The organism is Rhizobium sp. B21/90 (assembly GCF_019355815.1).
Taxonomy (GTDB): domain Bacteria; phylum Pseudomonadota; class Alphaproteobacteria; order Rhizobiales; family Rhizobiaceae; genus Rhizobium; species Rhizobium rhododendri.
In genome coordinates, this window is the sequence record NZ_CP072163.1 from 576,715 (window position 1) to 634,385 (window position 57,671).

Here is a 57,671-nt window from a genome sequence, read left to right on the forward strand (position 1 = left end):
GATGATCAGAATTTGCTGGAGGTCAATATTCGCATGGGCTTAACGGTTGGTGTTGAGGGGTTTGAACAGCAGACAGAGGCAATCATTGGACGCGCCGACAGCCGTCCGCATCTCGCTGATATTACCGTTCCAACCCTCGTTCTTGTTGGCGACTGTGATTCCATCACACCTCCTTTTCTGTCAGAGGAAATTGCAGCGGCCATCCCCGACTCCAGCCTCGTCATCATTCCGAAGTGCGGTCACGGGTCAACGCTTGAACAGCCAGAGGCAGTAAACCGGGCGCTTGTTACATGGTTGGAAGGCGCCTAATCGGAATATCCAGAGGTGGCTCGGTTTGTCTGAACAGTTTCGGGTGTTTTGGTAAGTGGATTTCCGCCTCGATTATGCCGCCACCATCATTGGTGACAGCGCGTTGAAGTAGGCCTGATCCGGGGTCTGCCGGTCAAGGGATGAATGTGGGCGTCGGCTATTGTAAAAGGTCAGATATCGGCCAATGCCGCTGCGAGCCTCAGACACGGTCTTGTAGGCGTGGAGATAGGTGAGTGGCGTAGGGCATCGCAGCCCCACGCTCTCCCAGAACCGGACGTGAACCTCTCGATTCATCCGGCTCCCATCATCCAGCCGCAGGTCCCATGGTCCAATGGGCGAACAGTTTAGGGTTGCGTCGCCGGAGCGAGCGTAACCATTCCCAGGCCGCCAAAGTATGTCCCCGGAACCGTTTGTATTTGCGAGACACCCACCGCACGATGAACGCGTCGATCGTGCGCAGTGCCTCACGAAGCCTGGAGGGATAGAAACGGCCGTAGTAGCGCACCCACCCAGAAAGAGCGGGGCGAACCCACTTGGCTATTTCCTCCAGATCAAGATCGCTCCGAAGATGCAGTCGCCACCTGCGCACCTTGAGCCGCATTCGCTTGCCAGCGTTATCGCTGACAGCGGGAATGAAGCTGACGAAGCGCCTGTGGTTGCGGCCGATCGCTGTTCTCGACCGGAATGTGTAGCCGAGAAAGTCGAATGATCGCTCCGGGTAGTCTTCCGGGCGATTTGCATCCTTGCAGTAGACAACCTTGGTCTTTTGCGGGTGCAGCTGTAGCTGGCATTCCGCAAACCGCCGTTCCAGCGCTTGACGCAACTCAAGCGCCTGCTCCTTGCTCACGCAATGGCAGATCGCGTCGTCTGCATAGCGTTCGAACGGGATGCTCGGGAATTCCCTCTGCATCCAGCGGTCGAACGCGTAGTAAGAAAGAGATTTGCCAGCACTGGGCTAACCACTGCCCCTTGCGGGGTCCCTCTTTCTCGGTCCACCAAGTCCCCATTTGGCATGCTCACAGGCGCCTGCAACCACCGTTCGAGGTAGAGCAGCACCCATGGGCAGTCCGTGTGCCGCCGCACCGCTCGCATCAGGAGATCCCAATCGATTTCGTCGAAGAAGCTCTTGATGTCGAGGTCGAGCACCCAGTCATAAGCCCAACAACGCTGCCGAGCTTTGACCAGGGCATCGTGTGCTGACTTCCCAGGCCGATATCCATAGGAGTCCCGGTGGAACACCTGTTCCAGAATCGGTTCCAAGTGACGCTTGACTACCATCTGAGCGATCCTGTCAGAGACCGTCGGAATTCCGAGCGGCCGGGTTCCTCCAGTGTCGCCTTTCGGTATGTCAACGCGCCGCACGGGTGACGGAAAGTAGCTTCCTGAGGACATCCTATTCCAGACCCGATATAGGTTCTTACCCAGATCCTTATCGAAGTCTTCGATGGATTGCCCATCCACTCCAGCCGCCCCTTGGTTGGCCTTCACTTGCTTGTACGCTTCCCACACCTCGCGTTTAGCGATACGATACGGCTTCACCCTATCCATGGAGGTCTTCCCCTATCGGGTTGCCCGCTGAATAGAGTCGAATGACGATGTCCCTTTGGTCCGGTCCCATTACAGAACCATCTACCCTACTACGGACATCTCCGCCCCTGTGCCCCGCATCGGTACTCAGACCCTCACGGTGACTAACCGCTTGGGTTTCTCCCTTCGCATCGGGACGACAGGTTCCTGTGTTCCTTACCGAAGCCTGTCTTGAGGTCACGCCGCCTTCATGCCGGACGCCAGTTGGGCCATCAGCAGGCATCTCCCAACCCTTGCTCGCGGGATAGAAGTCTCGATCCCGATTTCGACGTCGATTTGATACGTTACGACACGTCATCAGCGGTTCACTCTCGTTCGTCTCCTCAAGACGCACCTGACGGAATAGCTTCCGCCTTTTCCAACAACGCTCACCACGAAGGCTCTTTACCTCCGCAGCTTGTGGCGGTTTGAAGCCTGCCCCTGCAGGCCGACTTCGGGGGGCCGTCCCCCATCTTCGGTAAAGCTCCGCTCTTGTCTCAAGCTAAGACAAGGCGTTCACAGCACACGACTTCCTCGTATTTGATCGAACGCCAGAGCCGCTCGACGAAGACGTTGTCCCGCCACGCACCCTTGCCATCCATCGAGATGGCAATTTCCGCCTTCTTCAGCACCGCTGTGAAGTCCATCGAGGTGAACTGCGAGCCTTGGTCCGTATTGAATATGTCGGGTTTGCCATAACGGGCCAGCGCTTCCTCGACCGCTTCGATGCAGAAGTCCGCCTCCATCGTGATTGACAGCCGCCACGACAGAACCCTCCGGCTGAACAAGTCGACGACGGCGCAGAGATAGACGAAGCCGCGAGCCATTGGGAGTGGAGTAAGAAGCGCAGATGCGCTTCTCCTCCCCGAACCGTACGTGCACCTTTCAGCGCATACGGCTCTCTATTCAAGCTTGGCCCATGGCCATAGCAACGTCATGGTATTGCGACATGACGGTACTGCGGTTCTCGATCCGGAAGATGTATGGGTTCTCCTCCGGATTGCGCCACCGGAACTGCGCCTTGGGGCTTGAGACAAGCCGTTTCAACACTTTTCCGACAGGGTCACCGCGTTCATTCCGACCAAACACGAGCCAGGTTTTCGCCTTGCCCGGTTCCGGGGCCCTGACCCATTTCCGCATCAAGGGTTTGATGCGGGATCGGTATTTGTGCCCCAGCCAATGCGCCATTTTCCAGAACACGACATGATCGATGCGCCGGAAGACGTACGCCGTGAAGTCGGTGAACTTGTAGAACGCCGCCCATCCTGCGGATTTCGCTAAATCGGGACAGCGGTTTCAGCAAGTCGCGGACAAGCGTTTCGCTAAGTCGCGGACAACGGATGCGATCGAATCCCGGTTGCCTTGTTGCTGTTACGCGTGATTGTGTTCGGTTATTTCGTCGCCGGTCAAGAGCGTCGGCGTTTTTCGTTTGCGCATGCTGTCGCCTTCGAGAGTGATGCGGTGGGCGTTGTGAACAATGCGATCCAAAATCGCATCGGCCAAAGTGGCTTCTCCAATCATTTCGTGCCAGGCGGCCACCGGAAGCTGAGCTGTGATCAGGGTCGATTTCCTTCGATATCGCTCCTCGAAGATTTCGAGCAAATCGAGGCGCTGTCGGTCATTCAGGGTATGGGTTCCCCAGTCATCCAACACCAGCAACTGAACACGTGCCAGCTTGTCGATGAGGCGCGGAAAGCGTCCATCGAGCCTGGCAAGTGCGAGATCCTCGAAGAGCCGCGGCATACGAACGTAGAGGACAGAGTAGTCGAGGCGGGCCGCCTGTCTCGCAAAGGCGCAGGCGATCCAAGTTTTTCCAGTGCCCGTTTGGCCTGTCAGGATCAGGTTCTCGTTTGCCTTCAGCCATGCGCCCTGCGCCAAGGACAAGACATTGCGACGATCAAGGCCGCGGTGAGATCTAAAATCGATGTCTTCGATCGAGGCATTGGCAAATCGAAGCTTTGCTGTGGCGAGCCGATTGGTCAGCCGTCGGTCGGTTCGTAGTGCGATCTCGCGGTCGAGCATCAGGCCAAGCCGTTCGTCAAAGCTAAGATCATTTCCATGAACTTGCTCGATAAGTTCGCGATAGGCGGTTGCCATTCCGGCAAGACCAAGCGCACTCATCTGGTCCAGTGTTGGATGTGTCAGCATTAGATGTCCTTTCATTGGTAGTAGGTTTTGCCGCGGATATTGCCGTGCGGCGGTGCCGGCTTCACGGTCTCGCTTGCGGCAGGAGCCTGATCGAGACCAGATCTGAGAATGTTGGCGACAGACGAATAGGTCAGCGCATTGATGACCAACGCACGCTCACAGGCCAATTCCAGCCGATCGGTTTCGTAACGACGCGCCAGGGAGAGAATGCCCTGAGCGGATCTGTAGCCTTGCTCCGGGTGCGGCCGATCGCTAAGCAGACGCTCGATAAATATCGCAGTATTGGCCCCAACCTTCGCCGCTTCCTTGCGCAACGTGTGAGGCGTCGTGTTTGCATAGCGCTGGTGAGCTTTCGGCATATGCTCATTGACAGTGATATGGCCGGAACGCTGGGAGCTTCGGATGTGGCTGGCGACCCGCTTGTGGTCAAAGAAGATCTCGACCGCTCGATACGTCAGCCTGATATCGACCTTCCTGCCGATCAGACCGTGCGGCACGGAATAGAACGTCTTGTCGACGTCGACATGGTAATCGGGATGAACCTTGGCGACCTTCCATTCCGCGTATTCAAACGGCGTTGGCGGCAGTGGCTTGAGCTGGGAGCGCTCGACCTCATCGAACAGGGCTCGCCGGGATTTTCCATACCGACGCATCGTACGGGTGTTAAGGTCCTCGATCAGAGCGCTGATGCGGATATTGAGATCGACAAGGCTGAAGAAACGGTCGTTTCGAAGTCTGGCCAGAACCCACCTCTCGACGATTAAAACCGATCCCTCCGCGGATGGTTTATCCCGAGGACGCCGCGGCCGTGCTGGCAATACGGTCGTATCGTAGTGTTCGGCGAAGGCAGCAAATGTCGCGTTCAACGTCGGTTCGAACCAGAGAGCCTTGGCAATCGCGGATTTGAGGTTGTCGCAGATCGTTGTCTTCGTCACCCCACCGAAGTAACTGAAGGCTCGCTGGTTCGCCTCGATCCAATCCGGCAGCTTCTGACTGAAGCTGGCATAGGAGAACACCAATTGCGATGCACTCAGCACGGCCACATAAATCTGTGCTGCCCGGATCTCGCCAGAAGACGGATCGATGATCGGGATCGTATGGCCGGCATAGTCGCATTCCATCGCGACACCAGCCACATGACGACTGCGATAGGTGGGTTTGGCGCGGCTCTCATAATCAGCAAATCGGCAGCAGAACCAGGTGTAGCCGTATCCATCCGGATGGACCTCCCGGTATTCCTGCCATAGCAGGTTGAGCGTCACGCCTTTGCGTTTCAACTCGCTGGCCACTTTCGGCCAGTTCGGTTCCTCGCTGTCTCGAGGAGGTCGCCCCATCCGCCGGAATAGTCGCTGCTCCAGGAGCTCGTCATCATCCAGACCGGGTGGAAGTGGCCATGCTGCAAGCCCCGCCTCCCGCGCCCGCAGCAGATACGTTGAGACCGACGTCTTGCTCATCTTCAGCCGCTCAGAAACGGCGCGTATCGACAATTCCTGCTCGAACGTCAGCCGCAGTATCGATCGAATGTCTTTCACATCAGTATGTCTCGCTTGTTTCCGTCTAGGCATTAGATCCTCGCTTAAAACACGAGAACAAATTGCCAGATCGGCGCTCACGAGATTCGATCTAAATCCGCTGTCGCTTCTGTCCGCGACTTATTGAATTTGCTGTCCCGAACTTTCTGAATTCGGTGTCCGCGACTTACTGAAATCTTTGTCCGGGACTTTGTGAAACCCGCACCCATCCCACCAATTGGCGGTTCAGGCCAGCGATCATGTCGACCGTACTGACACTATGATTGCCGGAAAGGGTTTCGGTAAGTCTGCGAACAAACCCCTTTGCCTTTTCCTTGGGTATCGTCGTGACGATGGACATCCGTCCACGTGCCCCACGCTTGCGGATGATCCGGTGCCCCAGAAAGACGAAGCCGTCATTGACGTGTGTGACATGGGTCTTCTCCATGTTCAGCGTCAACTTCAACTCACCTTCCAGAAACGCCCGGCATTCCTCGCGGATTTCCTCTGCCTGAGCCCTGGTTCCTTTTACGATCACGACGAAGTCGTCAGCGTATCGGCAATAGGCAACAGCCGGCTTCCATTGCCGGTTCTCGCGAACCGTGATGGGGCGGCCCTGCTTGATGCCGAAGTTCCATGCCCAGCGGTCCTTGCGGGCCTTGTCGCTCAAATATTTCGCCTCCAGCCACATATCAAACTCGTGGAGCATGATGTTGGACAGGAGCGGTGACAGAACGCCACCTTGCGGAACACCCTCGCTGGAGGCTGTAAACAGGCCACGGTCGATGTGGCCTGCCTTCAGGAACCGTTGGAGAAGATCGACGAACCGCCCGTCCTGCACCCGTCGCCGCACGCATCTCAGAAGCAGCCGGTGATGGACCGTGTCGAAGTAGCTGGCCAGATCACCTTCGATGATCCAGCGGCCCCTCGTCGTGTCGGCTCCATCCTGAAGCTGTATCCTCACGGTGCGGACGGCATGATGCACGCTCCGTTCTGGCCGGAAGCCGTAGGATAAACGATGGAAATCGCTCTCCCAGATCGGCTCCATGGCCATCAGCATGGCGCGTTGAACGATGCGATCCGTCAGGGTCGGAATACCCAGTGGTCGTAGCTTACCGTTGGGTTTCGGGATATAGATGCGCTTGACCGGTTGGGGGCGATAACTCTCCTCCAGCAGGCTTGCTCGCAGGTTGTCCAGATGCTCATCCAGTTTGACCTGCAGTCTTTGCTTATCCATTCCGTCGATACCCGGCGTTCGTGCGCCACTTGACGCAAGAACCATCCGAGCGGCCTTGGCAAGCCATTCCCTGTTGGCAATCAGCCGAAGAAGCCGATCAAACCTTCGGTTTGGATCGCTCTCGGCCCATGTTGCGAGCTTGTGCTGCATTTCGCTGATTATCAAAGGTCTTCACCTCGTTTGGTCAGATAGTTTGCACTTCAAGCAGTTTGAACTGTTCCCCTTCGCCATGTGATGGGCTTTCCCCATCCCGGACTACTACGGGAACTCCGCCAACATGATGGACATCAGGGTCAACTCCCTTGCGACGCAATACTTCGTTGTCATTCCATCATGCCTTCCCTCGTTCATATGCTGGACGTCAACGTATTGGTGAGGTTGCCGGTCGCAGTCTTTTCCCTTGCGTTCCGCAAGTCGATGCCGATGTCATGGTCTGGCTGCATTCTCCCCATGACCCCATACGGACGTCATACATCTACGACCGTATTTGGATGCCGCCGACTTACGTGTCCGGCAGCTTCATCAGCATTCCGCCTGTTAAGCCGTGTAGGCGAAGGCGACCTTTCAGCCCTCAGATGCGGGTTAACCGGTTCGTGTTCCTCAACCGTCCAATACTTCAGCCTCGGGAACCATCTAGGCGTAACGGCTTCGCCTCAATCCCCTTTACCTGCGGGCTACGTCACCCTGCCAGTTGACGGCAGGTCACCGCCGCTTGGGCTCATGTCCCCTCGCAGCAGGGGACAGGCAGATCTTCACATCCTCCTTTCTCTTTGCATTCCAGTCATATGCCTCCCCGATTGGGGCGAGGCGCACTATATGTCAGGTCCATCGCCCAGACCTGGTTGGGTCTGGTGACTGCCAGCTTGCGCAGGAGATAGGGATAGATTTTGTGCCCAGGCGCTGGTTTGGAGGTGTTCGGGCGGCGGTATATCGCCTCGATGCCCATCTTCTTCATAAGCGTAGCGACGTGAAGCCGCCCGGCATTCAGCCCTTCTCCTCTCAAAAGCCCTTGCAACATTCGACTTCCGGCAAACGGGTAGTCGAGATGCAGTTGGTCGATCCGGCGCATCAGGGCAAGATCGCCGTCAGGCACTGGACGAGGCAGATAATAGACACTGCCACGGCTGAAGCCGAGTAGCTTGGCCTGGCGCACGACGGATAGCTTATGCTGGGGGTCGATCATTTTTTTCCGCCCAGCAATCCCGCCTTGCCGAGCGCTCCGGCTAAAAAATCGTTTTCCAGCGTCAGCTCCCCGATTTTGGCATGCAGTGTTTTGACGTCCACAGTTGGGCCTGCCGGTTCCGTCTTCGCTTCATCACCGAAAACGCCTGTTGCCCCCTCAAGGAGCTGCTCTTTCCATTGCTTGATCTGGTTGGCGTGCACGTCAAACTGCTGGGACAACTCCACCAGCGTCTGTTCGCCCCGGATGGCGGCAAGTGCCACCTTCGCCTTGAAAGCCGGGCTATGGTTCCGGCGCGGTCGTCTTGTCATGGTATCTCCTGTTCCCGGCATCTAAGCCGAAGTCAGGCAGAAATTCCACTTATCCCCGCTGTGCAGATTTCCCGAGCCACCTCTTCCAGACCGACGTCGTCCGCTTTATCCTTCATGGCTGGAACATTTATTTCTGGGGTGAGCCTGTACCTCCTGTTTCGCCCCCGTTGGATTCCAGAAAGGCAACGAAGATGAGCCTGCCTTATCCAGAACAATCGCAATGCTCCGCTTCGCTCTCGTAACTGCGACGTAGAAGCTGGAAGCGGAATTTGCCTCTAGATAGGCACCAGATGCGATGAACTTAGCGATGGGCGCGGTCGGGACTATCAGGACGCGTTCATATGTCAGTGCTTCACTCCATCCAACCTCTGCATAATCCCTAGAACGATCCCCTCGATTTGATCGGTGTGAAGCGCGGGATGCATTATCTCGTCGCAAGTTACGGTGTTGTAGAACAGCGCCGAAAGGCCGTGTTCTACGATGTGCTTTTGGATTTCTTCTCGAAGAACGTCCAGTGACAGACGATAGACCCCAAAGTCCCGCGCGAGATCACTTTTATAGAATCTGTTGAAGAAGTCTTTGATGTTGTCTCCATCCCTGAGATTCTTCACCCCGATGATGCTCGAATCGATCATGGTCTATCCCCGAATCTTTGCGCCGCACTGTTGCGCGTCATGCCGCCGCTGGATCGGAAGGCGTTAGTTTTTCAGCCATTAGATGCCTCCCACGGATTGATGACAGTCAGGCCGGCGGCCTCGAAAGGGCTGGTGTCGCGGGTGGCGATCATCAGACCATTCGCCTTGGCCGTGGCAGCGATATAGCCGTCTGAATCGCCGATCGCCTTGCCCTTCTTCGCCGCTGCGGCCCGCAGCTCGGCATAAGCCTGGGCGGCGGCTTCATCGAACGGCATGATGCGGCCCCGGAACAAAGGCAGCATCAACCGATCAAGCTTTTCCTGCACGGCTTGTTTCTTCTTGCCGTCAGGATGCACGGCGATGCCGTAGCGCAATTCCGCGAGTGAGATCGCAGCGACGTAGAGCGTTTCGACGGCCTGCGTATCGATCCATGCGGCCACCCGTGGATCGGGTTGCGACTTGAGCGGCTCGGAAATGACGTTGGTATCGAGCAGGATCATTCAAAGCTCACCGGCGGCGACGGGGTGCGGTCTCGCTCGATCGTCAGATCGAAGCCGCCGACTTCCTGGCCTATTTGTGTGAGCAGGCTGCCGAGTTTGACTCGGCCTTCCGGCTTGGCGGCCTGTTCCAGGATGATGCGAATTTCCGCCTCGGCGCTGCGACCGTGCTGAGCAGCGCGCACCCGAAGCGCCCGATGCACTTCGTCGGGCACGTTTCGGATCGTGATAGATGCCATGGTATTGCACCTCCTTTAACTGCTGCGAATGATATCAGTTCTTATATATGCAAGCAAGGCTGCCCCTCCCTGTCGAGACAAAAAAGCCGGCCGGAGCGGGGCAAATCATTGGGTGATGCCCCGGAACGCCGGGGCGCGGGCACTGTAGCTGGTGGCGGCTGAACTGCTCAAAAACCCAATGACCCGTTTTTTGCACATCTGTCGGCACCGTAAAGTTAAAGGGCTGCGGCCAAGATTGGCAAGTGCCGATTCCTCTCACGCAGCTTGCAGTCGCGCGACCTCACTCCACATTTGCATGGCTGCGGTTCTCAGTTCACGGTGATGGTGGGACGGGATATCGTGGCGTGGAATGTGGAAGAGATTGGCGACCGGGTCATGGATGGAGACGAAACGCTGGAGATGTCGAGCTGACGAAGCCCTTCATGATGCGCTCTCGCCGTCGTGTCGGCTGATGTGAATTCTCCGCCCGGTTGTTCAATCCCTTGTGCGAACGGTGTTCGACGCCGGGCATGATGTCGCGTTTGGCCGCGCCGTAGGATCGGAGTTCGTCGGTGATCATCACACGGGGTGCGTGACCGTGTCCTTTGAGAAGCTTTCGCATAAGACGTTTGGCTGCCTTGGTATTACGGCGGCTCTGCACCAGCACATCGAGAACAAAGCCATCCTGATCAACGGCCCGCCACAGCCAGTGCTTCTTGCCGCCGATGGAGATGACGACTTCATCGAGATACCATTTGTCGCCAAGCTTTCCGGCTGACCGACGCCGGATTTCATTGGCAAAGTGGCGACCGAATTTCTCGACCCAAAGGCGGACTGTCTGGTGCGAGACAATGATCCCGCGCGCCGCCAGTAAGTCTTCGACCATCCGCAGACTGAGCGGAAAACGAAGATAGAGCCAGACGGCCTGGGCAATCACTTCAGCCGGGAACCGGTGGCGGCGATAAATGGGATCACGAACGGCTTGGGTCATGCCGCAAAATCGCACAGGCAAATCGCCGCGCGGTTAACGTTACGACGCCCGGTTGGCGCATGTAGCCTCCTGGCCCACCGGGTAGGCAAAGGCGGTGAAATCGAGATCGTCCTCTACCGCGAAGCTATGGCCATTTTCGGAAAGAAATCGAGCGTCGTGGGCGCTGAGCTGGTCATACGCATACCGTTCTAGGAAAGCTTCGTCAGACCTGAAGTAGGCGCCGGCATCATCTGCGAACAACAAGCCCTCGCCTGCAGCGTGCCGGAATCTCAACGGAAACACCGTCATTTGCCCATCACACCTTCCATGACCCTTGTCCGAAGCGCAAGATTGTCGCTGTAGACCTTTTGCCGATACAAACCGAAATTTAAATCGCGTCGGATCGCGTTAGCATCCTCTGTGGGGCATTCGATCGCTACTTGGTTTGCTTCAACGAAGAAACGGGCCGCCGGATACAGGAACCCGAGACGGACTATTGTGTCTGCCAAAAATTGGAGAAACGAAGTTGGAACATTGATGTCCAGCTTTACGTATTCCTCGCTCCGAACGTCCACGACGTACCCCCAACCCTGACGCTCAATCGCGTCACCACCCTTGGCGGCACACTATCAGGTTGTTGACAGGTTGTTGAGAAATCTTGCCGGACTTCGAGGAAAAGTTCGTGCCGAAACATTTTTTTCAGGCCCGATTGACTCTCTCAGCGGCAGGGAACAAAATAGGAACATATTCCGCGATTGGGATTGTGTCTTACATTTTGGGGAGTGCCGACGTGTCAGCTATTGGTTGCCATGATGATATTGATTTGTCCGAAGAATGCTTGGTGAGAGACTTGGTTGCCGCTTACGGGCGGGATGCGATCGCTGCGCTTCGCGCCGTGATTGAGGACGCCACGTTCGAACAGAACGAGCTTCCGACGGCGCCCGGCATCCTCAGTAGCTTTTTCGCTCAAGGATGGCAGCCCCACTTCCAGCGGGAGGCTTGAAAATGAGACACCGTCGCGGCGTTGAGTTGGCGCCATTTCAACCTGCAATTTTTCGGGAGTTCGATGGCTACGATTTTGACACCATCCGGATCTTGAAGGAATGGGAAGTGCTGGGAGCCAAATGCGGAATATGCGGGAAGACTGTTTGGCTGGACAAAAGCGCATTTATCCAACGCTATGGGAATCAATACCTTAGGTACATGGGTAGCAAGCTTCGGTGTACCTGCGGCAACCGCGAGGGTAACCGTGTGCTGATAGGGAAGCTTGGAAGAGACTGAGATCACTACTTGCGTTTGAACGGATCTGAACCGCGACCCCGTAATTGCCGAGGGGCGTAACGGCTATTTATGGAACCCTAACGGACTAACTGCCTGCCTTTCCGGGCGGACACCGACGCTGATCCTCTTCCCTCTATATTGTCCCGCACCCGCCATGGCGAAATCCGATGTGGCACCGCAATCCAACTTCAGAGTGAAGAATCTCTTAACCGGTAGCTGTTTAATCGGATAGGCTGCGCACCCGCGCAGCCCAACGAGGTTTGCAGGAAGGATCGTGATGATGGCCTGACAGTCGAGCGGCGGTTGGAAAGCCAGGTTAAAAAATGGCACTGGTTGCCGAAGTGTTTATTGGGGCTCTGAACGTGCGGATGTCATCATTGGCAATGAGGCTCCTCATGAGACCGTATACGTTGACGCTGACTGATCAGCAAATCGTACAATCCTCATGCAAGCGGGACGGGCCATACGTTTTCTAAGGCCCCGGTAAAGTAGCTTGACAGGTTCGACGCCTTCACACCATTATTCTTTTCCAGCCATGCCACCAGGTCGGGCATGGTTACGTCCCGTTTCGCATTTACGTTGATGATAATAGCATCCTACTAAGGGCCCAATTTGCCACTGCCGCTGGGTTGCCCGACGCGTTGCGCCCTGCGTTATCGCATTAACGTTCCGCTGGCGAAGATCCAAAGAGTAGGTGCGTGACATGGCAAGTCCTCCTGCCATGTTGAATTATAAATCGAAGCCAAGGGAAATCGCCGGATTCAAAAAGGCCGCGCGACGCTCTAGTCATGGGATCCATCCTCATCTTCGGATGCCAAATCAGACACCGCGAGCGAGCGAATGAGTGCGAGTAGTGCGGTCCGCTGCTTTCCCGGAATAGTATCGAACAGTTTCATCGCCTTTATTGCAGTGCTGGATTGGTCCTTGGCACGGGGGGTAGTCACAGCACCCAAGTCGACGTCTTCGACACCGTAGAACAGGTCCACGATGGGGCAGCCAAACAGGCGACAGGTCATCACAATTTTGCTTGCACTGATCCGGTTCGCCCCTTTTTCGTATTTTTGAACCTGCTGAAACGCTACGCCGAGATGCTCCGCCAAGGTTTCCTGAGAGATGCCTAGGCGGACGCGTAGGAAGCGCATATTTGCGCCCACCTGCAGATCGATGGCATTGGGGACTTTGGTCATAGCGGTCGTCCTAATCTTGATGGAAGGTGATGGGTATCTACTACACTCTGTTCCGCAAAACTTCATCGATGTTGGGGACGCGATACCAATTTCATCACTTGCCAGCCGCTTCTCCCGGTCCCTTTCGGTTCACGTGAGTTGCACGGCCGCATCCCACGCCTGGCACCAATCAAACTGCCGAAACAGCGATGGGAGGCCGTTTTAAAAAGAATACTGCGCGTCGACTGCGGGTGGAGTGACTGACATAGGATGTGGCATAAACAGCTAAGACAGAAAACCCGACTGCGGGTGTGCTAGCGCTTTCAGCAGTTGTGTCATGGAGTAACCCGAGACGATTGAGGCGAAGCCGACGCTACATCGAAGCGACGTACTGGAAGGCAATATCAGGATTCTGCTCCCTAGCCGCAGCTACTCACGTACGATCGTCTTAATGATTCTCGTGAGCACCTTGAAAGATTCGTCGGCGTCTCTGAGAGTGGCCGCTGGGGCAAGAGGATGATCAATTATAGGTCTAAGTGTCGTCGCGACTTTAGAAGCCGATTGTTTGAGGCTTTCAACTGGCGTGTCCGAATTCTCGATTTCGACCGCGACCGCGTACATGGCGCGGTAGCTGCGAACTGCCCGACAGCGGTGAAGTATATGGGAGATGTTGCTCTCGAGAGGAACGGCATCGGCTGGACGATTGGAAACCCGGAGCCGCCCCTGACGGGCAGCGCCTGGCGTAATTATCTTGCGGCTCGCAATCCAGCAGATGGCGCCGTGAGTTGACAGACAACACCAGTCACTTTGTAATCAACATGGACATCAGCCGCCATTTCGATCGCCAGGATCTGCTGTATCATCCTTGATCCAAACCCTTTTCGCTCGGGCGGCCGAACCGGTGGGCCATCATGCTCGGACCAGGTGAACCGGAACTCAGGGTCGGGAGCGCCGGTCTCAGAGCCAGAAGACCAAGTGATCCTGATACGGCCGGAGGGCTCGCGCAAGGCCCCGTACTTGACGGCATTGGTGCACATCTCGTGCAGGGCCATCCCAAGCGCCAAGGCCGCTTTGGAGTGAATCGTCAGATCCGGCCCCAAGACGCTGAACTGAGACGCCTCCGGATTATCGAAGGGTGTGACGGCTGCCGCCACGAGTTCGGCAAGACTGGCAGCTTGCCAGTCGTCCTTCATCAGCAACTGATGGGCTCCGCTCATCGCGGTCAGTCGTTTGCTGAAAATTTCAAGCGCTTCGTCCGTGCGCTCGTGGTCCCGGAAGGTCTGCCGAGCAACCGCCTGGACAGTCGTCAAAAGGTTTTTGACGCGGTGGTCGAGTTCGCCAACCAGCAATTCCCGCTGCTTCTCGGAGCGCCGCCGCTCCTGGCGGGCGGCAACAAGCTCATCCATGAACCGGTCGATCGCCGAGCCAACCACCCCGAACTCGCCATCCCGTTCGTCCATGCCGGTGCGCGCTCCCACATCATCCTTCTGCCAGGCCTTGATGGTTGTGACCAACCGGCTAACCGGCCGACGCACGAGTTGGGTGCTTGTGAACCAGGCTAGAAAATAGGCTGCAATGACACCCAGGAAAACGATCGCCAGACTGATGTAGGTCGAGCGGTTCAGGTCGGCATAGAAGTCAGCGGTAGAGATGCCGGCACTGACATAAAGGCCTGCCGCATTACTTGCAGGCGGATAATAGCCAAGGATGCGGTTTGTCCCGTCCTGGCTGCTGACTTCCAGTGTGCCGGGAGCAAAAGCGCTGACTAGCCCCAGGTATGCGCTAGGGATTAGAGTGCCGACAAACCTGTTGGGGAACGGTTCCCGCGCCAGGATGACGCCGTTGCGATCCGCGACGGTCAGTGCGTTGTTACGACCAAAATCGCGCTCTTTCAGGCGTGCCGCCAGCCAATTCAGATCCAGCGCCCCGACCACGATGCCGGAGATGCCTCCCGTGTCAGCCGTGATCGGCAATGCCAAAGGCAGAACGTTGGTGCCGGAGACCCTACCCTTGGTGAATTCGCCAACAACGAAGGTGCCTTTGCTCATGGCTTCGCGAAAATAAGGCCTGTCGCCAATTGTGATGCCCAAGCCCTTCCCGTCCTGAATACAGCGCACGGTGCCACCACTATCGACCACACCGAGGCTGGCAAACTGCGGCAGGCTCTTGCCCAAGCGCTGCAAATAAGTGTTGCAGCCATCGACGTTGAATACCTGAACCACCGGAGCAGCTGCCAGGGTGGCCATCACGTTCTGCAAGCCATCGATGATCCGCGTTATTTCCAACGAAGCCAGTTCACCCGAGCGCAGGGCCTCAACCTGAATTTCGCGCTCCTTTACTATGCGGGCAGACGCAACATTGTAGAAAAGGATCGCCATCGCCGGGGCCAGGGCCAGCGACGTCAATAGGAATAGGCGGCGAGATAGCCGAGCCTTAGCGATGTTCCCGTCCTCCCCTGAAGTAGCCAGGTCTTGTCATCCGCATTTACACGGGACAAACTCTTAAACAAGAGGAAAAACTTCCCGAAGTCAGCGCCATGGCAACGATAACGGAGGGCCCTCTCACAGGCCGTACGAAGTTTGCAGTATTTGCCGGAGCCCGTGAGGCGTGTCTTCGAGAACCAGAAAGCTAGTAACGGGCGAGCGAGTGACCATCGCTATGTTACTCATGGCAACCACGCTTAAAATGAATATACAGAAATCGCTTCGATGACCGAGAAGATGGCAAGAGACGAGATATTTGATCTATCGGCCGCTCTTAAGGATGCGAGCGCAAGGCTGACACACTATACACCGAGGTCTTCGCTCGCTGACTGGCTAAGATGGAGGCTGTTGTCCGGAAAATTATTGCCGCCGTTCAAAGGACGGAGGGAGACGCGGAGCTCCCGCCAGGTGGAAAGCTGCACTCGCTAGACCATAGACGAGACCGCAGGCGGATGGGTCGGGCGCCCGGCTGCCGTTTCGTTGGCTACGGGAAGAAACTGGAAAAATCCCCGTATTCACCATCCCCATCGTGCCCAGTTGACACGCTTGCGATCTCGAATAGACAATGAGTTTTGAATTCCACTGTTCCGCCAAATGTTTTCTGTCCGCTGGCGTGCAGAACGACCTGAGCACGGACGGGAGAGTGACAGCACGGCAGTTCGCTCCCTACGCGGAATGACATCGAGCAACGGGCGTGCTTTCATAGAAGCACGGGACGGCGGGGCGACATAAGAAAGTAGGCAAGGTTGGTCAGTGAGTGGCGACCAGGATGTTCAATAGCGTACCAGCGCTGTGGTGAGTTCGTCTCGTTGAGATAGGAAGCGATGTTTCGAGGAGCAAGATTCGATGCCCGACCCCAACGCCTTAATGTTCACTCTCGATCCCGCGCCGAAGGTTATTACCTTCGATTGCTATGGCACGCTCGTGCAGTGGTACGAAGTACTTCTGCGCGAGATCGGTGCAATACTGACAGCGCATGATGCGGGCGGCGCCAGCGCAACCAAAATTCTCGAAAGCTTCTCCGCGCAAGGGCAACGGCTGACGGCGGAGAGGCCGCACCGGCTTTACAAGGATGTTTTGCGCCTCGGCTTCGCTGCAGCATTCGCCGAACATGGCCTGACGCCGACCGCAGCCGAAATCGATCGCATTGCGTCGTCACCGATGGTGATGGGTCCGCACCCCGAGGTTCCGAATGTCCTGCGTCGACTGCGCGAGCGCTATAAGCTCGCGATCTTCACGAACTCTGACGACGATCTCATCGCGCCCACCGTTGCGCGCATCGGCGTACCCTTCGACTACGTCATCACCGCGGAACAGGCGCAAGCGTACAAGCCGTCGCGCCAGTTGTTCGAGTATGCCTACCGCGAGATGGGCGTGACGCCAAGCGAGACGGTGCATGTGGCGATGGGGATGTACTGGGATATGAAGGCGCGACACGAATTGGGTCTGCGCGGCATCTGGGTGAACCGGCAGCGGGAGGTAGGCAATTCAGATTGGCGGCCCTATGCAGAGGTCTCAGATTTGAACGGTGTGGCCGCATTGCTCTTGCCAGCATGACGCTGCCCGGCGTGGAAGATCTTCCGTCTGGCGTAGATGGGGAGCCTTGGCCCTCGGCTAGCGGCGTCCGGGCTCAGGGGCATGGTGCTTGACGATATCATTCCGCAGAGCGAGCTCTTCGCCGGCAGGCTCTACAGGTCACGTGAAGACTTTTCGCTTTCAGGTGACTCGATCCTCAGGGGGGTATCTGATCGAACAACCGCAGTGCTCGTGGCAGGTTCCCTGTTTTTGCCATTTATGGAAGCCAAATACTACCGTTCAGTTCAATAACAGCTGAGGCGGAAGAGATGATAGACGAGGCCTACCATCAGAGTAAAAACAGAATCTCAGATCCAAATGATGCACTGAGCGACATCCGTCGCTCTTGGTCAGCCCTCAGCCTCTACGAGCGTTTCGAGCAACTGGTAATCGTTGCGTTGACAGCCCTGATCAGCCTTGTGGTCATCGCTGCATTGGCGGGGTTGTCGATCCGGGTTTTCCAGTTAGTTGCGCAGGGCATTATCGACCCGGCCGATCACCGCGTTTTCCAGACCGTCTTCGGCATGATCTTTACGGTGTTGATCGCGCTAGAATTTAATCACTCGATCATCAGCGTCCTCAAGCGCCATGAACACATCGTCCAGGCCCGCGCCGTGGTACTCATCGCCCTACTGGCGCTGGGAAGGAAGTTTATAATTCTGGATGCCTCGGCCACGGAACCGCTGACAATCCTGGGCCTGGCCGTCGCGATACTATCGCTTGGTGCGGTCTGCTGGCTGGTGCGCGACCAAGACCGGAAGGATGCCTTGGAAGAGCGTTGCCGACCAAGTTCACGATAAGATCGTCGACCGTAGCCGGCAGACGGCGGCAACGAACAATTTTGGATCTGATCCTGTTGAACGGTAACCAAACTGTCGAATTCGGGTTCCGTGCGCTTTACGAGGAAATTCGATGTTGCGATCGAGCCCGCTCTTCCTAATTGCTGTGCCGGCGGTGACCCTGAGCGGTCTGGTCGTCATAAATCCTTCCGGCCGGAACTTGGGCAACCGAGTGGCTTCAGACACGTTCGGCAATGAGTCGCCTGATCTTGATCGCGAACGCAACACCTCGTTATTTTGATGCACGGCCTGGGTGGTGCAAGCTCGCTTCTAATGCAGGTAGCTGGGCATTGGCGGCAGGCTTTGCCTTCGACGTAGGTTGTGTTGCGCCGATTGCACCGTTTCCTTCAGCTCACGTCGCGGGACCATGAATGGTAGTGATTTCGTTTCATCACCCTTTCCTCCCGCTTTAAGGGGAATTGCGCTGTCTGAGATAGGAGTGCGCCATTTAGAAAAAAGTATTGCGGTACCGGTTGGCAACCTCTTGAACAGCCAAATTGCTGAAACTAAATCGTAGTCATCCGAGGCCCCATCGGGTCCGGTGCCGTCGCACGATTGGTTATATCCGCGACACAAATCGAAACTTGTACCCATGTTGCTTCAATGGAGGATGTGGCTATGAGAAACACTACTTTCGACTATGCACCTGTGCTTCGGTCGAGCATTGGTTTCGACCGGATATTGGATGCGCTCGGCGCAGCAAGCCGCGCCGAGACGATCGACAACTGGCCTCCCTACGACATTGCCAAGACTGGCGAGGACGACTACCGCATCAACATGGCGGTGGCCGGCTTCTCGCAGGACGAAATCGACATCACCCAGGAGCAAAACATGCTCGTGGTGTTGGGGCAGAAGGCGAGTGAGGATGACAGCCAGTATATGCATCGCGCCCTTGCCGGACGCGACTTCAGGCGCCGCTTCGAGCTCGCCGATCACGTCAAGGTCATGGGTGCCAACCTGATAAACGGTATGCTGGCCATCGATCTCAAGCGCGAAATCCCTGAAGCAAAGAAGCCGCGCCGGATCGAGATCAGCTCCGCGATTGCGCGGCCCAAAGGCGAGACGAAGCAGATCGAGGCCGAGAAGCAGGCGGCATAGGCTCCCACAATAGCCTAGCTTGCAGAAACGTGCTGGGCATTGCCCGGCGCCACAGCACCGCTTTACCAAGTGAACCAAGAGAAAGGAGAAAAACCATGAGTGTTCGTGATCTGATTCCCTGGCGCCGCAACGACGGCAACCAGGCTCCCAGTCTCCTGCGAAATGACGAACGCGATCCGTTCCTGTCGCTTCACCGCGAGGTGAACCGCTTGTTTGATGACGCGTTCCGTGGCTTCGGCTCTGGCCTGCCATCCCTCGGCAACGGCGCCGCGTTCGGCATCGGCTGGCCAAGCGTCGAGATCTCCGACACTGAGAAGGAGATCAAGGTGACCGCCGAAGTGCCGGGCCTTGAAGAAAAGGACATAGAAGTCTTGCTCAACGACGGCGTGCTGACGCTGAAGGGCGAGAAGCGCTCCGAGAGCGAGGACAAGGATCGTCAGTTCTCCGAGCGCTACTACGGCCGTTTTGAGCGCCGCATTCCGGTCGGCGTCGAGGTCGATGAAGACAAGGTCGATGCCAGCTTTAGGAACGGCGTTTTGACCGTGACCTTGCCGAAGACTGAGACGGCGCAGACGCAGGTCAAGCGGATCGCCATCAAGAGCTAACCGGACCAACCAGCCCGGCGGTCAGCCTTATTGGGGGCCGCCGGCATCCTTCGCCAACAGGGAGGGATAGATGATGGAGATTATCAGAGAGACACATCACCCAAGCAAAAGACCGGCATCCTTCGGCCGGGCCTCCAATGATAACCGGCGGAATCGTCCAGCTTTCGGCCGCTCTGTATTTCCCGGAGATGCCGTCGCCCACATTTCTAAACCATCACGCTCGGCGATGACATCGAGCAAAGCGCGAATGAACGGCTGGCTGCTCGTCTTCGAGCGCCGTAGCGCGCCGTTCATCGAGCCTTTGATGGGCTATACGGGCAGCAACGACACGCTCACACAGGTAGAGCTGGCATTCCCGACCCTGCGATCGGCCATCCGCTATGCCGAGCGACAGGGTCTGACCTATGTCGTGCAGCGTCCGGTAACGCCGTCGACCAGCGCCAGGCGGATAGCTTTGGACAAGCCGGGTCTCCCGGCCGAACGCCACCTCTGTCGCCGATCGTACGAAAAGCCGGGCCATAGCGCTCCAGACAAAAGCAGCGCACGGATTTCGGTCAATTCGGCTTGTCCGCCAGAACGGCCTCGGCGAGCCCAAGCGCTAGCACCTCGGCATCCGGGCGAACGGCATAGATCGGCGTTACGACGTCCGCCACCGCGAAAGGTGCTGTCGACCATATCGGGATTCGAGGCAAGACTGTCGTGTCAGTTGATCCCCAACAGCTCGGCAAGCTCCTTGAAGAACGGTGTGGTGATAATTCCGGATCGACGCGTTAGCATTCGTGCTGCTAGCTCCTGGTTCCTCCACGTGATCACGGCGGTCGCGCCCTGGGCGATAAATTCCTGAGCGATGCCGAAGCCGACGCCCGAGTTGCCGCCGGCTATGACCGCGGGCCAACTGTCCATTGGCCCCGAGCACCAGCACTTTCGGATTACCGACGGTCATCGGTCGATCCGGGCCTGCTGCTGGGGTGAGTAGCGTTCGCCCTGGATGGCAATGCCGGCCACGGCATCATTGATCGCAGCGAGGTCGGACGCTGACAGAATGATGTCCGCCGCCGCAATGTTTTCATCCAGGCGGTGCAGCTTGGTCGTGCCGGGGATCGGCACGAACGTCCGGCTTTGCGCCAGCACCCACGCTAGTGCGAGCTGGGCAGGTGTCACGCCCTTTTCCTTCGAGATCCCGGCCAGCGTATCGACGATGCCCTGGTTGGCGGCACGGTTTGCCTCACTGAAGCGCGGGACGGAATTGCGGAAGTCGTTCTGAGTGAAGCTCGTGCCAGCATCAATCGTGCCGGTGAGGAACCCTTTGCCCAGCGGGCTGAACGGTACGAACCCGATGCCCAGTTCTTCCAGCACGGGAATGATCCCTTCTTCCGGCTCCCGCCACCACAGTGAATACTCGCTCTGCAGCGCGGTGACTGGCTGGACAGCATGGGCGCGGCGGATATTGGCGACACCCGCTTCCGACAGCCCGAAGGCGCGGACCTTGCCTTCCGCAATCAGGTCTTTGACCGTGCCGGCCACGTCTTCCATCGGCACGTTCGGATCGACCCGGTGCTGGTAGAGGAGGTCGATATGGTCCGTCCGCAGGCGCTTGAGGCTGTCTTCGACGGTGCTGCGAATGAGTTCAGGCCGGCTGTTCACGGCGCCACCGCCAGGGATATCAAATCCGAACTTGGTGGCGATCACCACTTTGTCGCGGATCGGCTGCAGAGCCTCGCCGACAACCTCTTCGTTCTTGTAGGGACCGTAAACCTGAGCGGTATCGAAAAAGGTGATGCCGCGCTCGAAGGCGCCCCGGATGAGCTTGACCCCATCAGCAACCTCGAGGGGCGTGCCGTAGGATTGGCTGATCCCCATGCAGCCGAGCCCGATGGCGGAAACTTCCAATCTGCTGCTTCCCAGAATACGTGTCTTCATCGTGTTTCTCCTTGTTTAGCGGTCGATAGCGGCATCCAGCCCTTCGGAAAGAGGTGCCCCCTGAATGTCTATGGTGGCGAACGCGTCGTTGATCTCGCGCAGGTCGTCCTCGGTCAGCTTGAGGTCTGCAGCTGGCAGGTTGTCGTCGAGATGGGCAACCCGCGTGCCGCCGGGGATCGGCACGATCCAGGGCTGCTGAGCCAGCAGCCATGCAAGTGCGATCTGTGCCGGTGAGCTGTTCTTGCGGGTGGCAAGGTCTTTGAGGAAATCGACGACTTTAAAATTGGCTTCCAGTGCTTCGGGCGTGAAGCGCGGGAAATCCCTGCGCAGGTCGTTCGGGTCATCGAACGTCATGCCGCGGGTAATGGCACCGGTCAGAAAACCTTGGCCCAGCGGCCCCCACGCCACCAAGCCGATGCCCAGTTCCTCGCAGAGAGCGAACTTGGTCGTCTCCGGCTCCCGCATCCAGAGTGAATAGTGGTCCTGAATGGCGGTCACCGGCTGCACGGCGTGCGCGCGACGGATGTTGGCAACACTGGCTTCTGACAGCCCGAAGTTCCTGATCTTGCCTGCGCCAATGAGGTCCATAACGGCGCCAGCGACCTCCTCGATAGGCACAGCCGGATCGACGCGGTGTTGATACAGCAGGTCGATATGGTCGGTGCGCAGGCGCTTCAGCGACGCATCGACAACGTCTTGAATATGATCTGGCCGGCTATCGAGGCCGACGATCTGTCCTTGGTCATCAATCTTGAAGCCGAATTTCGTGCAGATGAGAACCTCTTCCCGCACTGGCTGCAGGGCTTCACCAACCAGTTCTTCGTTGGTGAAGGGCCCATAACCCTCTGCCGTATCGAACAGTGTCACGCCCCGGTCTGCAGCAGTCCGGATGACGCGAATGGCCTCTGTGCGATCGGTGGCCGGGCCGAGGCCGAAACTGAGGCCCATGCAGCCGAGACCGATGGCCGAGACGTCGAGGTTGCTACGTTTACGTGTGTACATGATGGTGTTTTTTCGGATTGGTTGAGTGGAGGCTACTTCGGCGCCAGTTCGCCATAGCGGTAGGAAGCTGTGACGCCGCCATCCATCAGGAAGTCGCTCCCGGTGATGAAAGCGCCCTCCAGACCCATCAGCAACGCACCGACATGGCCGACCTCATCCGGGTTCGCCGCCCGGCCGACTGGGCTCAACTCAATCATGCGGCGGTAGCCTTCGCCGCGCGGGCCGGTCAGTTCGTCGCGGGCCAGCGGCGTGATGACAATGCCGGGGCTGATCGTGTTGATGCGGGCGCCGCGCTTACCCCAGCGAACCGCTTCCGCCATGACCCGTAGGGAATTGCCGCGTTTCGAAAGCTGGTAGGCGTTGAGCGGATCGGTGACCACGTCGGCCTGCAGCCACGGCAGATCGAGCAACTCGTCAACAGGAAGTGTGGCAAGCGCCGCGTTCTGTTCCTCGCTGAGGGCGCCGAGGCGGTGACCCGACTGGGAGGCGATCACGACCCCCGCGCCACCGGGCGCGATGACGTTGCCGAACTCTTCGAGTACCAGTGCCGTGCCATACAGGTCGACCTTGAGGATCGTCGCGGGACTGGCCTGCGACGGCGACACGCCGGCGGCGTGGATGACCCCTGTCACGTCACCAAGTCCGGCGGCGGTTTCGACAAGCGCGTGGACGGAAACGCGCGACGCTACATCGACCGTGGCCGTGCTGACCTTGAAACCCGCATCGGCGAGAACCTTCGCGGCAGCCTCCGCGTTCTCGATGCGCAGATCGGCGAGCAGCACGTGCTTGCCCGAGCTGACCCTGCGGGCGATGGCCTGGCCGATCGAGCCGGCACCAATTACAACAATGACATCTGTCATGTGACTCACTTTCCTGATTGTTCGTGGGCGGGGCCGTAGTGCTCGTCGCTAACTTGCTCCATCCACTCGACGACCTTGCCTTCGAGGGCTTCCGCGATGGCGATGTGTGTCATGGCCGCGGTGGGCGAGGCGCCGTGCCAGTGTTTTTCGCCCGGTGCGAACCAAACGATATCGCCCGGGCGGAGGTCCTCGACAGGACCCCCTTCCCGCTGCGCACGACCGGACCCAGACACGACAAGAAGTGTCTGCCCGAGCGGGTGGGTGTGCCAGGCTGTGCGCGCGCCAGGCTCGAAGGTGACCGTAGCGCCACCAATGCGGGCCGGAGCCGTAGCGGAGAAAGGCGCGTCAATTCGCACCGTGCCAGTGAAATAGTCGGCCGGGCCTTTGACAGAGGCCTGGGATCCGTTGCGCTTGATATCCATTGTCGCACCCTTTCTGTCTGATGAGTGTAAGATACGCTTGCCCGATCATTCTAATTAGATGGTATGATCCGCATGAACATATGCCGGAGAGCCATGAATGCTGCGCGAGAACCTCATCGATCTGTTGGCCCTGCGCGCGGTGGCGCAGGATCGGAGTTTCACCAAGGCGGCAGCCAAACTCGGTTTTTCCCAGTCGACGCTGAGCCACACGATCCGGGAGCTGGAAGCTCGCCTGGGGGTCCGGCTGCTAACCCGCACCACACGCAGCGTCGCTCCCACCGAGGCGGGCGAGCGTCTGCTGCTGTCGATTGGGCCGGATCTGGATCACATCGAGGGCGAGCTGGCGGCGTTGAGCGACTTCCGCGACCGTCCAGCCGGCACAATCCGCATCACCTGCAGTGAACATCCCGCCGATGCCATCCTACGTCCTGCCCTGCAGAAGATCCTGCCGGTTTATCCCGACATACGGGTGGAGGTGATTCTCGATAACGGGCTCACTAATATCGTGGCAGAGCGTTATGACGCCGGTATCCGTCTTGGCGAGCAGGTCGACAAGGACATGATCGCGGTGCGGGTAAGCCCAGAGGTCAGCATGGCGCTGGTCGGCTCGCCCGCCTACTTCGAGAATTGCGAGAGGCCGCTGACGCCACGCGACCTGGTCGGACACAACTGCATCAACCTACGCCTGCCGACCTTCGGCGGGCTCTATGCCTGGGAATTCGAGAAAGACGGCCAGGCGCTTAACGTGCGCGTCGACGGTCAGCTGACCTTCAATACCGGAAGTCAATCGCTGAAAGCTGCCATCGCAGGGCTTGGACTTGCCTTCGTCACTGCGGATATGGCAGTGTCGGCGATGAGCGAAGGCAGTCTCATCCGCGTCCTTGAAGACTGGTGCCCGCCCTTCCCCGGTTACCATCTCTACTACCCCAGTCGGCGCTTGCCCTCACCTGCCTTTGCCGTCCTGCTGGAGGCTCTGCGTTATCGAAGCTAGCGACGCGCACTTTGCCCGCCTTGAAAGGAATCGAACCATCGACCGGGAGATTCGCCGGCTTTCAAATCTTAGCCAAGTCCAGTGCTGGTCTTGTGCGCTGAGGTCTTTCCAGCTATATTACCGGGAATAGCTAGGAGGTCAAAATGTCTAGTTCCCAGACCCGCGCAATTCAAAACTACAGATCCCGCTTGAGTGACCGTGGGCTCGCTCGTTTCGAAGTCATGGGCCGCGACGCCGATCGTGACCTCATCAGAATGTTAGCGCGCCGCCTCGCAGAAAATGGCCCGGAGTCCGTCAAACTACGTGCGGCTTTAAATGATACCATCAATGGTGAACCGCCAAAAAAAGGCGGAATTCTCGCAGCGCTTCGCCGCTCTCCACTTGTCGGCGCTAACCTTGAAATCTCTCGTCAACGTGAAGAAAGTCGTGAGATCGATCTTTAATGCGCTACCTTCTCGATACCAATATCCTGAGCAACATCACAAAGCCGGAGCCATCGGTCGCTTTGATGACATGGATGGCCGATCAGACCGACGATAGTCTTTTTATCGCTTCACTTACTGTGGCTGAAATCCACAAAGGCATCTTGGAGAAGCCCGCCGGCAAGAAGCGTACTTCTCTCGAGAGCTGGTTTGTTGGTGATGAGGGGCCGCAGCGTCTCTTCGCCAATCGTATCCTACCCTTTGACGAAACGGCAGCTCTCATATGGGCGCGATTGATGGCCGAGGGAAAAGCAATCGGGCGATCACGCGGTGGCCTTGATACCATCATAGCGGCCACCGCCCAGGCGAACGGATGCATCGTCGTGACCGACAATGAGAAAGACTTTTACGGCATAGAGATAATCAACCCGCTTCGCATCGGCAAAGGCTGAGCACGAACTACTCGCCTTGACGGGGCTCGAACCGCCGACCCCATCGTTGGCTCATTCGTTCGCGCCGAATTTCGGTGTGCGGGCAGCTATTTGCTTTCGGAAATGGCTGACAGGGGCCGCTTCGCGACTGTCCGGCTTTGGTGGTCTAGGCTAAAATAGCTGCCAAAGAGCGCGAGCTGCATCTAGGCCTGCTTCCGACTTCATCCCAGTCATAGCCGACAAGTGACAATCTCTCCGTAAGCGGACACTTGTATCTGTAGTTGGAAGTTCACGAGTGCGGATCGGGCGCATGCTCCCACCCGCCCCTTGACATGCAGGTATTTACCTGCATATTCATGCACTCGTACAGATTGAGACCAATGCACGCTGACAAAGTTTTCAAAGCGCTGGGCGACCCGACACGCAGAAAGCTGCTCGACCTTCTCTGCGAGAGGAACGGGCAGACGCTCAGCGCGCTCTGCGAAACCCTGGACATGGCCCGGCAATCCGCCACGCAGCACCTCGGTATATTGGAGGATGCTAATCTGGTGAGCACGGTCAAGCGTGGGCGCGAAAGGCTGCATTTTATCAATCCAGTGCCGCTGCACGAAGTCTACGAGCGGTGGGTGCAGAAATTCGAACGCCAGCGGCTCAGCCTGCTGCACGACCTGAAGAAAGAACTGGAAGGAGAGTAGCAATGACCAGAGAGACGACCAGCTTTGTTTATGTAACCTATATTCTCTCGACGCCCGAAAAGGTGTTCGAGGCAATAACGAAACCGGATGTCGCAAGGCGTTACTGGGGCCACGAGAATATTTCCGACTGGAAGATCGGATCGAAGTGGGAACACATTCGTGCCAATGATGAACGCTCCGTCGAACTTGTCGGCAAGATCATCGAGATCTCTCCGCCGACCCGTCTAGTCATGTCCTGGGCGAATGCTTCGCAGGCTACCGATCCGGCCAGTCACAGCCGTGTGACCTTCGGAATAGTAGAGTATGACGATATGGTCAGGTTGACTGTCACCCATGACGACCTAATTGCGGGCAGCGGCATGGCGAACGGCATCAGCAAAGGCTGGCCAACCGTCCTCTCCAGCCTGAAATCCCTTCTCGAAACCGGCAAGGGTCTGGACATCTTCGCCAAGCCAAAGGCGGCCTGATTTCAGGCGGCGTCAAATCTCACTCTCAGAAAGAATAGTCATGACCAAAGCCTATACCGGCGGCTGCGCCTGTGGTGCAATCCGCTATGAAACGGCGGGCGAACCTATCTTCGAGAATCACTGCCAATGCGGCGATTGCCAGAAACGCAGCGGCACCGGGCATGGATCCTATCTGACGTTCGCGCAGCGCGCCGATGTGACAATCTTGGGCGAGGCCAAAAGCTGGCGGGTTGCGGGCGAAAGCGGAAATGAAAAGATACACGCCTTCTGCCCGGCCTGCGGAACTCCAGTTTACCTGACATTTGCCGCGATGCCGGAACTGATAGTGGTACACGCTGCCAGTCTCGACGATCCAGGCAGGTTCAATCCGCAAGTCGTCACATATAGTGTCTGCGGCCAAGTGTGGGATAAGATAGATCCTTCGCTACAGGCATTTGAGCGAATGCCGCCCTCATAATTTTCGCCGAAATAGCCCGAATTCGCAACTGTATTAACGGGTCCGATAAGAGCTCGATCGGGACATCTAGTCATTAAAATGAAAGTCGGCTTTTCAGGAACGACTAGCAAAAGAAGACAGGCCGATTCCGTGGACCGTCAGCTTATAGGAGATCGAAAAGCAGCTCGAATGGCCAAAATGACGGCGCAAAGCTGCCATGGAGAATGGGTCGCAGCCACTATTGAGCACAAAGTCGAACCGATATTTCAGGTCTTGAAGGGATATGAACGTCCGGCTCGCTATTACGCTTGTGCGGACAGAATATCGCAATATCAAACAGAGAGGCTGAGCCAACGCTCAACAGACCTTTACGAATGGAATGTCTAAAAGCTCTGCCAGCTTTTCAATCTTACCGCCGATGTGGCCGACACCGACGGCACAATGGTGTGCTGGCCCTTGCGCGTTCCAATTCTCCGTAAACGCTCGTGCGCCAATGGAGAATTGATATCGGCTGTTGGTGTTTCCGATTTCCAGGATAGGACCCTCGACCGAAAAGCCCTCAGCGCAAAGCAGCTTGAGCGTGCCCGCGATTTCGACCACGGAAAGCAATGTGACTGGTCCGTGCTTGACAGACATTTCAACGCTGACGCCCGAGCCGACTTTACCGTGGAAAACTTGGAGGGGCCGTATCTTCGTACGGCCTTCGGCTATCTTCGTGTGACCTGGGCCATCATGGCCCATGAGGACGACGTCAGCCTTGAAGTCCATTGCGTAGTACTCTGTGAACGATCCGCCAGAGCCGAAACTGTCCATAATCTTCATCGCCTGAGCGTTCTTGATCTCGTATTCACCAGCAACCGGAATACCCTCGGCCGTCAACATCGAGCACCCGACGATAACGGATGTGATAATGTTCTCGTATTCATGGCCGGGAACGGATTCGTAGTAGTAGGCCAGAGAACCGATGCGCTTGAGTTCCACGAGCTTGCGGAGGGCAACGGCGGTCTTTGCGGCCCGCGTCAGTTCCTCTTCGTCGCAATCGGCCTGCACATCGAAATCGGACTTGATCTTAGCGAGGCATGCCAGGATTTCGCTGTCGGAGACTTCGCGCCTCAAGCGCGCCAGTTCGTCGATTTCCAAAACCTCGATATGCGTGCCGAACACGGCGCTTTGCGCGGTGAGATCGGAGTAGATATCGAGCATGCCGTTGTAGTAACGCCCCATCACCCCGAGCCTGTTGTGCGCCATGATATGAGCAACGCGGGCCGCCTCGATCCATTCCTCGATCGCGTTTTCGACGATGGGGTCATCCTCGAGGACGCCGGTAACCTGGTGGAAGCGAATACCCGCCCGAGTGAAGACGTTGGCGATCTCCGGCACCGGGCACGCCGCGCAATGGGCAAGCCACTCGCCCGTCATAGCCGTCCTGTCGCCGAGTGCGTTGAAGGATGCATAGTCGATCGCAGCCACCGGTTGTAGGTTGAGAATGATGACCGGAACTTTGGCGCGGCGGACAACAGGCAGCACCGTCGAAGACAGCGCGTAGGTCGTTATAAACAGGAAGATGATATCGACGTCAGCCTCCCGGAACGCATGACCGGCGTCCAGAGCCTTTTCCGGAGTATCGATCAGACCGAGATTCACGACGTCCACGCCAGGGCGCTCGAGCTTCGAGGCAACGACGTCGACATATCTGCGTAACCGTGCCTCGAGCCCTTCGAATTGCGCCCAATAGGCTTCTAGGCCGATGCCAAACAGGCCAGCCTTCAAGGGACGCTCAGACATTCTGGTTCTCCGGAAAAATGTGGTTTCAGCCTTGCAGGCGGACGCGGAGTTGATCGAGACCAACCGCCAACAACAACACGACGCCGCGCGTCACATCCTGCCAGAAGCTCGACACATTCATGAGCGTAAGGCCGTTGTTCAGCGTTCCGAGGATCAACACGGCGATCAGCGTGCCCCATACGCTGCCGCGCCCGCCGAACAGGCTCGTGCCTCCCAGGATGATAGCCGCAATGATGGTCAGCAGATGCTGACTGGCGGCATTCGGCGCTGCGGCACCGAGCATGGCTGACAGAATGATGCCAGCAGCTGCTCCAGAAATGCCGGAGACCACGTACAGGATCAACTGCGTCCGCTCGACAGGTACGCCAAGAAGGCTGCTTGCCTCCGGGTTGCCCCCGGTCGCATAGACGAAACGACCGAACGGCGTCTTTGAAAGCACCAGCCAAAGAACGACGAAGACGACCAGCATCAGGATGACGGGGAACGGTATCGAAAGAACACGACCGGACCCCAGCCAGTTGAATGCCGGAACGAATAGCGGCTTGCTCAGGCCCCCCGTCATGACCATGGATATCCCGGAGAAGATGCTCATCGTTCCCAATGTCACGATCAACGGGTTGAGGCGCAGCTTGGTGACGATCAGGCCGTTCAGGACGCCGACCCCTGCGCCTACGAATAAAGCCGCCAGACACCCGATCCAGATGTTCATACCGTTCGCATGGATCAATGCGACGATGACACCTGCGAGACCCGCGACGGCTGCGACCGAGAGATCCAGTCCGCCACCGATAATGAGCGGCGTGCCCGCTGCGGCCATCAACCCGATGAAGGCCATGTTGGTACCGATGTTTGCAAGATTGCTGACTGTAAGGAAATAGGGCGACAGCAGCGCGAAAGCGGCGAGAATGACGACGTAAAATACCAGGAGCACGACGATGCCCGCGGCCGGCCGTGCCAGAACGTCCGCCAAAGAGGGACGCCCGGGCTTCTCCGCTGGCCCATGTTCCACGATCGAACCAGACTTGCTCATGCTTTCTCCAATTCATTCGAGGCGCTCGAAACGGACCTCGTTTCTGCCGCCTGCATCAGATCCGCCGCCGATGCCTGTGGTCCGAGGACTGCGACGACTTTTCCGTCTTCAAAAACGAGGGTCCGGTCTGCGAGGCCGGCAACCTCTTCGGCGTCCGACGATACGAGAAGTATCCCCATGCCGCCGACCGCAAGGCGGTGGATTTCGTCGTAAATCTCCCGCCTTGCGCCGAGATCGACGCCGCGTGTCGGCTCCTCGAGGATTAGAAGCTTTGGGCTGCCGAGCAGCCAGCGAGCAAGACACAGCTTCTGCTGGTTTCCGCCCGACAACAGGCGTATCTCCTGCTCCGGTCCCGTGGTCTTGACGCGAAGGGTTTTGATCCAGTGCTGCGAAATCGCACGCTCTCGCGCGGTGTCGACCACTCCAAAACGTGTGAAGGATCCAAGGTATGGGAGAGTCGTGTTCGTCCGGACCGTGAGATTGCCGATCAGACCTTGCCGCTTGCGTTCCGCCGCGACAAAACCGATGCTGTTTTCGATGCTTTGTTTCGGACCGGAGAGTTTGATCTCCTTGTCAGCCATCCGCAGGGATCGCGCCCTTGCAGATGGTTCCGCGCCGTAGACGGCTCTCCCCACTTTCTCGATACCGGAGCCGATCAGGCCGAATGCGCCCAGGATTTCGCCGCGTCGCACCGAAAACGAAACGTCCTCAAGCCAACCGGGCAGCGAGAGCCCGTCGACCGTAACGACGGTCTCTTCCGGAAGAGCGACGGATTTCGGAGGAAACAGGTCACCGAGGTCACCACCAAGCATCGCCCTGAGTACTTCCTCATGGCTGGTGTCGGCGGTCCGGAATTGCCCGCGCACTTCGCCGTCTCGCAGCACCACGATCCGATCCGACAGCCGGAAGACTTCGTCGAGATAATGCGAGATATAGATGACCGTCACGCCGTCTGCGCTCAGTGCATCGATCACACCGAAAAGCGTTTCGGCATCAGCCTCTCCCATTGAAGCCGTCGGCTCGTCCATGATCAGAATTCTGGCTTTCCCGGCCAACGCTCTGGCGATCTCGACGATACGCTGCTCCGGCAGAGAGAGGGATCCCATCCTGCGATCCGGTACGATGTGGGCGAGACCCAATCTCGAAAGCAGTGCCAGGGCCTGGCTTCGCATGGCGTTCCTATCGACGAAACCAATCCCGGCCACCTTCCGTAAGGGCATCGACCCTAGAGCGATGTTTTCCGCAACCGACAGGTCCGGATGTACCGAAAGTTCCTGCGGCATCAAGCGAATGCCGGCGGCGATGGCAGCACGAGCAGACGTGATGTCGACGGGTATGCCATCGATTTCGATGAGGCCCGCATCACAGGAATAGACACCGGACAGGATTTTCATCAAAGTGGACTTGCCGGCGCCATTGGCTCCGAGCAAGGCCACGACTTCTCCGGCGTCTGCCGAGCAACTGACGTTTTTCAGCACCTGCACGCCGGAAAATGCCTTTGTGACATCGGTGATCCGGAGCCGCGGTACGCGGGTCCCTATGACTGGTTGCGTTTGCATACCTCTCTCCTCCGCTCTCATCCTATTGTTGCGGGAGGATCGCCTCGTAACCCTTCAGCCAGTCTTCCTTCTTCAGACCCGCGAGGTAACTTGCAAACTCTGCCTCAGGGAAGACATAGCCGTCGGCTTCCCCTGCACATTCGAATTCCTTGTAGAATTTGCAGATGTTGGCCTTCGTAACCATCTGATGCGTAACGAATATAGCTTCCGGTACGGGTTTTCCCGCAAGCGCTGAAAGCGCGATCGGGATCAGATAGTTGCCGTAGCTGCCGGGAAAGGACCCTGTCGCCGCAATCAGCTTCGGATCGGTGGCGAGCGCCTCGGCTTCATCAGCACCATTGCCGACCGCAACGGCCTGGTCGACGCGACCCGCTGCACGCACGGCTTGCAACATGCCCATTGTCGCTTGGTCATTGATACCGATGATCATGATAGGCGCGTCAGGTGGAATACGGCCAAGAACATTGTTCATTTGCGTGTAGGATTCCTGCAAGGTATTTTTCGTATCGATCTCGATGATATGATCGGCTGGAAAAGCCTTGCTCAGTGCGAGGAACCCGGCGCGCTGTCCTTCGGTACGCATCCGCGGAATGACGCCAGATTGCGGCAAAGCGCCTATGACCAGGTAGCCCTTCTTCACGCTATCACCACCAAACTGCTTGTCCGCCGCCTTCGCCAGATAAGATCCGCCCATAAAGCCGGACCTTGGATTGTTCACACCGAAGAAACTTGCGCCCGGCATCGGGATGTCGATGGCAGTGACCTTTGTGCCGTCCTGCTTGAACACATCCATGACGGCCTGGCCGAAATTGGCGTCAGTCTGGAATTCGATGACGTAATCGACCTTGCGCTCGGCAAACGACTTGGCGTTGGCAAGCGCTGTCGGTCCGTCGAGACGATTATCGGCGATGACCAGTTCCACGCCGGCCGCATCCGCATTCTGCTGTATTCCTTTTTCGACAAGGACGCCAAAGGCGATGTCTCGCTGAAGATTGGCGAAGCCGATACTGTATTTGTTACCATTCTTCGGTCGCGTGACCTTGGATGCATCCTGAACCATGGCCTTCAGGGTCTCGGCAGAAAGCATATTTCCGTCGAATTTCAACGGGTCGAAACCGTGGAAATCGTCGGCGTAGGCAGCAGATGCCAAAAGGCAGGATACTGCTGCGAGCAGTCTGATTGGGGTTCTCATGTTTCTCTCCTCCCGTCCGCTACCCTCCCCGGCAGCGGCTAAATAACAGTTTTGCGCATGGCACCATCGCATCGAGTTGCCCAGCAATCGAAACGCTAGCATTGCCAAACCGTATTGACACGCCGGAAAAAACCGCAAAAGTGACTTTTGCATACAAAAATTGATCTTATCTCTGAGGTCTTGAAATGGCGGATAATTATTTTGTCTACATGCCTGAAAACCGAATATCCGATGCTTGGGGATGCACTGCAGTTTCGACCGGATATTCGGTTATAGCGCCACACTCCAGCTATCCTCCGAGCCGCCATCCAGACGACCATCATTTCAGCTGGTCGCGTGGCCGTATCCTTCACGCGTACCAAATCGTGTTCATCAGTAGCGGGATCGGAAAGCTCGAATTCGGGAAATCGCGGCGGAAGATGAATGTGACGGAAGGGTCGGTATTCCTCCTTTTTCCCGGAGAATGGCATCGCTTTGCCCCCGATCGGCCGAGTGGCTGGACGGAGCACTGGATAGAGTGCCGTGGAAACGCTTTCGACTTTGCGCTACACACGGGTTTGCTGAATAAAGAGCGGCCAATGAGCCTCGCGGGAGACGAAATCGCGGCAGTGTTCGCTTCGATCCATACTCTCGCCCGCGAAGACGCCGTTTTGCACCAATTGGTAATATCGACACTCGGCCTGCAGCTGCTTGCATTGCTAAGCCGGTCATCAGGCCTTGCGGCCGAGGCGAACTCGCGTTTGGTGGATAGGGCTCGTGCAATTCTCATGGAGCGCTGCGGGGACGGCCAGTCGGTCGAAGATTTGGCGGCGGAGCTGGGTATCAGCTATCCGTATTTCCGGCGGATTTTTCGCGAGAAGACGGGAATGTCTGCCAAACAGTACCAGATCACCGTCCGGATCCAGCGGGCTCACGACTTTCTCTCCAATACCGACAAATCGATCAAGGAGATCGCCGGGCTACTAGGCTTCAACTCAGCCTTCCATTTCTCCAATCAGTTCAAACAGTCAACAGATCTCTCCCCAAGCCAATTCAGGCATGCCGTGGGGAACGCTCAAGCTTCACGAAAGTGACCTGATGAAGAATGAAATCGGACAATTTTCTCCGAAAGGAGTGCGAAAACAGGGCTCCGTAAAGTAAACCTTCCGGCGGTCGAGTTGTGCGATGTTGCAGGATAACCCAGTCGCTTGTGCGGCAACCGGGAGGGTAACCGTGTGCTGATAGGAAAGCTTGGAAGAGACTGAGATCACTACTTGCGCTTGATCCGATATGAACCGCCGACCCTTCTTGCGCCGCCAAAGATATTGAAAAATCAGCTCCCGCCGCTGCCAAAGGCTTTGATTTGGAAGGGAACGCGGCTATTTGCCACCATAATGCTGTGTTGCAGAATGTAAAATCGTCAGCCCAGCCACGGATCAACGACAATCGCGCCGGTTCCGGCAAAATCTTGAACGTTACGCGTTACGACGGTCAAGCTATGAACCAGCGCAGTCGAGGCGATCAAAGCGTCAGCCTCGTTTCGACGATCTGGGATATGAAGATGAGCGCAACGCGTCGCAATCGCATCATCGATCGAGAGAATACGGCCCTCGAACTCAGGGCGGACGCGTCTGTCCATCCATGTCCGCAAGAGAGCCGCCTGAGACCGATCGCGACGTTGAAGGAGCAATATCCCTCGCTCAATTTCGAGGATCGTGATAGCAGAAATAAACAGATCGCTCGAATGCTGCGAGTTGAGCCAACGCGTAACGTTTACATCTGCCTTGCCGTCTCCGGCCTTACGCAGTTCGGAGACGACGTTGGTATCGAGCAGGTATTTCAAAACAGGTCGACCTCGCGGGTCACGATTTCTGCCCTCGGCGGATCCAGGTCGACCACCGAGAGACCGGGCATTGAAAGCGCGTCAACGAGGCTCCGCCGTTTTCCCGTCAGACGCTCGAACTCGCTGTAGGTCATCAACACATGCGATGGCTTACCACGGTCTGTGATGATAACGGGCCCCATCTGGGCAGCTTTCTTTGCCTTGCTAACGTCGTGATTAACCTCACGGCTGGACAAACTCGTCATACTCATCGAAAGCCTCCTAGTAGGTAAGTAGGTAGGTACGTACCTACATATAAGAGAGATTCGGCTTGGTAGCAACACTTTACGCGACTATAAACCCGGCGCCGTTTAAGTTTGATCGCCGACTTGGTAAAGTGATTCATCCAAATCAAGTGCTTATTCTGGCTCGGGCAAGCTCTTGTATGGGCGATGCCGTCGGCTGTTGCCGCCGCACCTTCGGTCTGATAGCGGCCAAACATCAGGCACAGGTCGAGCGCATGCCACGCGGTGTGTGCTCAAAACTCACGCAAAGGCCGCGCAAGGGAGCGCAACGCAATGAGCGGCAAAGCCGCCAAAGAGCCGAGTCCCATCGCGCTAACCGTCGGCGTGTGCTCGACAGCGACCGGATGGGCGGCCGACAGTCTTGCTATCGGATTGGATGTTGGCTCGTCTGTCGTACGATCATCACCGAGAAACCCAAGATTAGGAGAGTTCGCTTTTTTGAAAGTTCGACGCAAAGATTGGATATCTATTCCAGGATTGTCAGGCAGCGGCCGGCGAGCTCAAAGGCCGCGCGTTCGCGTTCGTTCTGAAACGGGATAACTCTTCCGCGGACATCGGGCGCCCTACCATATATCCCTGAAGCTGATCACACCCGGCATCTCGAAGAAAGTCGGCCTGCCCTTCGTTTTCAATCCCCTCTGCTGTGACGGGGATTGATAGTGCCGCGGCGAGCGCGATCGTCGCCTTCAATATGTCTCTTCCACGCCCATCGTCGAATGCCCAAACCAGAGACCGATCGATTTTCATGCTGTCAAAGCCAAATTGTCTAAGCGCTCCGATACTGGCATAACCGCAGCCAAAATCATCGAGAGAAAACCGGACACCAATCTTTTTAAGCTCATCGATAGCCCTTTGCGCGTGGGTTGGGTTCGACATTAGGACACCCTCGGTAATCTCCAGGGTCAGCCGAGTGGGTTCAAAGTTCTCTTCCTTTAAGAGGCTTGCAACCCGGTGTGCGAACGAGGCATTGCACATTTGCACCGGAGAAACATTGACGGACAGCCCAAGCTCCGGCCAGTCGGCAGCCGCTCTTACAGATTGACGTAAAATCAACATGCCCAGTTGATCAATCAGGCCAGAGCGCTCTGCCAAGGGGATGAATATTTCAGGGCTGATTGGACCCGTCGGGCTCTGCCATCGAGCGAGCGCTTCTACACCGTTCAATTTACCGCTCCCTGAGGCGACAAGCGGCTGATAGGCAACACCGATGTCGCCATTGACAACGGCACGTTTCAGCTCGTTTTCAAGCACGGCCATCTCTTCGCGGTCGCGGTCGAGTTCCGGCCGATACCCCACGGCCCTTCCCTTGCCGTCGTGCTTTGCCCGATAAAGAGCTAAGTCGGCACGGCGAAGCAATTCGAAGGAGTCGGTGACGTTGACCGAACGCGCGCTGCCAATGCTAACACCAACTTCTACTGTTCGACCTTCGATTTCGAATGGCTTTTCGAAAATCGACAGAACCCGCGCGCAAAAATTCGATGAAGGACCGTGGTCGCACTGGACAAGGGCAAACTCATCGCCCCCCAATCGCGCCGCGGAGACAATTTGCGGGTGGCACTGAGAAATTGTGTTAGCAACTTTTTGGATAAGGACGTCGCCGATCTGATGACCCCAGGTGTCGTTGACCGCCTTGAAGCCGTCAAGATCCAGGAGATGAAGTGTAACATCGTCCCCGTTTTCGAGTGCTTTATCCAAATCCGCCAAAAGCCCGTTTCTGTTCAAAAGGCCGCTGAGACCATCGTGGCTCGCTTCATATCGAGCCAACCGCGCCATTCTCGCCATCCGCCGGGACTCTGCACCTCCGGCAGTTACCACCACGACAAGGAAAACGACCAAGATGACGCCGGCGGCTAGTACTTCATTTCTGACCTCCTGATACACTCGGGTGCCCGGTCGAAGTCTATTCCATCCCAGGTAAGCAACGGGTAGGCCTGAGGCACTCCTCAGCGCGACGACGAGCATATTGCGAGGTGCTTCCTCGTAAAGACGCAGGCCCTCAAGCTGATATTGCTCCGCAAGCAAGCCAAGGTCAGAATCCCGCACGTGCCTGAAGAGCGACAAAACCGCATAAGGGGTACTAATTGTCGTGCCGCCGTCTGGATGTATGATTGTCGATGCCAGGATATCAACACCATCCCACGTCTTGACGAATTCGACGAGCGGCTTTCCCTCATTCTTCAGAGCTGCCGAAGCTTGCGACTGGAGAGTACCTCGGAAGCGAGTCGAGGGATCGAAGGTTGAGCCTTTGTAGCTCGCCATAGCGGTCGCACCGCTGCGCGTCGTTACGATCGCTCCATCGTAGATAGATGCGGCTCCGCTCGTTCCGCGCCATTTCTCAATGGCCCATCGAGAGAATTCCCCCGCTTGCGAAACCTGGTAAGCATCACTCGAGCCGGCATTGTCGAGAAGTGTCATCGAAACCCGGTCTTTGAGAGACCGGATTGCCGACTGGGCTGCTCGAGACGCACGCTCGTCATCACGGATATCTGCAGAGCGGCGCATGGTTGTGATGACATTTGTTGCCAGAGCGCCCAGAGTGACAAGTACTATAACAAACAAGGCAGTGGAGAGAGCAACAGGCCACTTCGAGATGTTGGTCTTCGTTATTGGCATTGGCCTCTCCCCCAGATAAAAAATATAAGCGATATTTTGTAGTTGAATCTTTCCTCGACTTTGAAAACTAACTCAGCCTTATTATCATGTGACTTACGCTTGTGGTTAAAAGCCAGTTAACTTAAATGAACTTGCAACTACTTAACCGGCGTCGGCATCTCGAATATTGGGCGTTGGTTTGTGAAGTACGTCCGGAAAGTTGCGCGGTTGCGTTACTGGCCTACAGTCGAGGGAAGGTATAGATCGAGGCTCGATCTCTTCTTTGCTAACACGAGCATGAATTGCCTTGTCGTGTCTGCGGTCTCCCACGTGACCACTTCTGACGCAGGGCATCTGATTTCGTTGGCATTTGGAATGCTATCCATGCCTTCCCTGGCCGTGACGATGAAAAGGCATCGACACTCAAGCGGGTTTGCTGCAACACCTTGGCATCACGCCGTGCGGGCGGATCGACGTCGACCAGTTGCCAGGCGGCAAGCTCCGGGTAAAAACGGCTTTACCAACCGGCACGGCACAGCCGGCAGTGAGCAAAGCGATCCGTACGCTCGAAAATCATCTGGGGGTTGCACTCTTCAAATCGAAGCATGCCGAACGCCACCTTGACGGATCAAGGGCAAAAATATTTCGACAGAATGAAACCACTGCTCAAGGCGATCGAAGCTACTGATCGAGAAGTTAAGGGCAGCGGCGCCGACATGTCTGGGTCGATCCGCATTGCAGCCCCTACCACATTCGGTCGACTTCACATTCTGCCAACCATTCCGAATTTGCTGGCCGAATATCCTCATCTCCGGGGGGGATCTGGTTTTATCGCAGCTTCGGCGGGACATGATCGATGATCGGGTCGATCTGGTGATAAGAGGAGTTGTCGAGGAGCCCGATGCCGTCGCCAGGCGCGTGACAAACCTTTCTCTGGTATGCGTAGGATCTCGCCAATACCTCGAAAAGCACGGCGTCCCGACCCTGGCTGGGTCGAACCCGAGAATCGACGCGCGGACCACTCGGCTCAGCGCCGATTTTTCCGCCAGGCCGTCCTCGTGATCACAGGATGCTTTCTGACATGCAGCCCGCCCGACATGCAGCCCGCGGCGAGGGACTTCAAGGCAGCCTCAGGCGCCACGAAAGACGCATGAGGTTGCCTGGCCCGGCGAGACCTTGTCAATCCAGCGGATTGTAGGCAATGACGTCCATCTCTACCTTGACATCGACCATCATCGGCGATTGGACGGTGGAGCGTGCCGGCGGATGATCGATGAAGTGTTTCTGGAAAACGGCATTAAAGCTGGAGAAATCGCGGGCGTCGTCGAGCCAGACATTAACCTTGACCACATGTTCGAGCGTGCAGTCGGCGAGCGCCAGGACGGACTTGATATTGGCGACCACCTGTTCGGTTTGAACAGCAATATTGCCGACTACGACCTCGCCATCGATGGTTGGCACCTGACCGGAGATGTAGATGAAATCGCCCGCGCGCACGGCCTTGGCGAAAGGTCGGCTCTGGCCGCCTGCCTGGGCGTCGGCGATATCGTAACGAATGATCTTGTTGCTTGTCATGGAAGTGTCTTTCAGTTTTATTTTACAATGCGAATTTGAACCGTTGCCCCTTGGGAGTGGCATCAGTGCGAATCCTGGATGAAATGGCCGGGCGAGACTTCCCGAAAAATGCGCTTCGGCGGAACGTAATCGAATGGACGGATAGGGCTTCTGATCTCTTCAGTCGAAGGTGGTACAGTCCGGCCGCGGCGTGCCGGATCGGGAATAGGCACCGCAGAGATCAGACGGCGGGTATAAGGATGTTGCGGGTTGTCGAAAATTGCCGCCCGCGGACCGATCTCAACGATTTCGCCGAGGAACATCACCGCGACGCGATGGCTCATCCGCTCGACGACGGCCATATCATGGCTGATGAAGAGATAGGCAAGACCATGCTTTTCCTGCAAGTCGAGCAGGAGGTTGGAAACCTGTGCCTTAACTGAAACGTCGAGCGCCGAGACAGCTTCGTCTGCGACGATGAATTTCGGATCAAGTGCCAAGGCACGGGCAATCGAGATGCGCTGCCGCTGGCCGCCGGAAAATTCATGCGGGTGGCGCTCCGCCATCGCCGCCGACAGTCCGACCTGTTCCAGCAGTTCGACGACGCGCTCCTTGGCATCCCGCCGTCCCATCAGCCCATGGGCGAGGATCGGTTCAGCAATCGCCGAACCGACGGTGAGGCGCGGATTGAGCGAGGCAAAGGGGTCCTGAAAGATCATCTGCGAGGTGCGACGCATGGTGCGCAGCTCCCTTGTGCCGGCTTTCGTCACATCCTGGCCGCCGATGACGATCGAGCCTTCGGACGGATTGATAAGCCGGATGATGGCACGGCCGGTTGTCGACTTGCCACAGCCGGATTCGCCCACCAGCGACAGCGTTTCGCCAGGGCGAAGATCGAAGGACACGTCTTCGACCGCATGGACGCGGCCGGTCGGCAGGTCGAAGCGGACGGACAGACGATCGACCTTGAGGATCGGCTCGACGCCCAACGCAACGGCAGACATCTCGCGGCCATCGTTTGCCACGCCGGTCGACGCATCGACCTCCGGGAAACGCTTTGGCGCGACCGCGGCTCCCATGGTGCCGAGACGCGGGATCGAGGCGAGCAGCGACTTGGTGTAAAGCGCCTTGGGAGCGGCGAAGATCTCCTGCGTCGGCCCTGTCTCGATCGTGTCGCCGCGAAACATCACAACGGTACGGTCAGCGATTTCCGCCACAACACCCATGTCATGGGTGATGAACAACACGCCCATGTTTTCGTCCTGCTGCAATTCGAGCAGCAGATGAAGGATTTCAGCCTGGATCGTAACGTCGAGCGCGGTTGTCGGTTCGTCGGCGATCAGAAGCTTCGGGCGACAGGCAAGCGCCATGGCGATCATCACGCGCTGGCGCATGCCGCCGGAGAACTTGTGTGGATATTCGTGGAGGCGTGCCTTTGCCGCCGGGATCCGCACCCGCTCCATCAGCCGCACGGTCTCGGCCTCGGCTTGTGCCCAGGACAGGCCGCGATGCAGGACCAGCGCTTCCGCGATCTGGTTGCCGATGGTAAAGACCGGATTGAGCGACGTCATCGGTTCCTGGAAAATCATGCCGATCGAGCCGCCGCGCACTTTGCGCATCTCGGCTTCGCTTGCAGCAAGCAGGTCCTTGCCATCGAGAAGAATACGGCCTTCAGTGCGTGCCCGACCGGCCGGTAGAAGCCGCATTGTCGATAGCGCGGTGACACTCTTGCCCGAGCCGCTCTCGCCAACGATCGCGACCGTCTCGCCGGCATCGACATGCAGGCTGATATTGCGGATGACGGCCTTCCAGCCTTCCGGTGTCTTGAAAGAGGTCGTCAGGCTCTCGACTGCAAGGACCGGCTTGTTTGTGGTCGCGTCGGTCATGATCAGCTTTCCTTGGCGAGACGCGGATCGACAAGATCGCGCAGGCCGTCGCCAAGCAATTGCAGGGAGAGAACGGAGAAGACGATGGCAAGGCCCGGAAACACCATCAGCCACGGTGCGTTGTTCATATATTCGCGCCCCGACGCCAGCATCGTGCCCCAGGTCGGCATGTCGGTGGAAACGCCGACGCCGAGGAAGGAGAGGCTTGCCTCCGCGAGCATCGCCGAGGCAAAGACGAAGGTCGACTGCACGAGGATGGGCGAGGCCAGATTGAGCAGCACGTGACGGACAAGGATCTGCCAGGTTGGGAGCCCCATGGCGACGGCTGCCTCGATATAGGGCAGTTCACGCAGGACCAGCGTCGAGCCACGGATAATGCGGGCCAGGCGTGGCGCATAGGTGATGCCAAGCGCCAGGATGACGGTGGTGAGCGACGGCCCGAGCGCTGCAACGAGCGCGATCGCCAGCAGGATGTCCGGGAAGGACATCATCGCATCCAGCAGGCGAGAGATCGGCGCATCGAGGCCGCGAAAGAACCCGGCCGCAACGCCGAGGATCACCCCGAGCACGGTCGAGATGAAGACGACGCCGAGGCTGACCAGAAGCGAGATGCGGCCCGCAAAGATGGCGCGGGAAAAGATATCCCTGCCGAATTCGTCGGTTCCGAAAAAGTGGACCATGGATGGCGGCTTCAGCTTGTTGACAATCGACAGCTTGTTCGGCGCATAGGGCGCGACAAAGGGGGCCAGCAGCGCTGCGAAGACGACGACGACCAGAATGATTGCGCCGAAAAGCATGGCTCGGTTGCCGAGCAGGCGGCGCAGGCCGGAGGACAAGGGCATGGAGACGGAAGCCATGGTGATCATAGGCGCACCCGTGGATCAACGATGATATAGAGCATGTCGACGATGAAATTGATGAGAACGTAAATGGCGGCGACTGTGAGCAACGCGCCCTGAATGACTGGATAGTCGCGGCGCAGGACAGCTGAGACCACGAGATTGCCGACGCCAGGCAGACCAAAGACGGTTTCCGTGACAACCGCACCGGCGACCAGCATAGCGACCGACAGGCCGATGACGGTGATGATTGGTATCATCGCGTTTTTCAACGCGTGCTTGAGGACAACGCGACCTTCCCCGGCGCCCTTGGCACGGGCGGTGCGGACATAATCCTCACCGAGGACATCGAGCATGGCAGCGCGGGTGAAGCGGGTGATCAGCGCCGAATTGACGATGCCAAGTGCGACAGCCGGCAGCACGAGATGATGCAGCCGTTCGAGAAAGGGTGTCTCGGGGCCGCCGTAGCCGGAGGCCGGGAACCAGCCCTGACCGACGGCGAAGATCTGGATGAGCATCAGCCCGAGCCAGAAGCTTGGCACGCTGGCCGCAACCATGGTGAGCGTGACGACGATCTGGTCGAAGATCGTTCCGCGCTTGACCGCCGACAGGATGCCGACAGGCAAGGCTATGCCGACCGCGATCAGGATTGAGAAAAGCGTCAGGAAGAAAGTCGGCTCGGCACGCGAGGCAAGTGCCGTCGTCACCGGCTGGTTCAGGAAGATCGACTGGCCGAGGTCACCATGCAGTATGCCCAACACGAACTGGCCATACTGGACGATCATCGGTGCATCGAGCCCCATCTTGGTGCGCAGCTGGGCGATGTCCGCAGGGGTCGCATCCGACCCCAGCATGACTGCGGCCGGATCGCCAGGCGTCACGCGAACGATGATGAAGACCACCGTTACGACGAGGGCGAGCACGACGGCCATGCCCCCCAACCGTGTTAAAAGTGCCTGTGCGATCGTAGCCATGGTCGTTCCAAGCCCTACTTCTTCGGATTGACGTTCCAGAAATGCGGCCAGTAGGTTGGCTCGTATCCGGAAACGCCGTTGGCGAGACCGGAAACCGCATTGAAGTTGCCGACCTTAAAGAGCGAGGCGTCATCATAGATGGCTGTCTGGATACCGTCCCAGGCCTTCTTCTTGGCATCATCGGTGGTTGCATCCATGTAAGCTGCAACAGCCTTTGTCTTCTGGTCGGAAACGTACCAGCCCGGATAGCTGTCGGTGATGGTGTTGATCGTGGTCGGGTCGCCCGGAAAGTTGGAATGGGTGATGAAGATGTCCCACTCCTTTGGATCGGCGCGCCGGGTGGTCAGCGTTGCCCAGTCGACAACCTGCAGGTCGACCTTGAAACCGGCAGCTTCCAGATAGGCCTTGGCGACTTCGCCGATTTTGTAGTGGAATTCGTACTGGCGGCTGGTCATGAGGCGTAGCGGCGTGCCGTCATAGCCGGCTTCCTTTAGAAGCTTGCCAGCGGCTTCCTGATCGCCTTCTCCGTACCGGGCAACGCCGGCTTCGGTGTGCCAGAAGGAGCCCTTCGGGAAAATCGAGCCGTCGACGCTGAAGAAGCGGTCATCTGAGAAGGCGGCCAGCATCATGTCATTGGCGTTGAGGGCTGCTTGCACCGCCTGACGCAGCTGCTTATTGACCAGAAGGCCCTGCTTCATATTCATGTTCATCGAAGCCCAGCCGGCATTCTTGAAGATCACGGGTTTGGCGTTGCCGCTCTTTTCGACACGCTCGTAGGCGCTGACAGGCAACGAATCCGCATAATCGAACTGCCCGGAAATCAGGCCTTCGACGCGAGTGTTGGCATCTGGAACAGGAACGAACCGGATTTCCTTGGCGATCGCCTCTCGCTTGCCGGCATAGTTGCTCGGCGTGCCCTGCGGCGACTTGTAGCCGTCGAAGCGGACGAGCTGGGTGTACTGGTCGGGCTTGCGCTCCTTCAGTTCGTAAGGGCCGGTACCGATGAAATCGGTGAGCGTATCCTTGACCTTTTCGGAGGGCATGATCACGCAGGCCTGCGACAGAGTGGCCAGCAGCGGCGCATAACGCGATTTCAGCTTGATGATGACGGCATGATCGCCGTCTTCTTCAAGGCTGTCGATGATGGCGGCAACCTGCTTGCCCTTCGAATTGATCGCCATCCACCGCTTCAGCGAGGCGGTCACGTCCTGGGCGTCGAAGTCGCTGCCGTCGTGAAACTTCACGCCTTCGCGCAGCGGGATCCTGTAGGTCATGCCGTCTTCGGAAATCGTCGGCATGGCAGCGGCGAGCAGCGGAACCGACTTCCATTCTGCGTCATAGGTATAGAGCGTCTCGAAAATATGCTGGTCGATGGTCAGAACGATATCGGTCGGCGTCTGCATGACATCGAGCGTCGGCGGCTCGCCGATCGTGGCAACGGTCAAGACGCCGTCGCTTTTCTGAGCCAATGCCAGATTGCTAGTACCGGCCAATGTCGCAAGCGTCATCAAAACAAATGCACTGTGTTTCATCGTCATCCCCTTGTTGTTTTCGGTTCGGCCAGTTCTTTCGGCGCGGTTTCTGCCGGTCGAGAATTCAGCTATCCAGCCCCAGCGGATCGGCAACGCGGGGCCAGAGTTCGAGGCTCGCCTTGCGATAAAGCGTCGTTGCAGGATCGGTCGGATAGGAAGTCGGCGCGGCGATATAGACGATGTCTGACGAGACGGGTTGAAAACCGGCATAAAAATGATTGGTCGACTTGATCAGGAGCCAGCACTTCCCGGCGAAATCGATACCCTGGTTGGAGAAGATATCCGGCTCGTAGGTCTGCGTCCGACTTGTGATCAGGACGATATCGATGTGGGTACCGACCGGCCTGATGACCGCGGCACTGCCGAGCGTGACGCGCGAATTGCGGAAACTCTGCCAACCGGCATCGAAGACTTTTTGCACGGTGACGCGCAGGTCGAGCGGTTCGCCTCCCTCCGGGCCGGATTTGCCGCCGACGCGCAGAGAAAGTTCGGCGCCCTCGCCCGCTGCATGGCAAAAGGTGACGGCGATGGGGTCCCAGATCGTCGCAACGGCGAAATTGTCCATGCCGCGTTCCATCATCCGGCGCAGGACATGGGTGGCGTCACCGGCGACGCCACCGCCGGGATTGTCCCAGACGTCTGCGATGGTGACCGGCTTTTCAAGATGGGCGGCGCGGATGGCGACCGCCTTGTCGAGGCCCGCCTCGGTGTCGACCATCGGCATCGCGGTCTCGCGGCGAAGGCCGTAGAGCTCGCGACCAAGGCCTGCCGCTAGTTCGTCGCCCTTTTGCCTGTCATTGTCGGTGACGACGACGATGCGGGTTCCCATATCGGGCACGTCGCCGGCCATGAAGCCGTGAATGACCGAGGCCGATAGGATGCCGTCCTTGCCCTCCATCGCCTGCATCCGATCGACGAAGGAGCGCATCGGCTCCCGGCTCGTCGGGAAAATCGTGATCATACGGCAGTCGAAGGTAGAGATGACCGGCTTGATCTGTCCGCGCAGGGCCTGGAGCGCAAGCTCGACGACATGTTCCCCGCGCTGTTCGAAATCCGTATGCGGGAACTCCAGGAACGCGGCCATGAGATCGAGATTAGCAACACGAAGCGCCGTCAGATGGCTGTGCGGGTCGAATTCGGCAGCGAGGAGGACATCCGGGCCGACCATGTCGCGAATATGCGAGAGGAAATCGCCCTCCGGATCGTCATACCCTTGAGCGGCCATTGCGCCATGCAGGCCGAGCACCACGCCATCGACCGGCAGGGTTGCCTTCAGCTCGGCGAGGATCTGGTCGCGCAAGGTCTCGTAGGTCTGCCGCTGGATGAGACCGGCCGGTTCCGCCCAGCATGACGTGCCTTCGATGACGGTGAAGCCTTCCTGCTTGCCGCGGCGGCGCAGGATCGGGACAACGGCGGAGCAGAGCGTCGGTGTGTCCGGATGTTCGCCTGGCCCGGCATAAAATGCCGCCTTGAAGGCGTTCATATCCGTTGGCACGGGAGAAAAGGTGTTCGTTTCAGTCGCCAGCGAGGCGGTGAAGATGCGCATGTCTGTCGCCTAAATACACGCCGGGCTCCGAGCCACCGCAAGGGGGCAGGTACCGACGTTAGATTGTCTATCTGTCTAGTTCCCGCCTGCCGGGCCGCCGTGCGCGACCGTCAGAACTGCAACTATCGAAGTGCCCCCGGACATGGGATTCCCTGTTTTCTGTAAAATTCCCGCTCACCGTTTCGGTGTAATTAATTTTCTCCAATATGCGTCAAAGCCGTTTGAAGTCAATTAACGATCTGATTTTTTGGTTATTTCTGTAATTTATTTTCTAGACAGGGGAAAACTTGGAAAAATTCTCAGACCGCGCTCGCGGCCGCAGAAACGGACATGGCGCTTCGATATCTGCGTCCTATTTTGAATCAACAGGTTCTGCCATTCGCGATAGTCTGTTGAAGAGGGCGCCGATTGACCGAGAATGAAAAGGCCACCAGCCTAAAGCATCTAATTTTCATCACTGAGCCGGGGCTGGGCTCTGGCCGGAGCCGGATGGGGATTGGGCGTGGGACGCTTCGCAGACCTACCCCTGCACTGAGAGCCCAAGCGGCTGGTTCCGGCTACGGAAAACGCCGCGGCAGCAAACGCTGGGAATGCACGCGCGCAACGGCCGGCGATAGGCGCCTGCGTTTATTATCGCCAGGCTGCCGAGTTCGATTGATGCCTACCGACATCATGCTATGAAAAATTCGCGGCGGTGAAACTGATTTTCATCGATGCCTTCTGTTTCCCTGTGGCGTTTCGAGGAAAAGACCCAATGGACCTGTTTCACGCTCTTTCCGATGAAAATGGAAAACTCTCGGGCCTGGACGCCAGGCTGGCGAAATTCTCGCTGGAGAATGTGGATGCCGTCGTCAATTTCTCGATCATCGAGCTCGCAGCACGCGCGGGCGTGTCACCACCGACCGTGACGCGGTTTTGCCGACGGCTGGGCTGCCAGGGCTATTCCGACTTCAAGGTACAACTCGCCAAGATGGCCTATGTCGGCTTGCGATACCTGAAGCCCGATGCACCGACGGCGACCGTTGAAGAGGTTGCACACGATATCGTCTCGAAGGCCCAGAATTCGCTGTTCGAGCTTCATCGGCAGCTTGACCTTGCCGCCATCGAGAAGGCGGCTCAGATGTTGCGGGCTGCCGAGTTCATCCAGGCCTTCGGTGCGAGCGGCAATTCGGCTATGATCGTCAACGAATTGCACAACCGCCTGTTTCGTCTCGGCTGCCGCATCCATTCATCCAACGACCATGGCATGAACCAAATGATCTCTGCCTCGGCACAGCCGGGCACCGTCGTTTTCGGCTCGTCGTTCACCGGTCGCGACATGGAGCTTGTCCGCTGTCTGGAGCTTTTGCGGGAGCGCTCGATCCCGACCATCGCGATGACGCAGGGCGGTTCGCCAGTCGCTGCTGCGGCCGACGTGGTGATCGCGATCGAAATGCCGGAGGGCAAGAACATCTTTCGCCCGACCTCCACCCGCTATGCCTATCTGGCAGCGATCGACATCCTGGCAAACATGGTCGCCTATGCCGACCGGACCACGGCCCTGAAGTCGCTGCGCGCGATCAAGGAGCAACTGGTGCGCAATCGCGACGGCGACGACCGCCAGCTTCTGGGCGATTGAAAGCGGCAAGGTAGACTGACCGCTGACGGCATGCTGGAGCAGCCTGACCAGAACTGATTCAGATATCCGACGCTCTCTCGCCGCGGCGTCGAACATTGTGTTCAGGAGGACCGATCGGGCCTGCAGGGGCCCGATCGGCAACGCTTATTTATTCCGCAGCGACAATCTTGCCGCCGTCCCACTTGTAAAGGGAGAAGCTTTGCGAGGTGAGGTCGCCTGTCTCGCCGTAGGTCAGATTGCCGATTGCGGTCGCGATAGGCTGACCGGACTTGATGGCCTTTGACACCGCATCGACGTCTTCGGCACTGCCGGCCTTCTCGATGCCTGCCTTCAGAACTTGAACGGCGGCGTAGGCGTTCAGGGTGAAGGCCTCGGCAGGAATGTTCTTGGCCTTGAGCGCATCGGATGCGGCCTTTGAATCGGGGCTCCTGATTGCGTCCGCCGCATTCGTGAAGATCGTGCCAGCGGCAGCCTCCGTGCCTATCTTCCAAAATTCCGTGTTGGAAAGGCCGTCGCCGCCCATCAGCGTTGCCTTGACCGACAGATCGGTTAGCTGCCGGACAAGCAGGCCGCCTTCGGGATGGTATCCGCCGAAATAGATCACGTCGATCTTTTCCGACTTCAGGCGCGTGGTCAGGGCCGAGAAATCCTTATCGCCCGGATTGATGGCATCATCGATGACTTCCTTGGTGCCGGCCGCATTTAGCGTCGCCTTAAAGGCATCCGCCAGACCTTTGCCATAGGCACCCTTGTCGTTGATGATGGCGATCCGTTTGCCGCTGAAGTTCTTAAGGACGTAGCGGGCTGCAACTTCGGCTTGCTGGTCGTCGCGTCCGCATGTGCGCAGGACATTCGTCAGGCCACGCTTTGTCAAGTCGGGTGCCGTTGCGGTCGGCGTGACCATCAGGACGCCGTTTTCGGAGAAGACGTCGGAGGCAGGGATGGCAACGCCCGATGTGACCGGACCGACGACGAAATGGATATCCTGGCCGACGAGCTGGTTGGCGCCGGAAACACCCTGCTTGGGTTCGCCCGCGTCGTCAGCGGTTTCCAGCACGACTTTCTGGCCCAGAATGCCGCCGGTCTTGTTGATCTCTTCGATAGCGGTTTCAACACCGTTCTTCACCTGATCGCCATAGGCGGCGACGGGGCCGGTCAGGGGCGCGATCAGTCCAATTGTTACGTCTGCGTGGGCCAGGGGCGCAAATGCAATCGAAGCGGCGAATGTCGCTCCTGTCAAAGTCTTGAAACCCATTACTCTCTCCTTGGGAATATGATTGCCGAGTTCGAGGCCCTGGCGCTGAAACGTCGAGCGTCGGAGCCAGCGACCGGTGAACGGTCGTTGCGGCCATTTTTGGCTTCGAAACGTCCATGCGCGTTCTATGGCGCCGGTCGGATTTGCGCAAGAAGTTACCCATTCGAATGAATGGCATATATTCAGCGCTTACGAAGGAATGCGACGCGCAACCGGAGGGCAGTGCGGTTAGGGAGCCGAGAGCTTCATCCCTGAGCTTCGCCTTGGGACGTGGAGCACACGAGGCGTTCAGACCGTCTCGCCCGCCCCCATCTCTTGCCAGGCATCGTAGCAAGACAGCACGGTTTCCATCTGCGCCGTGTGGCCGGCGATGAAATCGTCACCATAGATGGTTTCGTCGGGATATTCGGTGATCAGCGTCATCGGTACGGTGTGGCGGTCGTCGACCGAGCACAGGCAGGGAAAGCCGTTGATAATCTGAAAGCCGGTTTCGCCGGCATGGATCTCGTAAAGCGCAATCTGCCGGTCGTTATACGCCAGTAGGCCTGGGATCTGTCCGAGATGGCGTGTAACCCGATCCAGCAGAATTTCAGAGCGCTTTTCCCACTCGGGATGGTGGCGCATGATGAGGAAGAACCCCTTCGGCAGTGTCCACATGCCAAAGCCGCGCGGCACATAGCCGGAGAGCGGCCTTGTCCATTCGTGGCTCGGATAGCCGTGCAGGTTGACATGCAACTGAGCGTTGCTCAGCGCCTGCGCTTGGATCCTGATCTGCTTCTCATTCAGATGGGGGCCGGCGGTTTCCACCGTGCGGTATTCCAGATCGTCACCGAGTGCCGTGTAGCGGGCAGCGTGATGCATGTGGCAGGGATTGTCGTGCCGCAGGCGTTGATGCACCGCGTAGCCATCGGGGTTTTCGAGAGGTGACAGGGTAAAGTGGGCACCTCGACGCGCCTGCAACCGCGCGGCTGCGCGCAGCGCGCCGACGATGCCGGATGTCTCGTTCGGATGCTGGCCGGCACTGATCATGACAGGCAGATCGCGACCCTGGATATATCGCGCCGACACCGCGCGGCCGGAGCGGGCGCGTGCCGCAAACGCCTGCCCTCCAATCGCCTCCAGTCGGTCGGCGATTTCGCGTGCGGCCAGTGGTTCCCGCGCGCTGTCGATCGCCTGATCGGCCCCGTCTTGAAAATCCGTCGACAAGGAGCGCGTCGAGATCGTCACGGAAATAGCTCCCTTGCTTTTGACGATTTCAGGGACGATCTGGCCGGGCTTCAGGCCCCGGTCGCCAAGCGTGCGGCCGGACTTCTGCTGAAAGAACTCCAGCAGGGAAAAATAGAGATCCTCGTGCAGCGCTTCGCGAAGGCTCAGAACCTCGTGGCTGATGTGGAGCGGCTCGTCCTCGGCCGGATGGTCGACGCGGATATTGAGCTCCTCGAAATAGGGCTCTTCCACCCCCCAAGCATGCCCGGTGACGGCGCCGACAGCCGCTTCGAACAGTACCTCGTAATCGGTCTCCAGCCGCTCTCCCGGGTCGGTGCCGGCGTGACGCAGCCAGCCGGTTGGCGACAGGTTGGTTTCTCCCACGGTGTCGCGGTGGACGCGGTTCGGGGCGAGCACGCGGTGGGTTTCCGTCTTGCCAGCGCGCAGCAGCGTGACATTGTAGGCAAGGGTGTCGTCGGTGCTCGGGATGAAATCGATCTTGGCATCCCCGACCAACGCCGCCAGCGGATAGGCTTCCAGCCGAAAACGGTTTTCTGGCGCTGCCGGATGCACGGGGTAGCGGATCTCTATGCTCTCGACGCCGGAAAGATCGACGTCCTCGAGAAAGAATGTGAGCAAGGGCTTGTAGGCACTGCGGATGCGCGCGGTGACGCCCAAGGCGGACAGCCGTGCTTCCTCAGCCCTGCGGCTTTTGGCATCGTCGAAGGTCCAGGCCTCGTAGCGGGCGCCGGGGGTTGCGGGAAGCCGGTCCAGCGTGCGCATGATGCTGTGCTTAAAAATTTCGGTCATGGTGCTACCTCGAGGTTCTGCCGGTCGGATCCAGGCTGTCGCGCAGCCAGTCGCCGAGAAGGTTGAGGCCAAGCACCGTCAGCAAAATGGCAAGGCCGGGGAAGACGCTGACCCACCAAGCGGTCTGCAGATAGGTGCGTCCGTCGGCCAGCATGCCACCCCAGCTCGGAATGGTCGGGTCGACGCCGAGGCCGAGGAAGGTCAGGCTGCTTTCCAGAAGAATGTTGTTGGCAACATTGAGCGTGGTGAGCACGATCACCGGGCCGACCAGGTTTGGCAAAAGGTGCTGGAAGATGATGCGCCAGTCGGCGACCCCGATGGCGCGGGCCGACAGGATGAACTCCCGCTCACGCAACGTCAGCACGGAGCCGCGCACCAGCCGGGCATACTGCACCCATTGCGACACGATCAAAAGGACGATGGTGTTGGTCAGGCTACCGCCGACGATTGCGATGAAGGTGATGGCGAGCAGAATGAACGGCAGGGCCAGCTGGATATCGGCAAAGCGCATAACGAGCATGTCCCAGAAGCCGCGATAATAGCCGGCCACCAGCCCCATCACCACGCCGATGACGACGGCGCCGGCGACTGAGGTAAAGCCGACCAGCAGCGAGATCTTCCCGCCGGCCACGACCCGGGCAAGGACATCGCGCCCCAACGGATCGGTGCCGAAGGGGTGGGCCAGGCTGACAAAGGGCCTCATCAGGCGCGCCATCAGGTCGAGGCGGTCGGCACCACCGGGAAAGAGCACGTCGGACAACAGCACGCAGACGCAGATGATCAGCGTCAGTGCGGCGCCGAGAATGAATTCGAGGCTGGCGAAACGCGAGCGGCGAGATGTGGCGGTGGCCATCTGAATTACTCCGTACGGATGCGCGGATCGACAAGCCCATAGGCGATATCGACCAGGAGGTTGATGCCCACGATCAGCAGCGACAGGACGGTGATCACGGCCTGCAGGACCGGGTAGTCACGGGCCGACACCGCATCGAAAGCCAGCGTGCCCAAGCCCGGCCAGTTGAAGACCCGCTCGATGACGACGATGCCGCCGAGAAGGCCGCCGAACTGCAGACCAAAATAGGTGATCAGCGGGATGGCGCAATTGCGCAGCGCGTGCTTGTAGAGCACCTTGGTTTCGCTGAGGCCCTTGGCCCGCGCCACCATGACGTATTGCGACTGCAGCGTCTCCAGCATCGAGGTGCGCACAAGACGCACATTGGTGGCGGTGAGGATAATGCCCATGGTGAGCGCCGGCATCACATAGCTTGCGGCCCCCGACATGCCGCTCGGCGGCAGCCAGCCCAGCGTGATGGCAAACAGCAAGACCATCATGGTCGCCAGCCAGAAGTTTGGAAACGACAAGCCGATCAACGACAAGATCCGGATAGCCTGGTCGGCGCCCCTGCCCTTGGCAGTGGCCGCCTTGATGCCCAGCGGGATCGACAAGGCGATCGAGACGGCCATGGTGATGAAGGCAAGCAACAGCGTGGCCGGCAAGGCATTGCCGATCAGAAGCGAGACCGGCGTGCCACCTGTAAAGCTGCGACCGAAGTCGAGCGTCACCAGGCCCTTGAGGAAGTTCAGATACTGGACGATGAACGGCTGATCGGTGCCGAGTGCTGCCCGGATGCGTGCCAGATCTTCGTCGGTCATGCTGCCACTTCCCTGGAACATCATCGTCGCCGGATCGCCGGAGAGGCGAATGGCGAAGGAGACGATGAGCGTGATGGCAATCACGACGAAGATCGCCTGCAGCACACGCTTGATAAGGAAACTGGCCACGATTTCTGTCCTTCATGGTAAGCGGCAGGCTGCCACCCGGATCTGGGCGACACTTGGACATCGCTGCCGAGATCCCGATGGATCTTTCTGCAGGATGTCCATCTGCCAGTGCGTCAAACTACTCGACGGTGACGTCGGTCAGTTTCAGGCGGTTGTCTGGCGGTGCAATGAAACCCTTTACGCGCTTGGAAATGCCGTAGATGGACTTGCTGTTGTAGAGCGGCAGTTCAAGCGCCCGGTCGGCTGCGTAGTTTGCTACTTCCTTCAGGATCTTTTCGCGCGCGGCCTTGTCGATCAGCGGGCGCTGCGATTCCAGCAGCTTGTCGAGGGTTGCGTCCTTGTCGTAGGGGTTCCACTTTTCGCCCGAGTGGTACATCGCATAGGCCGTGTTGTCGAAATCGAAGGTCCAGCCTCCCCACTTCTGCTGGAACATGCCGCCGGTCTTGCCCTGCGGGATGATATCGTTCAGCAGCACGTTGGTCTCGTACGGCTTGATGGTGGCGGTGATGCCGACCATCTGCAGGTAGCTGGCGACGACCTGCGCCACTTCATTCATTGTCGTGTCATTGCCGCGTATATCGATCTGCAGCGTGGCACCCGGCTTCACGCCAGCCTCTGCAAGGAGCTTTTTAGCGGCGGCCGGATCGTAGGGGAGACCCTTCAGGTCCTTGTCGTAGCCGAAGGAGAGCGAGCTCTGGAAGCTGACGATCTCCGAGGCCTGGCCGGCCAGAATGGATTTCACGATGGTCGAGCGGTCGACGGCCATGATGATGGCCTTGCGCACCTTGGGATCGGCGGTGATGCCGTCACGGGTGTTGAAACGCAGCGCATCGACGGTCGGGCCGGGAACGCTGACGACTTCCAGCTTTGGATCACCTGAAATCACCGGGATCATGCCGACTGGGATGGTCGGCGGAATGACGAGATCGACGCGGCCGGCCTGCAGTTCGGCGACGGCGGTCGCAGGCTCCGAGATGAAGCGGAATTCGAGCTGAGACAGTTTGGGCGCGCCGCCCCAGTAGTCCGGATTGGCTTCGAGTGCTATGTTGACCTTCGGCTGGTAGGAGACGAACTTGAACGGGCCGGTGCCGACCGGGTGGGTATTAAAGTTGTCCTCGCCCTTTTCCTTGATGTACTTCGGCGGCACAATCATCGCGCCATAGCCCGCAAGCTTTGTCAGCAGCACCGGATCGGGGGATTTCAGCTTCATGTCCACCGTGTCGTCGTCAACGACCGTGACGCTGTCGATGGAAGTGTAGTTGGACCGCTGCGGACCCTTGGCACCCTGCTCGCCCAGCAGGCGCTCGAAGGTGAATTTCACCGCTTCTGCATTGAAGTCTTCGCCATCGTGGAATTTCACGTTGTGGCGCAGCTTGAAGCGGATGCGCTTTCCCCCGTCGAGCTCTTCCCAGGATTCGGCAAGACCGGGGACGACCTTGAGATCGGGGCCGCGATAGGTCAGGCCGTCGAAGATGTTGGTGGCGACCGATGCCCACTGCACCAGGAATGTATCGATCGGATCCCAGCTGCCCGGATCCTGCGGCGACGAGATCGTCATCTTGCCGGCGGCCGCCGCCGGCGCGGCGTAGAAGGCCGTTCCGCAAAGGGCAAGGGCCATGAAGGTTGCGGTCAGGCCGCGCGTGAGACTGTGCATATGCTGTTCCTCTTCAGATGCTTTCAATTGTTCGCAGGTTTCAGGCCTGTCTCGCGATGAAATGGCCTGGGCTTATTTCCTCGTGGCGGAAGATGTCGGGTTCCTCGTCGATCCTGTGGACAGGATTGGGAATTTCTCCCTCGATCAGTGTGGTGCTGCGGCCGCGCCCTGGATCGGCAACCGGCACTGCCGACAGCAGGCGGCGGGTGTAGTCGTGCTGCGGCGTTTCGAACACCTGCCGGCGGCTGCCTATTTCCATGATCTGCCCGAGATAGAGCACGGCCACCCGGTGGCTGATCTCCTCCACGACGGCCATGTCGTGACTGATGAACAGATAGGCCAACCCCCGCTCGGCCTGCAGGTCCATGAACAGGGCGATGATCTGTGCCTGGATCGACACGTCGAGCGCCGACAGGGCTTCGTCGGCGATGATCAGCTTGGGGTCGGAGGCGAGCGCACGGGCGATGCAGACACGCTGGCGCTGGCCACCGGAGAACTCGTGCGGATAGCGGTCCGCATGGGTCGATGTCAGGCCGACGCGCTCTAGAAGTTCGTCCACCCGCCGGCGCACGGCCTTGCCGGACAGCACCCCGTGAGTGTTGATCGGCTCGGCAATCGAGAACCCGACCGTCTTGCGCGGATCGAGCGAGGCGAACGGATCCTGGAAAATATATTGCACATCCTTTCGCAGGCGAAAGCGTTCCGCTGCCGACATGCTCGCGAACGATTTGCCATTGAAGGCGATATCGCCAGAGCGGCTTTTCTGCAGCTGCTGGATGGTGCGCCCGATGGTGGACTTGCCGGAGCCGGACTCGCCGACCAGCGCCAGCGTCTCGCCGGGATAGATATCGAAGCTGACCTTCGACACGGCGTTCAGCCGATGCGTCACCCTGCCGAGCATCGTCCGGCGGATATCGAAGGTGACAGAGAGATCGTTGACCGATAGGAGCGGCGGTTCGTCGTAGCGCGCCGTGTCCTGCACGCGCTCAACGCCGACGAGAACGGGCTTGCCGTCCTCAAGCACTGTAAACGGCATGCGCTTGGGGAAATCCTGGCCCGCCATGCTGCCCAGACGCGGCACGGCGGCCAGAAGCGCGCGGGTGTAGGGATGCTTGGGATTGGCGAATATCTCGGCCACCGGGCCTTCCTCGACTTTCCTGCCCTTCCACATGACGACGACGTCGTCGGCCATCTCGGCCACCACGCCCATGTCGTGGGTAATGAAGATCATTCCCATCCCCAGCTCCGACTGGAGATCGCGTAGGATGGTGAGGATCTGCGCTTGGATGGTGACATCGAGCGCCGTGGTCGGCTCGTCGGCAATCAGCAGTTTCGGGCGGCAGGCGAGCGCCATGGCAATCATCACCCGCTGCCGCATGCCGCCGGAAAGCTGGTGTGGATAGCGCTTCAGCATCTGCTTGGAGTCGGGCAGCCGGACCCTATCGAGCAGGCGGCGCGCCTCTGATGTGGCTGCCGTCTTGCTCATGTTTTCATGCAGCAGCAGCACTTCGCAGATCTGGTCGCCGATGGTGAAGACCGGGTTCAGCGAGGTCATTGGCTCCTGGAAGATCATGGCGATCTCCTTGCCGCGAATGCGCCGCATGTCCTTGTCGGACGTCTTCAGCAGATCGCGCCCGCCAAACAGGATGCGGCCTTCGGGAAACGTCGCGCCCATGATGTCGGCAAGTCGCATGATCGAGAGAGAGGTGACGGACTTGCCGGAGCCCGATTCACCGACCACAGCCACGGTGCGCCCGGGCGAAACCGCGAAGGAGACGTTGTCGACGACACGGTTGCCGCCGAATTCGACGCTGAGTCCTTCGATCGAGATCAGGGGCGGGCCCGCATTGGTCGGTGTCATGTCAGCGCCTCCGGCCGGGAGCTGGCATCGGGTGGAGATGAAGCTGCGGCCGGGCCCGGCGTGATATGCGCGAGGATGGTTCCGGCGGGCTGGGAGGAGCCGGCTTCGACAGCAATGGTGAGAATGCCGGACCATGGCGCAGTGACGGCGGTTTCCATCTTCATCGCATCCATCATGGCAACCACGCTCCCCTGTTCGACGTGTTCGCCGCTCGACACCGTCCAGTGGACGAGGTTGCCCGACAGGGGGGCGAGAAGGGCCGTTTTGTCCGCCGGGTCTGGTGCAGGATGTTTGCCGTTTGCCGGTGCGCGTCCGAGGAGGCTGAGGAACGACGCAGGCAGACGCAGTTCGACGCGCTTGCCGTCGATCTCGACATGACCGCTCAGCGTTTCCTCAACAGCGACGGGCGCTGGACGGCGCTGGCTTTCCAGATTACCGGCGAAATCGGTCTCAATCCAACGGGTGTGCACTTTGAAATCGGCTCCGGCGAAATCCGGATGCTCCAGAACGGCGCGGTGAAAGGGCAGCACCGAGGGCACGCCGTCGATCGCAAATTCCGCCATTGCGCGGCGGGCCCGGGCAATCGCCAGCGCACGATCCGGCGCCCAGACGATGAGCTTTGCCACCAGCGAATCGAACATGGCAGCGACGTCCGCGCCGCTGGAGACGCCGGTGTCGAGGCGGACGCCTGGACCGGAGGGCGGTGCGAACCGCGTGATCCGGCCGGCAAATGGCAGGAAGCCCCGCGCGGGGTCCTCGATGTTGATGCGAAATTCGATGGCATGGCCCCGCGGCGCCGGCATCTCTGACACCTCCAGGGGCTGGCCTTCTGCAATGCGAAACTGTTCGAGAACGAGATCGAGACCGGTGGTCTCCTCGGTGACCGGGTGTTCCACCTGCAGGCGCGTGTTGACCTCGAGGAAGGAAATGATGCCGTCGGCGCTCAGCAGAAATTCCACCGTGCCGGCCCCGACATAGCGGGCTGCCTGGCAGATATCGCGCGCGGCCTTGTGGATGACATCGCGCTGTGCGTCGGAGAGGAATGGAGCAGGCGCCTCCTCGACCAGTTTCTGGTTGCGGCGCTGGAGCGAGCAATCGCGCGTGCCGACCACGAGCACGGTTCCGTGGCGGTCGGCCAAAACCTGCGCCTCGATATGGCGCGGGCGATCAAGAAACTGTTCGACATAGCATTCGCCGCGGCCGAAGGCGGCAACGGCCTCGCGGGTCGCCGAATTAAACAGGTCTTCGACCTCGTCAAGATGCCGTGCGATCTTGATCCCGCGTCCGCCACCGCCATGGGCGGCCTTTATCGCGATGGGCAGGCCGAAGCGGAGGGCAAAGGCCCGTGCCTCGAAAGCACTGGAAATGGCCCCGTCGCTGCCGGCCACCAGCGGCGCTCCGACGGAGCGGGCGATGTCGCGCGCCTTCAGCTTGTCGCCGAGCGCCTCGATGACATCAGGGTCCGGGCCGATCCAGGTGAGCCCGGCGGCCATGACGGCGGCGGCAAAGCGCGCGTTTTCCGACAGAAAACCGTATCCCGGATGCACCGCATCGGCACCGGCACGCCTGGCTATGGCGATCAGTTTCTCGCTATCGAGGTAGCTGTCCCGGGGGC

The 57,671-nt window shown here is 58.5% G+C and carries 49 protein-coding genes and 7 pseudogenes (2 of these 56 only partly in view); 16 read left to right on the forward strand and 40 right to left on the reverse strand.

The window, feature by feature from the left end; translation table 11 throughout:
* Positions 1-309, forward strand: the 3' portion of a protein-coding gene (locus tag J5278_RS20815; RefSeq protein WP_257623466.1) for an alpha/beta hydrolase. 267 nt of this gene lie to the left of the window's left edge; only the last 309 of its 576 coding nucleotides appear in the window; its start codon lies off the left edge, out of view; the stop codon is at positions 307-309.
* A 72-nt stretch (positions 310-381) separates the two neighbouring features.
* On the opposite strand, the pseudogene J5278_RS20820 reads toward J5278_RS20815, so the two are convergent.
* The 13 genes and pseudogenes from J5278_RS20820 to J5278_RS20880 form a co-directional block, all read right to left on the reverse strand.
* Positions 382-540 (reverse strand): annotated as a pseudogene (locus tag J5278_RS20820) (integrase core domain-containing protein); the annotation flags it as partial.
* Positions 541-613: 73 nt separating this feature from the next.
* Positions 614-1,857, reverse strand: a pseudogene (gene ltrA, locus J5278_RS20825) (group II intron reverse transcriptase/maturase).
* 545 nt (positions 1,858-2,402) lie between these two features.
* Positions 2,403-2,717 (reverse strand): annotated as a pseudogene (locus J5278_RS20830) (transposase); the annotation flags it as partial.
* Positions 2,718-2,781: 64 nt separating this feature from the next.
* A complete protein-coding gene (locus J5278_RS20835) occupies positions 2,782-3,087 on the reverse strand; it encodes a hypothetical protein (protein WP_257623487.1) in 306 nt (101 codons plus the stop codon).
* A gap of 159 nt (positions 3,088-3,246) precedes the next feature.
* A complete protein-coding gene (gene istB / locus J5278_RS20840) occupies positions 3,247-4,023 on the reverse strand; it encodes an IS21-like element helper ATPase IstB (RefSeq protein WP_111221724.1) in 777 nt (258 codons plus the stop codon).
* 11 nt (positions 4,024-4,034) lie between these two features.
* Positions 4,035-5,588 carry an IS21 family transposase gene (gene istA, locus J5278_RS20845; protein WP_111221723.1) on the reverse strand — a complete coding sequence of 518 codons (1,554 nt, stop codon included), beginning with the start codon at positions 5,586-5,588 and terminating at the stop codon, positions 4,035-4,037.
* 157 nt (positions 5,589-5,745) lie between these two features.
* Positions 5,746-6,936, reverse strand: a pseudogene (ltrA, locus tag J5278_RS20850) (group II intron reverse transcriptase/maturase); the annotation flags it as partial.
* Positions 6,937-7,585: 649 nt separating this feature from the next.
* A pseudogene (locus J5278_RS20855) lies at positions 7,586-8,262 on the reverse strand (IS3 family transposase); the annotation flags it as partial.
* A 344-nt stretch (positions 8,263-8,606) separates the two neighbouring features.
* Entirely contained in the window at positions 8,607-8,897 is a 291-nt protein-coding gene (locus J5278_RS20860; protein WP_219258988.1) for a hypothetical protein, read from the reverse strand.
* Between the two features lie 71 nt (positions 8,898-8,968).
* Entirely contained in the window at positions 8,969-9,397 is a 429-nt protein-coding gene (locus J5278_RS20865; protein ID WP_209186127.1) for a type II toxin-antitoxin system VapC family toxin, read from the reverse strand.
* The gene (locus J5278_RS20870) at positions 9,394-9,633 is read right to left on the reverse strand and encodes an Arc family DNA-binding protein (RefSeq protein ID WP_209186126.1); all 240 of its coding nucleotides are present in this window, start codon (positions 9,631-9,633) and stop codon (positions 9,394-9,396) included. Before J5278_RS20870 ends, J5278_RS20865 begins: the two co-directional genes overlap by 4 nt.
* Positions 9,634-9,888: 255 nt before the next feature.
* Positions 9,889-10,603 (reverse strand): annotated as a pseudogene (locus tag J5278_RS20875) (IS6 family transposase).
* Positions 10,604-10,642: 39 nt separating this feature from the next.
* Positions 10,643-10,891 (reverse strand): hypothetical protein, encoded by a 249-nt coding sequence (locus J5278_RS20880; RefSeq protein ID WP_142831608.1) that lies wholly within the window; start codon positions 10,889-10,891, stop codon positions 10,643-10,645.
* 349 nt (positions 10,892-11,240) lie between these two features.
* Between J5278_RS20880 and J5278_RS20885 the strand changes: the two genes are divergently transcribed.
* A complete protein-coding gene (locus J5278_RS20885; protein ID WP_209207006.1) occupies positions 11,241-11,585 on the forward strand; it encodes a hypothetical protein in 345 nt (114 codons plus the stop codon).
* Positions 11,586-12,645: 1,060 nt separating this feature from the next.
* Here the strand turns inward: J5278_RS20885 and J5278_RS20890 are convergent.
* A complete protein-coding gene (locus J5278_RS20890; protein WP_209187025.1) occupies positions 12,646-13,050 on the reverse strand; it encodes a helix-turn-helix domain-containing protein in 405 nt (134 codons plus the stop codon).
* Between the two features lie 725 nt (positions 13,051-13,775).
* On the reverse strand, positions 13,776-15,407 hold the full coding sequence (locus J5278_RS20895; RefSeq protein WP_219258990.1) for a sensor histidine kinase: 1,632 nt from the start codon (positions 15,405-15,407) through the stop codon (positions 13,776-13,778).
* A gap of 951 nt (positions 15,408-16,358) precedes the next feature.
* Between J5278_RS20895 and J5278_RS20900 the strand changes: the two genes are divergently transcribed.
* The 5 genes and pseudogenes from J5278_RS20900 to J5278_RS31135 all read left to right on the forward strand — a co-directional run.
* A complete protein-coding gene (locus J5278_RS20900) occupies positions 16,359-17,069 on the forward strand; it encodes a haloacid dehalogenase type II (RefSeq protein ID WP_209183069.1) in 711 nt (236 codons plus the stop codon).
* 287 nt (positions 17,070-17,356) lie between these two features.
* Positions 17,357-17,887 carry a phosphate-starvation-inducible PsiE family protein gene (locus J5278_RS20905; RefSeq protein WP_219258992.1) on the forward strand — a complete coding sequence of 177 codons (531 nt, stop codon included), beginning with the start codon at positions 17,357-17,359 and terminating at the stop codon, positions 17,885-17,887.
* 657 nt (positions 17,888-18,544) lie between these two features.
* Positions 18,545-19,024, forward strand: coding sequence for an Hsp20 family protein (locus tag J5278_RS20910; RefSeq protein ID WP_209183070.1), 480 nt, complete (start codon positions 18,545-18,547; stop codon positions 19,022-19,024).
* A 95-nt stretch (positions 19,025-19,119) separates the two neighbouring features.
* Positions 19,120-19,629 (forward strand): Hsp20/alpha crystallin family protein, encoded by a 510-nt coding sequence (locus J5278_RS20915; RefSeq protein ID WP_143123089.1) that lies wholly within the window; start codon positions 19,120-19,122, stop codon positions 19,627-19,629.
* Positions 19,630-19,699: 70 nt separating this feature from the next.
* Positions 19,700-20,053, forward strand: a pseudogene (locus J5278_RS31135) (NADH dehydrogenase ubiquinone Fe-S protein 4); the annotation flags it as partial.
* A 278-nt stretch (positions 20,054-20,331) separates the two neighbouring features.
* Here J5278_RS31135 and J5278_RS31140 read toward each other — a convergent pair.
* From J5278_RS31140 to J5278_RS20940, 5 genes are read right to left on the reverse strand one after another with little or no spacing between them, the layout of a single operon-like run.
* The gene (locus J5278_RS31140; protein ID WP_224129430.1) at positions 20,332-20,532 is read right to left on the reverse strand and encodes a hypothetical protein; all 201 of its coding nucleotides are present in this window, start codon (positions 20,530-20,532) and stop codon (positions 20,332-20,334) included.
* A gap of 36 nt (positions 20,533-20,568) precedes the next feature.
* Positions 20,569-21,549: an aldo/keto reductase gene (locus J5278_RS20925; RefSeq protein ID WP_209183071.1), complete on the reverse strand. Its 981-nt coding sequence runs from the start codon at positions 21,547-21,549 to the stop codon at positions 20,569-20,571.
* 15 nt (positions 21,550-21,564) lie between these two features.
* A complete protein-coding gene (locus J5278_RS20930) occupies positions 21,565-22,551 on the reverse strand; it encodes an aldo/keto reductase (protein WP_219258998.1) in 987 nt (328 codons plus the stop codon).
* Between the two features lie 32 nt (positions 22,552-22,583).
* Positions 22,584-23,411 (reverse strand): SDR family oxidoreductase, encoded by an 828-nt coding sequence (locus J5278_RS20935; protein ID WP_209207023.1) that lies wholly within the window; start codon positions 23,409-23,411, stop codon positions 22,584-22,586.
* Between the two features lie 5 nt (positions 23,412-23,416).
* Positions 23,417-23,833: a cupin domain-containing protein gene (locus J5278_RS20940; protein WP_219259000.1), complete on the reverse strand. Its 417-nt coding sequence runs from the start codon at positions 23,831-23,833 to the stop codon at positions 23,417-23,419.
* 97 nt (positions 23,834-23,930) lie between these two features.
* Here J5278_RS20940 and J5278_RS20945 point away from each other — a divergent pair, with 97 nt between their 5' ends.
* The 6 genes from J5278_RS20945 to J5278_RS20970 all read left to right on the forward strand — a co-directional run bounded on the left by J5278_RS20945 (position 23,931) and on the right by J5278_RS20970 (position 27,296).
* Entirely contained in the window at positions 23,931-24,824 is an 894-nt protein-coding gene (locus tag J5278_RS20945; RefSeq protein ID WP_209207025.1) for a LysR family transcriptional regulator, read from the forward strand.
* Positions 24,825-24,967: 143 nt separating this feature from the next.
* Positions 24,968-25,267 carry a hypothetical protein gene (locus J5278_RS20950; RefSeq protein ID WP_219259002.1) on the forward strand — a complete coding sequence of 100 codons (300 nt, stop codon included), beginning with the start codon at positions 24,968-24,970 and terminating at the stop codon, positions 25,265-25,267.
* Positions 25,267-25,698, forward strand: a complete 432-nt coding sequence (locus J5278_RS20955) for a type II toxin-antitoxin system VapC family toxin (protein ID WP_142831622.1) — start codon at positions 25,267-25,269, stop codon at positions 25,696-25,698. The genes J5278_RS20950 and J5278_RS20955 overlap by 1 nt, the downstream gene beginning before the upstream one ends.
* A gap of 359 nt (positions 25,699-26,057) precedes the next feature.
* Positions 26,058-26,372, forward strand: coding sequence for a helix-turn-helix transcriptional regulator (locus J5278_RS20960; RefSeq protein ID WP_142831623.1), 315 nt, complete (start codon positions 26,058-26,060; stop codon positions 26,370-26,372).
* 2 nt (positions 26,373-26,374) lie between these two features.
* Positions 26,375-26,839: an SRPBCC family protein gene (locus J5278_RS20965; protein ID WP_219259004.1), complete on the forward strand. Its 465-nt coding sequence runs from the start codon at positions 26,375-26,377 to the stop codon at positions 26,837-26,839.
* A 40-nt stretch (positions 26,840-26,879) separates the two neighbouring features.
* Positions 26,880-27,296 carry a GFA family protein gene (locus J5278_RS20970; RefSeq protein ID WP_209183075.1) on the forward strand — a complete coding sequence of 139 codons (417 nt, stop codon included), beginning with the start codon at positions 26,880-26,882 and terminating at the stop codon, positions 27,294-27,296.
* 336 nt (positions 27,297-27,632) lie between these two features.
* On the opposite strand, the gene J5278_RS20975 is transcribed toward J5278_RS20970, so the two are convergent.
* The 4 genes from J5278_RS20975 to J5278_RS20990 are packed head-to-tail and all read right to left on the reverse strand — an operon-like array spanning position 27,633 to position 32,841.
* On the reverse strand, positions 27,633-29,060 hold the full coding sequence (locus J5278_RS20975; RefSeq protein ID WP_209188196.1) for an arabinose isomerase: 1,428 nt from the start codon (positions 29,058-29,060) through the stop codon (positions 27,633-27,635).
* A gap of 25 nt (positions 29,061-29,085) precedes the next feature.
* The gene (locus tag J5278_RS20980; RefSeq protein ID WP_142832538.1) at positions 29,086-30,090 is read right to left on the reverse strand and encodes an ABC transporter permease; all 1,005 of its coding nucleotides are present in this window, start codon (positions 30,088-30,090) and stop codon (positions 29,086-29,088) included.
* A complete protein-coding gene (locus tag J5278_RS20985) occupies positions 30,087-31,649 on the reverse strand; it encodes a sugar ABC transporter ATP-binding protein (protein WP_219259005.1) in 1,563 nt (520 codons plus the stop codon). The genes J5278_RS20980 and J5278_RS20985 overlap by 4 nt, the downstream gene beginning before the upstream one ends.
* 22 nt (positions 31,650-31,671) lie before the next feature.
* The gene (locus J5278_RS20990; RefSeq protein WP_219259006.1) at positions 31,672-32,841 is read right to left on the reverse strand and encodes a sugar ABC transporter substrate-binding protein; all 1,170 of its coding nucleotides are present in this window, start codon (positions 32,839-32,841) and stop codon (positions 31,672-31,674) included.
* 185 nt (positions 32,842-33,026) lie between these two features.
* On the opposite strand from J5278_RS20990, the gene J5278_RS20995 reads away from it, so the two are divergent.
* Positions 33,027-33,914, forward strand: coding sequence for an AraC family transcriptional regulator (locus J5278_RS20995; protein ID WP_209188199.1), 888 nt, complete (start codon positions 33,027-33,029; stop codon positions 33,912-33,914).
* A 326-nt stretch (positions 33,915-34,240) separates the two neighbouring features.
* Here the strand turns inward: J5278_RS20995 and J5278_RS21000 are convergent, their stop codons facing one another.
* The 3 genes from J5278_RS21000 to J5278_RS21010 all read right to left on the reverse strand — a co-directional run bounded on the left by J5278_RS21000 (position 34,241) and on the right by J5278_RS21010 (position 37,560).
* Positions 34,241-34,663 (reverse strand): type II toxin-antitoxin system VapC family toxin, encoded by a 423-nt coding sequence (locus tag J5278_RS21000; protein WP_142831626.1) that lies wholly within the window; start codon positions 34,661-34,663, stop codon positions 34,241-34,243.
* The gene (locus J5278_RS21005) at positions 34,660-34,914 is read right to left on the reverse strand and encodes a type II toxin-antitoxin system Phd/YefM family antitoxin (protein ID WP_142831627.1); all 255 of its coding nucleotides are present in this window, start codon (positions 34,912-34,914) and stop codon (positions 34,660-34,662) included. The genes J5278_RS21000 and J5278_RS21005 overlap by 4 nt, the downstream gene beginning before the upstream one ends.
* 513 nt (positions 34,915-35,427) lie before the next feature.
* Positions 35,428-37,560: a bifunctional diguanylate cyclase/phosphodiesterase gene (locus J5278_RS21010; RefSeq protein WP_142831628.1), complete on the reverse strand. Its 2,133-nt coding sequence runs from the start codon at positions 37,558-37,560 to the stop codon at positions 35,428-35,430.
* A 584-nt stretch (positions 37,561-38,144) separates the two neighbouring features.
* Here J5278_RS21010 and J5278_RS31145 point away from each other — a divergent pair.
* On the forward strand, positions 38,145-38,399 hold the full coding sequence (locus J5278_RS31145; protein ID WP_257623491.1) for a hypothetical protein: 255 nt from the start codon (positions 38,145-38,147) through the stop codon (positions 38,397-38,399).
* A gap of 319 nt (positions 38,400-38,718) precedes the next feature.
* Here the strand turns inward: J5278_RS31145 and J5278_RS21020 are convergent, their stop codons facing one another.
* From J5278_RS21020 to J5278_RS21045, 6 genes are all read right to left on the reverse strand, one after another.
* Entirely contained in the window at positions 38,719-39,114 is a 396-nt protein-coding gene (locus J5278_RS21020; RefSeq protein ID WP_142831629.1) for a RidA family protein, read from the reverse strand.
* Positions 39,115-39,176: 62 nt separating this feature from the next.
* The gene (locus J5278_RS21025) at positions 39,177-40,979 is read right to left on the reverse strand and encodes an ABC transporter ATP-binding protein (protein WP_219259007.1); all 1,803 of its coding nucleotides are present in this window, start codon (positions 40,977-40,979) and stop codon (positions 39,177-39,179) included.
* Positions 40,980-40,981: 2 nt separating this feature from the next.
* On the reverse strand, positions 40,982-41,845 hold the full coding sequence (locus tag J5278_RS21030) for an ABC transporter permease (protein ID WP_374108599.1): 864 nt from the start codon (positions 41,843-41,845) through the stop codon (positions 40,982-40,984).
* A complete protein-coding gene (locus J5278_RS21035; RefSeq protein ID WP_209188226.1) occupies positions 41,842-42,783 on the reverse strand; it encodes an ABC transporter permease in 942 nt (313 codons plus the stop codon). Before J5278_RS21035 ends, J5278_RS21030 begins: the two co-directional genes overlap by 4 nt.
* 23 nt (positions 42,784-42,806) lie before the next feature.
* Positions 42,807-44,324 (reverse strand): ABC transporter substrate-binding protein, encoded by a 1,518-nt coding sequence (locus J5278_RS21040; protein WP_209188200.1) that lies wholly within the window; start codon positions 44,322-44,324, stop codon positions 42,807-42,809.
* A 64-nt stretch (positions 44,325-44,388) separates the two neighbouring features.
* On the reverse strand, positions 44,389-45,870 hold the full coding sequence (locus tag J5278_RS21045; RefSeq protein WP_219259008.1) for a M81 family metallopeptidase: 1,482 nt from the start codon (positions 45,868-45,870) through the stop codon (positions 44,389-44,391).
* A 754-nt stretch (positions 45,871-46,624) separates the two neighbouring features.
* Here J5278_RS21045 and J5278_RS21050 point away from each other — a divergent pair.
* Complete coding sequence (locus tag J5278_RS21050) at positions 46,625-47,488, forward strand: MurR/RpiR family transcriptional regulator (protein ID WP_143123079.1); 864 nt, start codon at positions 46,625-46,627, stop codon at positions 47,486-47,488.
* A 148-nt stretch (positions 47,489-47,636) separates the two neighbouring features.
* Here J5278_RS21050 and J5278_RS21055 read toward each other — a convergent pair whose 3' ends face one another.
* The 7 genes from J5278_RS21055 to J5278_RS21085 all read right to left on the reverse strand — a co-directional run.
* Positions 47,637-48,743: a branched-chain amino acid ABC transporter substrate-binding protein gene (locus J5278_RS21055; protein WP_219259009.1), complete on the reverse strand. Its 1,107-nt coding sequence runs from the start codon at positions 48,741-48,743 to the stop codon at positions 47,637-47,639.
* Between the two features lie 288 nt (positions 48,744-49,031).
* Positions 49,032-50,759 (reverse strand): peptidase M14, encoded by a 1,728-nt coding sequence (locus J5278_RS21060; RefSeq protein WP_219259010.1) that lies wholly within the window; start codon positions 50,757-50,759, stop codon positions 49,032-49,034.
* A gap of 4 nt (positions 50,760-50,763) precedes the next feature.
* Positions 50,764-51,612, reverse strand: a complete 849-nt coding sequence (locus J5278_RS21065) for an ABC transporter permease (protein ID WP_142831703.1) — start codon at positions 51,610-51,612, stop codon at positions 50,764-50,766.
* A 5-nt stretch (positions 51,613-51,617) separates the two neighbouring features.
* A complete protein-coding gene (locus J5278_RS21070; RefSeq protein WP_143123076.1) occupies positions 51,618-52,541 on the reverse strand; it encodes an ABC transporter permease in 924 nt (307 codons plus the stop codon).
* A gap of 118 nt (positions 52,542-52,659) precedes the next feature.
* The gene (locus tag J5278_RS21075) at positions 52,660-54,195 is read right to left on the reverse strand and encodes an ABC transporter substrate-binding protein (protein ID WP_209188202.1); all 1,536 of its coding nucleotides are present in this window, start codon (positions 54,193-54,195) and stop codon (positions 52,660-52,662) included.
* 40 nt (positions 54,196-54,235) lie between these two features.
* Positions 54,236-56,056 (reverse strand): ABC transporter ATP-binding protein, encoded by a 1,821-nt coding sequence (locus tag J5278_RS21080; RefSeq protein ID WP_142831706.1) that lies wholly within the window; start codon positions 56,054-56,056, stop codon positions 54,236-54,238.
* Positions 56,053-57,671: the 3' portion of a biotin carboxylase N-terminal domain-containing protein gene (locus tag J5278_RS21085; protein ID WP_219259011.1), read on the reverse strand. The gene runs 160 nt beyond the window's last position; the window shows 1,619 of its 1,779 coding nt (coding positions 161-1,779); the start codon falls outside the window, past its right edge — the gene reads right to left on this strand; the stop codon is at positions 56,053-56,055. The genes J5278_RS21080 and J5278_RS21085 overlap by 4 nt, the downstream gene beginning before the upstream one ends.

What these genes read in the sequence shown, in the direction of transcription:
- J5278_RS20975 (WP_209188196.1), bottom strand. Translation starts at nt 29,060, where the DNA reads ATGTCTGAGCGTCCCTTGAAGGCTGGCCTGTTTGGCATCGGCCTAGAA.
- J5278_RS21025 (WP_219259007.1), bottom strand. Translation starts at nt 40,979, where the DNA reads ATGACCGACGCGACCACAAACAAGCCGGTCCTTGCAGTCGAGAGCCTG.
- J5278_RS20890 (WP_209187025.1), bottom strand. Translation starts at nt 13,050, where the DNA reads ATGACCAAAGTCCCCAATGCCATCGATCTGCAGGTGGGCGCAAATATG.
- J5278_RS21065 (WP_142831703.1), bottom strand. Translation starts at nt 51,612, where the DNA reads ATGGCCACCGCCACATCTCGCCGCTCGCGTTTCGCCAGCCTCGAATTC.
- J5278_RS21080 (WP_142831706.1), bottom strand. Translation starts at nt 56,056, where the DNA reads ATGACACCGACCAATGCGGGCCCGCCCCTGATCTCGATCGAAGGACTC.
- J5278_RS20925 (WP_209183071.1), bottom strand. Translation starts at nt 21,549, where the DNA reads ATGAAGACACGTATTCTGGGAAGCAGCAGATTGGAAGTTTCCGCCATC.
- J5278_RS20915 (WP_143123089.1), top strand. Translation starts at nt 19,120, where the DNA reads ATGAGTGTTCGTGATCTGATTCCCTGGCGCCGCAACGACGGCAACCAG.
- J5278_RS21060 (WP_219259010.1), bottom strand. Translation starts at nt 50,759, where the DNA reads ATGACCGAAATTTTTAAGCACAGCATCATGCGCACGCTGGACCGGCTT.
- J5278_RS20935 (WP_209207023.1), bottom strand. Translation starts at nt 23,411, where the DNA reads ATGACAGATGTCATTGTTGTAATTGGTGCCGGCTCGATCGGCCAGGCC.
- J5278_RS20950 (WP_219259002.1), top strand. Translation starts at nt 24,968, where the DNA reads ATGTCTAGTTCCCAGACCCGCGCAATTCAAAACTACAGATCCCGCTTG.
- J5278_RS20905 (WP_219258992.1), top strand. Translation starts at nt 17,357, where the DNA reads ATGATAGACGAGGCCTACCATCAGAGTAAAAACAGAATCTCAGATCCA.
- J5278_RS20955 (WP_142831622.1), top strand. Translation starts at nt 25,267, where the DNA reads ATGCGCTACCTTCTCGATACCAATATCCTGAGCAACATCACAAAGCCG.
- istB (WP_111221724.1), bottom strand. Translation starts at nt 4,023, where the DNA reads ATGCTGACACATCCAACACTGGACCAGATGAGTGCGCTTGGTCTTGCC.
- istA (WP_111221723.1), bottom strand. Translation starts at nt 5,588, where the DNA reads ATGCCTAGACGGAAACAAGCGAGACATACTGATGTGAAAGACATTCGA.
- J5278_RS20860 (WP_219258988.1), bottom strand. Translation starts at nt 8,897, where the DNA reads ATGATCGATTCGAGCATCATCGGGGTGAAGAATCTCAGGGATGGAGAC.
- J5278_RS20965 (WP_219259004.1), top strand. Translation starts at nt 26,375, where the DNA reads ATGACCAGAGAGACGACCAGCTTTGTTTATGTAACCTATATTCTCTCG.
- J5278_RS21075 (WP_209188202.1), bottom strand. Translation starts at nt 54,195, where the DNA reads ATGCACAGTCTCACGCGCGGCCTGACCGCAACCTTCATGGCCCTTGCC.
- J5278_RS20910 (WP_209183070.1), top strand. Translation starts at nt 18,545, where the DNA reads ATGAGAAACACTACTTTCGACTATGCACCTGTGCTTCGGTCGAGCATT.
- J5278_RS21005 (WP_142831627.1), bottom strand. Translation starts at nt 34,914, where the DNA reads ATGAGTATGACGAGTTTGTCCAGCCGTGAGGTTAATCACGACGTTAGC.
- J5278_RS20960 (WP_142831623.1), top strand. Translation starts at nt 26,058, where the DNA reads ATGCACGCTGACAAAGTTTTCAAAGCGCTGGGCGACCCGACACGCAGA.
- J5278_RS20980 (WP_142832538.1), bottom strand. Translation starts at nt 30,090, where the DNA reads ATGAGCAAGTCTGGTTCGATCGTGGAACATGGGCCAGCGGAGAAGCCC.
- J5278_RS21020 (WP_142831629.1), bottom strand. Translation starts at nt 39,114, where the DNA reads ATGACAAGCAACAAGATCATTCGTTACGATATCGCCGACGCCCAGGCA.
- J5278_RS20930 (WP_219258998.1), bottom strand. Translation starts at nt 22,551, where the DNA reads ATGTACACACGTAAACGTAGCAACCTCGACGTCTCGGCCATCGGTCTC.
- J5278_RS21050 (WP_143123079.1), top strand. Translation starts at nt 46,625, where the DNA reads ATGGACCTGTTTCACGCTCTTTCCGATGAAAATGGAAAACTCTCGGGC.
- J5278_RS20895 (WP_219258990.1), bottom strand. Translation starts at nt 15,407, where the DNA reads ATGGCGATCCTTTTCTACAATGTTGCGTCTGCCCGCATAGTAAAGGAG.
- J5278_RS20940 (WP_219259000.1), bottom strand. Translation starts at nt 23,833, where the DNA reads ATGGATATCAAGCGCAACGGATCCCAGGCCTCTGTCAAAGGCCCGGCC.
- J5278_RS21055 (WP_219259009.1), bottom strand. Translation starts at nt 48,743, where the DNA reads ATGGGTTTCAAGACTTTGACAGGAGCGACATTCGCCGCTTCGATTGCA.
- J5278_RS20990 (WP_219259006.1), bottom strand. Translation starts at nt 32,841, where the DNA reads ATGAGAACCCCAATCAGACTGCTCGCAGCAGTATCCTGCCTTTTGGCA.
- J5278_RS31140 (WP_224129430.1), bottom strand. Translation starts at nt 20,532, where the DNA reads ATGGACAGTTGGCCCGCGGTCATAGCCGGCGGCAACTCGGGCGTCGGC.
- J5278_RS20995 (WP_209188199.1), top strand. Translation starts at nt 33,027, where the DNA reads ATGGCGGATAATTATTTTGTCTACATGCCTGAAAACCGAATATCCGAT.
- J5278_RS21040 (WP_209188200.1), bottom strand. Translation starts at nt 44,324, where the DNA reads ATGAAACACAGTGCATTTGTTTTGATGACGCTTGCGACATTGGCCGGT.
- J5278_RS20985 (WP_219259005.1), bottom strand. Translation starts at nt 31,649, where the DNA reads ATGCAAACGCAACCAGTCATAGGGACCCGCGTACCGCGGCTCCGGATC.
- J5278_RS31145 (WP_257623491.1), top strand. Translation starts at nt 38,145, where the DNA reads ATGCCGAACGCCACCTTGACGGATCAAGGGCAAAAATATTTCGACAGA.
- J5278_RS20865 (WP_209186127.1), bottom strand. Translation starts at nt 9,397, where the DNA reads ATGATCCTGCTCGATACCAACGTCATTTCCGAGCCGCTCAAGTCGCAA.
- J5278_RS21030 (WP_374108599.1), bottom strand. Translation starts at nt 41,845, where the DNA reads ATGATCACCATGGCTTCCGTCTCCATGCCCTTGTCCTCCGGCCTGCGC.
- J5278_RS21045 (WP_219259008.1), bottom strand. Translation starts at nt 45,870, where the DNA reads ATGCGCATCTTCACCGCCTCGCTGGCGACTGAAACGAACACCTTTTCT.
- J5278_RS21010 (WP_142831628.1), bottom strand. Translation starts at nt 37,560, where the DNA reads ATGCCAATAACGAAGACCAACATCTCGAAGTGGCCTGTTGCTCTCTCC.
- J5278_RS20900 (WP_209183069.1), top strand. Translation starts at nt 16,359, where the DNA reads ATGCCCGACCCCAACGCCTTAATGTTCACTCTCGATCCCGCGCCGAAG.
- J5278_RS20970 (WP_209183075.1), top strand. Translation starts at nt 26,880, where the DNA reads ATGACCAAAGCCTATACCGGCGGCTGCGCCTGTGGTGCAATCCGCTAT.
- J5278_RS20880 (WP_142831608.1), bottom strand. Translation starts at nt 10,891, where the DNA reads ATGACGGTGTTTCCGTTGAGATTCCGGCACGCTGCAGGCGAGGGCTTG.
- J5278_RS20945 (WP_209207025.1), top strand. Translation starts at nt 23,931, where the DNA reads ATGCTGCGCGAGAACCTCATCGATCTGTTGGCCCTGCGCGCGGTGGCG.
- J5278_RS20870 (WP_209186126.1), bottom strand. Translation starts at nt 9,633, where the DNA reads ATGGCATCTATCACGATCCGAAACGTGCCCGACGAAGTGCATCGGGCG.